Annotated in this window: 53 protein-coding genes (2 of these 53 only partly in view); 28 read left to right on the top strand and 25 right to left on the bottom strand. The window is 72.8% G+C overall.

The window, feature by feature from the left end:
* The 6 genes from ACH4C6_RS29425 to ACH4C6_RS29450 form a co-directional block, all read right to left on the bottom strand.
* Positions 1-1,831: the 5' end (the start) of a non-ribosomal peptide synthase/polyketide synthase gene (locus ACH4C6_RS29425; protein WP_398111659.1), read on the bottom strand. The gene continues 16,778 nt to the left of window position 1, outside the view; 1,831 of the gene's 18,609 nt are visible here — the first part of the coding sequence; it begins with the start codon at positions 1,829-1,831; its stop codon lies off the left edge, out of view.
* Positions 1,832-2,159: 328 nt separating this feature from the next.
* Positions 2,160-3,515 (bottom strand): serine hydrolase domain-containing protein, encoded by a 1,356-nt coding sequence (locus ACH4C6_RS29430; RefSeq protein WP_398111660.1) that lies wholly within the window; start codon positions 3,513-3,515, stop codon positions 2,160-2,162.
* 90 nt (positions 3,516-3,605) lie between these two features.
* Positions 3,606-4,730 carry a cytochrome P450 gene (locus ACH4C6_RS29435; protein ID WP_398111661.1) on the bottom strand — a complete coding sequence of 375 codons (1,125 nt, stop codon included), beginning with the start codon at positions 4,728-4,730 and terminating at the stop codon, positions 3,606-3,608.
* Between the two features lie 1,096 nt (positions 4,731-5,826).
* On the bottom strand, positions 5,827-6,186 hold the full coding sequence (locus ACH4C6_RS29440; protein ID WP_398111662.1) for a DUF805 domain-containing protein: 360 nt from the start codon (positions 6,184-6,186) through the stop codon (positions 5,827-5,829).
* 648 nt (positions 6,187-6,834) lie between these two features.
* Positions 6,835-7,809, bottom strand: coding sequence for a DUF6745 domain-containing protein (locus ACH4C6_RS29445; RefSeq protein WP_398111730.1), 975 nt, complete (start codon positions 7,807-7,809; stop codon positions 6,835-6,837).
* A 212-nt stretch (positions 7,810-8,021) separates the two neighbouring features.
* Positions 8,022-8,348, bottom strand: a complete 327-nt coding sequence (locus tag ACH4C6_RS29450) for a hypothetical protein (protein ID WP_398111663.1) — start codon at positions 8,346-8,348, stop codon at positions 8,022-8,024.
* A 169-nt stretch (positions 8,349-8,517) separates the two neighbouring features.
* Here ACH4C6_RS29450 and ACH4C6_RS29455 point away from each other — a divergent pair, with 169 nt between their 5' ends.
* The 5 genes from ACH4C6_RS29455 (at position 8,518) to ACH4C6_RS29475 (ending at position 13,739) form a co-directional block, all read left to right on the top strand.
* Complete coding sequence (locus ACH4C6_RS29455) at positions 8,518-9,477, top strand: STM4015 family protein (RefSeq protein WP_398111664.1); 960 nt, start codon at positions 8,518-8,520, stop codon at positions 9,475-9,477.
* Complete coding sequence (locus ACH4C6_RS29460) at positions 9,474-10,646, top strand: STM4014 family protein (protein ID WP_398111665.1); 1,173 nt, start codon at positions 9,474-9,476, stop codon at positions 10,644-10,646. Before ACH4C6_RS29455 ends, ACH4C6_RS29460 begins: the two co-directional genes overlap by 4 nt.
* A 64-nt stretch (positions 10,647-10,710) precedes the next feature.
* Positions 10,711-11,526, top strand: coding sequence for an STM4013/SEN3800 family hydrolase (locus ACH4C6_RS29465; RefSeq protein ID WP_398111731.1), 816 nt, complete (start codon positions 10,711-10,713; stop codon positions 11,524-11,526).
* Positions 11,523-12,860, top strand: a complete 1,338-nt coding sequence (locus tag ACH4C6_RS29470; RefSeq protein ID WP_398111667.1) for an STM4012 family radical SAM protein — start codon at positions 11,523-11,525, stop codon at positions 12,858-12,860. The genes ACH4C6_RS29465 and ACH4C6_RS29470 overlap by 4 nt, the downstream gene beginning before the upstream one ends.
* A gap of 9 nt (positions 12,861-12,869) precedes the next feature.
* A complete protein-coding gene (locus tag ACH4C6_RS29475) occupies positions 12,870-13,739 on the top strand; it encodes an STM4011 family radical SAM protein (RefSeq protein WP_398111668.1) in 870 nt (289 codons plus the stop codon).
* Here the strand turns inward: ACH4C6_RS29475 and ACH4C6_RS29480 are convergent.
* Entirely contained in the window at positions 13,736-16,408 is a 2,673-nt protein-coding gene (locus tag ACH4C6_RS29480; protein ID WP_398111669.1) for a SpoIIE family protein phosphatase, read from the bottom strand. The genes ACH4C6_RS29475 and ACH4C6_RS29480 overlap by 4 nt on opposite strands.
* Positions 16,409-16,582: 174 nt before the next feature.
* On the opposite strand from ACH4C6_RS29480, the gene ACH4C6_RS29485 reads away from it, so the two are divergent.
* The 5 genes from ACH4C6_RS29485 to ACH4C6_RS29505 all read left to right on the top strand — a co-directional run bounded on the left by ACH4C6_RS29485 (position 16,583) and on the right by ACH4C6_RS29505 (position 22,419).
* On the top strand, positions 16,583-17,710 hold the full coding sequence (locus ACH4C6_RS29485) for a PP2C family protein-serine/threonine phosphatase (RefSeq protein ID WP_398111670.1): 1,128 nt from the start codon (positions 16,583-16,585) through the stop codon (positions 17,708-17,710).
* Positions 17,711-17,793: 83 nt separating this feature from the next.
* Positions 17,794-18,102: an ArsR/SmtB family transcription factor gene (locus ACH4C6_RS29490; RefSeq protein ID WP_398111671.1), complete on the top strand. Its 309-nt coding sequence runs from the start codon at positions 17,794-17,796 to the stop codon at positions 18,100-18,102.
* A complete protein-coding gene (locus ACH4C6_RS29495) occupies positions 18,099-18,491 on the top strand; it encodes a VOC family protein (RefSeq protein ID WP_398111672.1) in 393 nt (130 codons plus the stop codon). Before ACH4C6_RS29490 ends, ACH4C6_RS29495 begins: the two co-directional genes overlap by 4 nt.
* A 620-nt stretch (positions 18,492-19,111) precedes the next feature.
* Positions 19,112-20,977: a hypothetical protein gene (locus ACH4C6_RS29500; protein WP_398111673.1), complete on the top strand. Its 1,866-nt coding sequence runs from the start codon at positions 19,112-19,114 to the stop codon at positions 20,975-20,977.
* A 101-nt stretch (positions 20,978-21,078) separates the two neighbouring features.
* Positions 21,079-22,419, top strand: a complete 1,341-nt coding sequence (locus ACH4C6_RS29505) for a hypothetical protein (protein WP_398111674.1) — start codon at positions 21,079-21,081, stop codon at positions 22,417-22,419.
* Positions 22,420-22,519: 100 nt separating this feature from the next.
* Here ACH4C6_RS29505 and ACH4C6_RS29510 read toward each other — a convergent pair whose 3' ends face one another.
* The 3 genes from ACH4C6_RS29510 to ACH4C6_RS29520 form a co-directional block, all read right to left on the bottom strand.
* Positions 22,520-22,723 (bottom strand): hypothetical protein, encoded by a 204-nt coding sequence (locus ACH4C6_RS29510; RefSeq protein WP_398111675.1) that lies wholly within the window; start codon positions 22,721-22,723, stop codon positions 22,520-22,522.
* A gap of 1,510 nt (positions 22,724-24,233) precedes the next feature.
* Positions 24,234-24,455, bottom strand: a complete 222-nt coding sequence (locus tag ACH4C6_RS29515) for a hypothetical protein (RefSeq protein ID WP_369197704.1) — start codon at positions 24,453-24,455, stop codon at positions 24,234-24,236.
* A 33-nt stretch (positions 24,456-24,488) separates the two neighbouring features.
* Entirely contained in the window at positions 24,489-25,736 is a 1,248-nt protein-coding gene (locus tag ACH4C6_RS29520; RefSeq protein ID WP_398111676.1) for an anion permease, read from the bottom strand.
* 384 nt (positions 25,737-26,120) lie between these two features.
* On the opposite strand from ACH4C6_RS29520, the gene ACH4C6_RS29525 reads away from it, so the two are divergent.
* From ACH4C6_RS29525 to ACH4C6_RS29535, 3 genes are all read left to right on the top strand, one after another.
* A complete protein-coding gene (locus ACH4C6_RS29525) occupies positions 26,121-26,861 on the top strand; it encodes a class II aldolase/adducin family protein (protein WP_398111677.1) in 741 nt (246 codons plus the stop codon).
* A 72-nt stretch (positions 26,862-26,933) separates the two neighbouring features.
* Positions 26,934-28,061, top strand: coding sequence for an alpha/beta hydrolase family protein (locus ACH4C6_RS29530; protein WP_398111678.1), 1,128 nt, complete (start codon positions 26,934-26,936; stop codon positions 28,059-28,061).
* A 194-nt stretch (positions 28,062-28,255) separates the two neighbouring features.
* Positions 28,256-29,656: a hypothetical protein gene (locus tag ACH4C6_RS29535; protein ID WP_398111679.1), complete on the top strand. Its 1,401-nt coding sequence runs from the start codon at positions 28,256-28,258 to the stop codon at positions 29,654-29,656.
* On the opposite strand, the gene ACH4C6_RS29540 is transcribed toward ACH4C6_RS29535, so the two are convergent.
* Complete coding sequence (locus tag ACH4C6_RS29540) at positions 29,653-30,066, bottom strand: VOC family protein (protein ID WP_398111680.1); 414 nt, start codon at positions 30,064-30,066, stop codon at positions 29,653-29,655. The two genes, ACH4C6_RS29535 and ACH4C6_RS29540, sit on opposite strands and share 4 nt — an antisense overlap.
* Before the next feature lie 247 nt (positions 30,067-30,313).
* Between ACH4C6_RS29540 and ACH4C6_RS29545 the strand changes: the two genes are divergently transcribed.
* From ACH4C6_RS29545 to ACH4C6_RS29555, 3 genes are all read left to right on the top strand, one after another.
* Complete coding sequence (locus ACH4C6_RS29545) at positions 30,314-31,912, top strand: ABC-F family ATP-binding cassette domain-containing protein (protein WP_398111681.1); 1,599 nt, start codon at positions 30,314-30,316, stop codon at positions 31,910-31,912.
* Between the two features lie 361 nt (positions 31,913-32,273).
* Positions 32,274-32,492 carry a helix-turn-helix domain-containing protein gene (locus ACH4C6_RS29550; RefSeq protein WP_010037790.1) on the top strand — a complete coding sequence of 73 codons (219 nt, stop codon included), beginning with the start codon at positions 32,274-32,276 and terminating at the stop codon, positions 32,490-32,492.
* A 149-nt stretch (positions 32,493-32,641) separates the two neighbouring features.
* A complete protein-coding gene (locus tag ACH4C6_RS29555; protein ID WP_398111682.1) occupies positions 32,642-33,445 on the top strand; it encodes an enoyl-CoA hydratase/isomerase family protein in 804 nt (267 codons plus the stop codon).
* Positions 33,446-33,470: 25 nt separating this feature from the next.
* Here ACH4C6_RS29555 and ACH4C6_RS29560 read toward each other — a convergent pair whose 3' ends face one another.
* A complete protein-coding gene (locus tag ACH4C6_RS29560; RefSeq protein WP_398111683.1) occupies positions 33,471-34,184 on the bottom strand; it encodes a nucleopolyhedrovirus P10 family protein in 714 nt (237 codons plus the stop codon).
* Between the two features lie 88 nt (positions 34,185-34,272).
* Here ACH4C6_RS29560 and ACH4C6_RS29565 point away from each other — a divergent pair, with 88 nt between their 5' ends.
* Genes ACH4C6_RS29565 through amaP form a run of 5 tightly spaced genes read left to right on the top strand, consistent with a single transcriptional unit; the run spans position 34,273 to position 36,628 of the window.
* Positions 34,273-34,749: an Asp23/Gls24 family envelope stress response protein gene (locus ACH4C6_RS29565; RefSeq protein WP_398111684.1), complete on the top strand. Its 477-nt coding sequence runs from the start codon at positions 34,273-34,275 to the stop codon at positions 34,747-34,749.
* A gap of 49 nt (positions 34,750-34,798) precedes the next feature.
* Positions 34,799-34,981 (top strand): hypothetical protein, encoded by a 183-nt coding sequence (locus tag ACH4C6_RS29570; RefSeq protein ID WP_398111685.1) that lies wholly within the window; start codon positions 34,799-34,801, stop codon positions 34,979-34,981.
* Between the two features lie 5 nt (positions 34,982-34,986).
* Entirely contained in the window at positions 34,987-35,361 is a 375-nt protein-coding gene (locus tag ACH4C6_RS29575; RefSeq protein WP_398111686.1) for an Asp23/Gls24 family envelope stress response protein, read from the top strand.
* On the top strand, positions 35,358-36,044 hold the full coding sequence (locus tag ACH4C6_RS29580; protein WP_398111687.1) for a DUF6286 domain-containing protein: 687 nt from the start codon (positions 35,358-35,360) through the stop codon (positions 36,042-36,044). Before ACH4C6_RS29575 ends, ACH4C6_RS29580 begins: the two co-directional genes overlap by 4 nt.
* Complete coding sequence (gene amaP, locus ACH4C6_RS29585) at positions 36,041-36,628, top strand: alkaline shock response membrane anchor protein AmaP (protein WP_398111688.1); 588 nt, start codon at positions 36,041-36,043, stop codon at positions 36,626-36,628. The genes ACH4C6_RS29580 and amaP overlap by 4 nt, the downstream gene beginning before the upstream one ends.
* Before the next feature lie 24 nt (positions 36,629-36,652).
* Here amaP and ACH4C6_RS29590 read toward each other — a convergent pair whose 3' ends face one another.
* The 7 genes from ACH4C6_RS29590 to ACH4C6_RS29620 form a co-directional block, all read right to left on the bottom strand.
* Positions 36,653-37,408, bottom strand: a complete 756-nt coding sequence (locus tag ACH4C6_RS29590) for an SDR family oxidoreductase (protein ID WP_398111689.1) — start codon at positions 37,406-37,408, stop codon at positions 36,653-36,655.
* Positions 37,409-37,413: 5 nt separating this feature from the next.
* A complete protein-coding gene (locus ACH4C6_RS29595; protein WP_398111690.1) occupies positions 37,414-39,207 on the bottom strand; it encodes a glycoside hydrolase family 15 protein in 1,794 nt (597 codons plus the stop codon).
* A 154-nt stretch (positions 39,208-39,361) separates the two neighbouring features.
* Entirely contained in the window at positions 39,362-40,159 is a 798-nt protein-coding gene (locus tag ACH4C6_RS29600) for an SURF1 family protein (protein ID WP_398111691.1), read from the bottom strand.
* A 49-nt stretch (positions 40,160-40,208) separates the two neighbouring features.
* Positions 40,209-40,442: a hypothetical protein gene (locus tag ACH4C6_RS29605; protein WP_279545926.1), complete on the bottom strand. Its 234-nt coding sequence runs from the start codon at positions 40,440-40,442 to the stop codon at positions 40,209-40,211.
* Between the two features lie 101 nt (positions 40,443-40,543).
* Positions 40,544-41,536 carry a DEDDh family exonuclease gene (locus ACH4C6_RS29610; protein ID WP_398111693.1) on the bottom strand — a complete coding sequence of 331 codons (993 nt, stop codon included), beginning with the start codon at positions 41,534-41,536 and terminating at the stop codon, positions 40,544-40,546.
* Positions 41,537-41,783: 247 nt separating this feature from the next.
* Positions 41,784-43,304 carry a S8 family peptidase gene (locus ACH4C6_RS29615; RefSeq protein ID WP_398111694.1) on the bottom strand — a complete coding sequence of 507 codons (1,521 nt, stop codon included), beginning with the start codon at positions 43,302-43,304 and terminating at the stop codon, positions 41,784-41,786.
* A 68-nt stretch (positions 43,305-43,372) separates the two neighbouring features.
* Complete coding sequence (locus ACH4C6_RS29620) at positions 43,373-44,902, bottom strand: S8 family serine peptidase (protein ID WP_398111695.1); 1,530 nt, start codon at positions 44,900-44,902, stop codon at positions 43,373-43,375.
* A 262-nt stretch (positions 44,903-45,164) separates the two neighbouring features.
* Between ACH4C6_RS29620 and ACH4C6_RS29625 the strand changes: the two genes are divergently transcribed.
* From ACH4C6_RS29625 to moaA, 3 genes are all read left to right on the top strand, one after another.
* The gene (locus tag ACH4C6_RS29625) at positions 45,165-45,521 is read left to right on the top strand and encodes a DUF485 domain-containing protein (RefSeq protein ID WP_398111696.1); all 357 of its coding nucleotides are present in this window, start codon (positions 45,165-45,167) and stop codon (positions 45,519-45,521) included.
* Positions 45,518-47,161, top strand: coding sequence for a cation acetate symporter (locus ACH4C6_RS29630; protein WP_398111697.1), 1,644 nt, complete (start codon positions 45,518-45,520; stop codon positions 47,159-47,161). The genes ACH4C6_RS29625 and ACH4C6_RS29630 overlap by 4 nt, the downstream gene beginning before the upstream one ends.
* A gap of 169 nt (positions 47,162-47,330) precedes the next feature.
* Positions 47,331-48,320 carry a GTP 3',8-cyclase MoaA gene (gene moaA / locus ACH4C6_RS29635; protein ID WP_398111732.1) on the top strand — a complete coding sequence of 330 codons (990 nt, stop codon included), beginning with the start codon at positions 47,331-47,333 and terminating at the stop codon, positions 48,318-48,320.
* Here moaA and ACH4C6_RS29640 read toward each other — a convergent pair.
* The gene (locus ACH4C6_RS29640) at positions 48,317-48,541 is read right to left on the bottom strand and encodes a hypothetical protein (protein WP_398111698.1); all 225 of its coding nucleotides are present in this window, start codon (positions 48,539-48,541) and stop codon (positions 48,317-48,319) included. The genes moaA and ACH4C6_RS29640 overlap by 4 nt on opposite strands.
* Before the next feature lie 233 nt (positions 48,542-48,774).
* Positions 48,775-49,170, bottom strand: coding sequence for a DUF3099 domain-containing protein (locus ACH4C6_RS29645; RefSeq protein WP_398111699.1), 396 nt, complete (start codon positions 49,168-49,170; stop codon positions 48,775-48,777).
* Between the two features lie 244 nt (positions 49,171-49,414).
* Here ACH4C6_RS29645 and ACH4C6_RS29650 point away from each other — a divergent pair, with 244 nt between their 5' ends.
* Complete coding sequence (locus tag ACH4C6_RS29650; protein ID WP_398111700.1) at positions 49,415-49,690, top strand: GlsB/YeaQ/YmgE family stress response membrane protein; 276 nt, start codon at positions 49,415-49,417, stop codon at positions 49,688-49,690.
* Between the two features lie 67 nt (positions 49,691-49,757).
* Here the strand turns inward: ACH4C6_RS29650 and tyrS are convergent, their stop codons facing one another.
* From tyrS to ACH4C6_RS29665, 3 genes are read right to left on the bottom strand one after another with little or no spacing between them, the layout of a single operon-like run.
* On the bottom strand, positions 49,758-51,026 hold the full coding sequence (gene tyrS, locus ACH4C6_RS29655; protein WP_398111701.1) for a tyrosine--tRNA ligase: 1,269 nt from the start codon (positions 51,024-51,026) through the stop codon (positions 49,758-49,760).
* A 57-nt stretch (positions 51,027-51,083) separates the two neighbouring features.
* Positions 51,084-52,478, bottom strand: coding sequence for a metallopeptidase TldD-related protein (locus tag ACH4C6_RS29660; protein ID WP_398111702.1), 1,395 nt, complete (start codon positions 52,476-52,478; stop codon positions 51,084-51,086).
* Positions 52,475-53,998: a TldD/PmbA family protein gene (locus ACH4C6_RS29665; protein WP_398111703.1), complete on the bottom strand. Its 1,524-nt coding sequence runs from the start codon at positions 53,996-53,998 to the stop codon at positions 52,475-52,477. The genes ACH4C6_RS29660 and ACH4C6_RS29665 overlap by 4 nt, the downstream gene beginning before the upstream one ends.
* Positions 53,999-54,272: 274 nt before the next feature.
* Here ACH4C6_RS29665 and fabG point away from each other — a divergent pair, with 274 nt between their 5' ends.
* The 3 genes from fabG (at position 54,273) to ACH4C6_RS29680 (ending at position 56,294) form a co-directional block, all read left to right on the top strand.
* Positions 54,273-54,992, top strand: a complete 720-nt coding sequence (fabG, locus tag ACH4C6_RS29670; RefSeq protein WP_398111704.1) for a 3-oxoacyl-[acyl-carrier-protein] reductase — start codon at positions 54,273-54,275, stop codon at positions 54,990-54,992.
* Positions 54,993-54,997: 5 nt separating this feature from the next.
* On the top strand, positions 54,998-55,765 hold the full coding sequence (fabI, locus tag ACH4C6_RS29675) for an enoyl-ACP reductase FabI (RefSeq protein ID WP_398111705.1): 768 nt from the start codon (positions 54,998-55,000) through the stop codon (positions 55,763-55,765).
* 160 nt (positions 55,766-55,925) lie between these two features.
* On the top strand, positions 55,926-56,294 hold the full coding sequence (locus ACH4C6_RS29680) for a hypothetical protein (RefSeq protein ID WP_398111706.1): 369 nt from the start codon (positions 55,926-55,928) through the stop codon (positions 56,292-56,294).
* Here ACH4C6_RS29680 and ACH4C6_RS29685 read toward each other — a convergent pair.
* A protein-coding gene (locus tag ACH4C6_RS29685; protein ID WP_398111707.1) for a FadR/GntR family transcriptional regulator crosses the window boundary here: on the bottom strand, positions 56,272-56,443 show its 3' end. 521 nt of this gene lie beyond the right edge of the window; only the last 172 of its 693 coding nucleotides appear in the window; the start codon falls outside the window, past its right edge — the gene reads right to left on this strand; the stop codon is at positions 56,272-56,274. The genes ACH4C6_RS29680 and ACH4C6_RS29685 overlap by 23 nt on opposite strands.

Here is a 56,443-nt window from a genome sequence, read left to right on the forward strand (position 1 = left end):
GCCCCGAACGCTCGACGGCGGGGATCTGCTCCTGCGGGGCGGTGGACGGCTCGCCGGTCAGCGGGGCGAGCGCGGCGACGGTCCGCGCGGTGAACACGTCGCGCAGGGAGAGGCGGGTGCCGAACGCCTCCCGGACGCGGGTCAGGGTGCGGGCCGCGAGGATCGAGTCGCCGCCCAGATCGAAGAAGTCGTCGGTGACGCCGACGGTGTCGACGCCGAGGACGTCGGCCCAGATCGCGGCCAGGGTCCGCTCGGTGTCGGTGCGGGGTGCGACGTGCTGCTCGGCGGCCACCCCGCCGGGGGCGGGCAGGGCCCGCAGGTCGGTCTTGTGCTGCGGGGTCAGCGGCAGCGCGTCCAGCACCACGACGGCCGAGGGCACCATGTGGGCGGGCAGGGCGGCGGTGAGGGCGGTGCGCAGCCGGGCCGGCTCGGGCCGGTGAGCGGGGTCGGCGGGAGTGACGTAGCCGATGAGGCGGCCGCGTGCGGGTTCCTCGTCGCGGACCACGACGACGGCCTCGCGGACGTGCGGGTCGCGGAGCAGGGCGGCCTCGATCTCGCCGGGCTCGATGCGGAAGCCGCGCACCTTGACCTGCCGGTCGGCGCGGCCGAGGAACTCCAGCTCGCCGTCGGCGCGTCGGCGCACCCGGTCGCCGGTGCGATAGAGGCGGGCGCCGGGCGGCCCGGAGGGGTGGGCGACGAACCGTGTGGCGGTGAGCCCGGGCCGGCCGAGGTAGCCGCGGGCCAGGACGTCGCCGCCCACGTACAGCTCGCCCTCGGTGCCGGGCGGTACCGGGTGCAGCGCCGCGTCCAGGACGTGTGCCTCGGTGCCGGGCAGCGGGCCGCCGATGGTGGGGGTCCCGGTGCCGGCGGCCAGCGGTCCCGTCCAGGTGGCGACGATGGTGGCCTCGGTCGGACCGTACGAGTTGATCATGCGGCGGCCAGGGGCCCACCGGTCGACGAGTGCGGCCGGGCACGCCTCGGCGCCGACGATCAGGGTGCGCAGTGAGGGCAGGCCGCCGAGGTCCGCCGGGTCGGGCAGCGTGGCGAGGGCCGCCGGGGGTATGAGGGCGTGGGTGATGCGGTGCTCGTCCAGGACGGCGGCGAGTTCGTCGCCGAGCCACGGTCCGTGCGGCGGTACGACCAGCGCGGCCCCCGACAGGACGGAGATGAACAGCTCCAGTACGGAGGCGTCGAAGCTCGGCGAGGAGAACTGCAGCACGCGGTCGCCCGGGCCGACGGCGTAGCGCTCGGCGGCCGCGGCGGCGAACCCGGCGATGCCCCGGTGGGTGACGGTGACGCCCTTGGGTGTGCCGGTGGAGCCGGAGGTGAAGATGACGTACGCGGCGTGGTCGGGGTGCACCCGGCTCGGGGGCGGGTCCGTCCGCCCGCCCTCGCCGTCCAGCAGCGCGCGGACCCGGGCCGGGTCGTCCAGGACGACGGCGGGCGCGGCGTCGGCGAGCATCAGCGCCCGTCGTTCGGCCGGGTAGCCGGGGTCGACCGGGAGGAACGCCGCGCCGGTGAGGGTGACCGCCAGCTCGGCGGCGATCAGTTCGATCGAGCGCGGCAGGACCAACGCCACCGTCCGCTCCGGTCCGGCGCCTCCTGCGGCCAGGTGCGCGGCGAGCCGGCCGGCCCGCCGGGCGAGTTCTCCGTACGACCAGGTGCGCCGTCCGTCGGTGACCGCGGGCGCGTCCGGGTCGCGCGTCACCCACGGGGTGAAGAGCTCACCGAGCGGGACGTGCCGGGTGGCGTCGCCGGCCGGGGCGGGCGGCGGGGTGCCGGCCCCTGGGGGGACGGGTGTGGCGGGGCGCTGGGCGTGCAGGTCCGTCATCGGGGTGCAGTCCTTCGGGCGGGGGCGGCGCGCGGGCACACCACGCCGTTCACGGGCGGCCCGGGGGCGCGCCGGAGCGGAGCGGGGTCCTTGCGTACGGAGCGGGTGCGGGGCGTGGTCGGCCGTGCCGGTACCGCGTGCCGCCGGACCGTGCGGTCCGGCCGTCGAACGGTGCGGTGCGGTCCGGTCCGGCACGCGGCCGGGTGGTGCCGGCTGGGACGCGGGGCCGCCCGGCGCCGGGCGGCGGCGCGCAGGCGGAGGATGCCGGTGCGGCGCGCGGCCGGACGGTGCCGGTGCGGCGCTGTCGGTCCGTGCCGGTGCGGCGTTGTCAGTCCGTGCCGGTGCGGCGCGCGGTGCGTCCGGAGATCTGCAGCCGGTCGATCACCCCGGTGGCGGGGTCCCGGTGGAATCGGCCGCCCGGTTCGATCCGGTCGGTGGCCGGGTCCACCAGGTCGCAGGACAGGTCCGGGTAGCACACCAGCGGGATGGGGCAGTCCCCGTCGACGGAGAGGGTCGGCTTGCCGTCCCCGTCGAGCTTGACCGTGTACTCCGTGCCCCCGTTGCGGTACGTCCCGGCGCACTCCGGGAGCGCCACGGCGGGTCCGCGGGGTGTGTCGGCGGCCCGGGCGGTGGGCACGCGGATGCCGGTCAGCCGGGCGAGTTCCGCGGCGATGTCACGCCACAGAGCGGTGGCGGCGCCGGCATTGCCCGTGAAGGCGACGACGACGCCGCTGTCGGGGTCGGCCCGCAGGTGGCAGGAGGTGCCCTGGGCGTTGCCGTCATGGCCGCACCACACCCGGCCGTCCTGCGTGAAGAGGGCGAGGCCGAGGCCCCAGGCGTCGGCCAGCGCGCCGGGGTCGGCGGCCGGCTCGGGCCGCCGCATCAGGTCGGCGACGCCGGCCGGGAGGGCGGCGTCCCTGCCGATCACGGCTCTGCCCAGGGCGACCAGGTCCTCGGCGCTCGCCAGCAGGGCACCGGCCGGGGCCTCCACCGGGGCGAGGTTCTGGTGGGCCGGACGTACCAGGCCCGTGGCCGTGTTGAGGGCGTGACCGCTGGCGATCGGCCGGGCGGGGGCGGAGTCGCCGAGGAACGCGGGGACGATGCCGAGGGGTTCCAGGACGAGCGCCGCCACGGCCTCCTGCCACGTCATGCCCGTCACGTCGGACAGGATGCGGCCGGCGGCGACGTAGCCGGCGTTGGAGTAGGAGAAGGCGGTGCCCGGCGGGAACAGGGTGCTCCTCGCGGTGCAGACCGCCGAGAGGTACCGGGAGGCGGTGGCGCCGACGGCGCTGTCCGAGTCGGGGCCGGTGGGCAGACCGGAGGTGTGACTCAGCAGCTGACGCACCGTCACGTCGGCTATCGCGCCTGATAAGTCGGGCAGCAGTTCGCCGACGGTCTCGTCGAGGTCCAGGTCCCCGTCGTCCGCGAGGAGCAGGACGGCGGCGGCCGTGGCCGCCTTGGTGACGGAACCGAGGGGGACGGCCGTCTCGGCGGTGAACGGCGTGTTGGCCACGGCGTCGGCCGTGCCGGTGGACACGCTGAGGAGGTGGGTGCCGGTGTGGACGGCCAGCTGGGCGCCGGGCACGCGGTGGATGCGTGCGAGGGCGTCGAGGTGGCCGCGCAACTCCTGGTGCGAGGGGGACGATGGCCTGGTTGCGGCCGGGGCGGCGGTCGGATATGGCATGGGGAGACGACTCCTGGTGTGAGCGGGTGCGGGGAGGGGAACGCGTCCGGCCCGTGGGGTGAGCGGTACGGGCGTGCGCGTCGACGGGCGCTACGGCCTGGTGACGGCGATCGGCAGATGGCGCACGCCGACGATGACGGCCGGGTTCTGGTACGCCACGTCGTCGTACGAGGGCACCGTGATGGAGGAGAAACGTTCCATCATCATCTGGAGCGCGATTCGGGCTTCCAGGCGGGCCAGCGGGGCGCCGAAACAGAAGTGGATGCCGTGACCGAAGGTCAGATGGGGATTGGGGTCACGGGCCGGGTCGAAGACGTCCGGCGCGGTGAAGCGCGAGGGGTCACGGTTGGCGGCCCCCAGGTGCACCATGAGCAGGGTGTCGGCCGGGATCTCGTGGCCGCCGAGCGTCACCGGACGGGTGGTGCGCCGGCCCAGCTCGGGGAAGGGCGGCAGCCAGCGCAGGACTTCCTCCACGGCGTCCGGCACCCGGTCCGGCTCCTTGCGCAGAGCGGTGAGTGTGCCGGGGTGCCGGTCGAAGGCGACCAGGGCGTTGCCGAGCAGAGCGGTGGTGGTGATGTGGCCCGCCACCAGCAGCAGAGCGACGAACCCGACGATCTCCTGGTCCTCCAGCCGCGTTCCGTCGACCTCGGCGCCGAGGAGTCTGCTGGTCAGGTCGTCCCCGGGATGGGCACGGCGGTGCCGGATGTGGTCCAGGACGTAGCCGTTCATCTCGCGCACGGTCGGGGCGATGGCCTCCAGCGCCCGTTCCAGATCGGCCATGTCGAGGCTGTCGCCGAGTTGGTCGCCTCCGAAGAGGGTGGCGGCCCACTCCTGGAACAGCCTGTGGTCCTCGGCGGGGATACCGAGGAGTTCGGCGATCACGATGATCGGCAGGGGGTAGGCGAGGGTGTCGACGACATCGAAGCGGTCGCGGTCGGCGACTCCGTCGAACAGCCGCGCGCAGATGGCCTCGATGCGCGGTGCGAGTCCGTGGACCACGCGCGGGGTGAAGGCCTGGCTCACCAGGGTGCGCAGCTTGCGGTGCTCCGGCGGGTCCATGCCCACGAAGTTGCCCTGCGTGAAGGCCGCGAAGTCCTCCTGGGTGGGGGCGATCGGCGTCATGTCGGAGGAGTACGTCGCCGGGTCGGACAGGATCGACGAGACGCCCTGGTGGTCCACGACGTGCCACTGCCGCCGCTCCTCGTCGTACGTCACGGGGCCGGCGTCGCGTAAGGACCGCCATCGCTCGGGTAACTCGTCAAGTGGCGATTCGGCACCGGTCAGTTGTGTGCTTGTCACCGTTTCTCCTTGGATGGGGACGCACGGGCCCGTGCGGTGGGCAACCGTCGTCGCGCCGTGGCCGGCCGCGGGCAGCGGTGGCCGTGCCGGCGCGGGCCATCGATGTGGCACGCGGGCGAAGGTTCGCTCGACGTCAGGCGGCCGGCGCGCGGCTCGGCCGGGCGGGCCTGATCAGTCGATTCGACCAGCTCGGCGGATGCGTCCCGGCCGGTCGGGTCGGTCGGGTCGACCGGCTGGAGGCGGCCGGCGATCCGCCACTCAGGGAAGGTCGAGCCGGGGCGTCAGCGGACCTGAGGGCGGAACAGGGGCGGCGGGGCGGCGGTTCCGAGCGGGCCGGACGCCCGCCGAGCAGCGGACAGGCCCGTACGTGCGCAGCCTGGCAACACGCGCCCAGGGCACCTTGCAGACACCACCACGTCCCCCCAGTGACTTCCCCCGCGCAGTGGCCCTGCACGGGACTCCTCCGACCCTTCATTCACGTGCCAAGAACGCGCTTCGACACGATCCTCCCGGGCCGAGTGCGCTCACAGTTTTCACGTTGGGTCACTGGATGGCAACCCCCCGAAATCGAAGGGGAGATGGCCGTTCAGCACCCACCAATGAGGGCGTGTATCCCGGCGCTTCACCCTCAAACCAGGGGTGTGGAGAAAAAGTTGGGCCGAGCCGGGACACCCCGGGGCCACCTGCGAGCACCCCGGCCGTTCCGGCCACACGGCCGCCCCTCCACCGATTCGGCCGAATCAGGTGTTGACGGCTGTCCGGACGACTGGCCCACGAGCGGGCCGGGAAGACCGCCTCTTCCGCGGGCCGCTCCGGCACCGCGTGCAGGACCGCGGTAGCGCGAAACCACTCGTGCGCGGCGCCTTCCCGTCTCGTGCGCGGCACCCTCCCCGTCTCGTGCGCGCCTCCGCCGGTTCGGCTCGGGGACACGGCATCGCCTGGGGGCCGGCGGCTGTCAACGAGCAGAGGCCGCCCGTGAGTACGGGCGGCCTCTGCGTGTTGCCTGGACGGGTCAGGCGGGGGAACCGGCGAACTTGGGGTTGTGGCCGTACTGGTTGCTGCCGGCCTCGCCCTCGATGCAGAGGAAGACCAGCATGACGATGCCGCCGACGAGCGGGACGAGGCCGATCAGGATCCACCAGCCGCTGCGGTTGGTGTCGTGCAGCCGGCGGACGGTGACACCCAGGCTCGGCAGCAGGAGGCCGAGCGCCAGCACGAGGCTGAGGATCTGCGATCCGAAGACCACCGCGTCGATGATCGAGGCCACGATCGCGAGGATGGCGTAGAAGAGCACGTACATCCAGTACTCCTTGCGGCGCGCGCGCCCGCTGAATACCGCGTACTTCTTCACGACTTCGATGAACCAGTTCATTGCGTCCCCCCAGGGATCGTTGGCGAAAGCCGCACCGCTCGGATCCGGCCAGACGCAGACCGTACGGAGGTGACGGGGCTCCGTCAAAGCTGTTACGGCCGGGGGTGAAGTGAGGCGCCCGCGGTCCACGAGGCGTGCCGGCGGGGCCGCTATGCCAGCGTTTCCGGACACATCCCACCAAGATCACCGGTGTCACGGAAGACGAGTCGCTCAACATCGGCTCACAGAGCCCTCCCCGACACCTCACGGCATCCGAAACGTATGCGATCTGTGTGCGATCCGTTGCCTCTTCTACACGGTTCCGAAGCCGAAACGATCTCCGAACGTTGTCCCCCGCGCCTCCTGAGCCTCCCGCGCACCAGGCCTCGGCTGTCCCGCCGTCAGGACCGGCCGCTCGCACACGGCAGCACGGCGGGTCCACCCGCCTCGGGCGCCGAGGTTCTCGCCGCCGTTTCGGCCGGGTCTCCCCAGGACGCGGTCGCGCAGAAGCTCGTACTCATGGTGGAGCCGAGGCCGTTCGCTCAGGGGAGGCCGAGTGATCACGGCGGCTCCGGCGGCTACCTCTTCTCGATGGCGGTGCTCCCGCACCGGCCCCGGCCCGACCCGGCCCGGCCGTGTTCCCGTTCCGTTCCCGGCCCGGTGAAGGCCTCAGGTCTCCTGCAAGGGCGCATAGACCTCCGCTCCCAGGCCGAACGTCCAGGCGACGCCCTCCCTCGCCGTTCTGGTCGACGGCGGGACGCGAAGCCAGTAGGTGCGCCGGGTCCCGTCCGGTTCCGGCGTCGAGTTGAGCACCTCCACCATCACCACCGGCTCGTCGGCGGGGAGGTCGATCCGCCAGAGCGTGCCCGTCTCGTCGCGGTGCACGGGACGGGCACCGGAGTCCGCGAGGTAGCGGTCGTAACCGTAGTACTCCAGCATCACGCGCCGCAGTTCGGCGTTCTCCTCGTCCCGGATACGGCTCGGTGTCAGCGAGGGCAACTCCGTGAGGAACGCGGCGGGCACCGGCATGCCGCGCCAGGCGTGCAGGGCGAACCCGTCCCGGTAGGCCAGTGCGGGGCCGTCCCCGCGGTCGAGGCGGCCGGCCTCGTCCCGGTGCAGTGCCACCGGGCGTTCCGACATCACCGCGACCCGGGTGAACGGCCACCACCAGCCCGCGCTGCGGCAGACCTCGGCCAGTGCGCCCAACGGACCGTCGTGGGTGGGAAAGGCGGCCAGCCACGGCGCGTCGTGCTGCCCCAGCACCGCGTCCAGGAGGAACAGCCGCACCTGGGCGGCCTCCGGGCCCGTGTCCCGTCCGACCAGGTCCTCCAGCACACCGGCCCGGATCCGGTCCACCAACGCCTGGGTGGACTCCCACAGCCGTCCGCCGGTCGCCGCCCAGTGGGCGGACCAGCCCGCGGCCCCCAACTCGGCCCGCAACCGCAGCCTTTCCCCTGCCCACGGCCTGTCGCGGAGCGCCTCGCGCACGCTGGGTCCCCGGTCGGTGAGCTGCCGGATCACCGTCACGGCCGCGCGTGGGGAGTCCGCCCACACCACCGCCTCCGGTTCGGCCAGGCCCGCCAGCCGGTAGGCGCGCCGGACCGCGGCCTCGGCGGCGGGGCGGTCGGCGCGGGCGGTGGCCATGGCCCGGGCGCGCCATGCGTCCAGCCCGTCCGCCCCGGTCTCCGGCTGCCTGACGTCACCGGTCCGGTCGTCCGGTCCTGTCCGGTCGTCCGGTCCTGTCCGGTCGTGCGGTCCTGTCCGGCCGGCCGGTTCGCTCGTCCCGTGGACGCCCGTGCGGCCGCCCGTCTCCGTCGTCGGCATGTGTCTCTCCCCCAACTCGTGCGTCACCATGGTCAGTCGGCGACGATCCGGACGGACCCCGGCACGTACTCCCGCTGTCTGACCACCCGGTACCAGCCCTTGGGCAGGGCGATCGCCGCGTGCTCCTCGTGCACGACCCGGCCCCCCTGCGGCAGGTGCAGCAGCAGCGGACCGTAAGGCCCGGGCTCGCGCACCAACTCCCCCGGCCCCACCACCGCGTGGGCGTGCCCGGTCACCTCGCCGAGCGCCAGCACCAGCCGCCCGCGCCCGTCCCGCCGCTCCCTCGGCGCGTGCGTCACGTGCTCCGGTACCGCCTCCCGCGCCACGGGCACGATCAGCACGTCTCCCTGCCGGTACATACCTCGCCCCTCACCGCCGGGTGCACCGCGCACCGGCCTCATGACCACGACCGTAGGCGCCGCCACTGACAACGCCCCGGTAGGCCGCCCCACCGTCTGTCGCTGTCGGTGGCGGTTGGTAGAACTGCGGCATCACGCTTCGCACACCCCTTCTCCCAGGAGCAGCCGCATGACCATCGGTGACCACCTGCACGAGCTGTACCGGCTGCCCGCGCACGCCTTTCCCGGCCCCGATGCCCCGGCCGGCCGCCTGCCCGAGCCGGACTCCGTCGCCTGGCGGGTCTCCGCGGACGTGTACGACACGGAGGAGAGCTGGACGGCGGCCTTCACCCGCTTCTGCGAGGCCGTCGACACCACCCGGGTGCGCGCCCTGATCGTCGGCGCCTGGGAGGAGGCCTACGAGTCCGACCCCTCCGACGTCATCGAGGCCCTCCTCGCCGCCCGGGACCGGCTGCCCGCGCTGCGCGCGCTGTTCCTGGGCGACATGGTGATGGAGGAGTGCGAGATCTCCTGGATCAACCAGACCGACGTCTCGCCGCTGCTGGCCGGCTTCCCCGCCCTGGAGGAGTTCGGCGTGCGCGGCGGCTCCGGCCTCGTTTTCCCGGCCGTGCAGCACTCCTCGCTGCGCCGCCTCGTCGTGGAGACCGGTGGGCTGCCCGCCGCGGTCGTGCGGGGCATCGGCGCCAGCGACCTGCCCGCGCTGGAGCACCTCGACCTGTGGCTGGGCACGCCCGATTACGGCGGTGACAGCGAGGCCGCCGACCTGGCGCCCCTCCTGTCCGGCGCCCGTCTGCCGCGCCTGCGCCACCTGGCCCTGCGCAACAGCGAGATGCAGGACGCGGTGGCGGCCGCCGTGGCCTCCGCGCCGGTCGTCGCCCGCCTCGAGGTGCTGGACCTGTCCATGGGGGTGCTGACCGACGAGGGCGCGCAGGCGTTGCTGGGCGGGCAGCCGCTGACCCATCTGAAGAAGCTCGACCTGCACCACCACTACCTGGGCAAGGCCTTCGAGGAGCGGGTGCGCCAGGTGCTGGAACCGGCCGGTGTGGAGGTCGACCTCGACCGCGGCGACGCGGAGGAGGAGACCGAGGAGGACGGCACGGTCTGGCGCTACGTCTCCGTCGGCGAGTGAGCACGGACGGCGTGGCGGCCGCGGCGGGCGTGCGCTTCGCGGTGGTCGGCAATCCCGGCAACCGCCGGGTGACGCTCTTCGCCGACGCGGTGCGCGCGGCGGGTCTGCCCGGCCCGCGTGTGGTGCCCTGGGCGGACGTCCTGCGGCAGGGCGCGGCGCACTTCACGCCCGAGGAGATCGTCCGCGTCGACTCCCCCGGCGAGCATCCCGAGGTGGACCGCCTGCTGCGGGGTGATCTGGAGCCCACCCGGGTGGAGGGCTCGGCGCGCTGGTACGCCGGCTTCACCGCCGCGCTGCGCGGCCTGCTCGGCGGTGTCCGGCTGGACGACCCGGACGAGCTGTCCGTGCTGTTCGACAAGCGCCGCTGCCACGCCGTTCTGGACGCCGCCGGCGTACCCGTTCCCCTCTCGCCGACCTCCGGGATGGACGGCGCTCCGGTACGCGGCTGGGACGACGTACGGACGCTGATGCGCACGCACCGGATGCCCCGGCTGTTCGTCAAGCCGGCCCACGGGTCGTCGGCGTCCGGAGTCCTCGCCGTGGAGTCGGGCGGCGGCCGGATCAGGGCGACCACCTCCGTCGAGATGACGGCGGACGGCCATCTGCACAACTCCCTGAAGCTGCGCCGCTACGAGAGCGAACGGGAGGTCGCCGCCCTCGTCGACGCCCTCGCGCCGGACGGTCTGCATCTCGAACGGTGGGTGCCCAAGGCGTCCCAGCAGGGCCGCGCGACCGACTTCCGGGTCGTCGTGGTGGCCGGCCGGGCCACGCACGTCGTGGTGCGCACCAGCCGCTCCCCCCTCACCAACCTCCACCTGGGCGGCCGCCGCGGCGACCTGGACGCCGCCCGCGCAGCCGTGGCGGCGGCGGGCGCCCGCTGGACCGACGTGCTGGAGGTGTGCGAGCGGGCGGCCGCGTGCTTCCCCCGCACCCTGTGCGTCGGCGTGGACCTGCTGCCGGCCGTCGGCTGGCGCCGGATGTTCGTCGGCGAGGTCAACGCCTTCGGTGATCTGCTGCCCGGCGTCACCGGCCTGCCCGGCAGCGGCGCGGAGGGCCTGGACACCTACGGCGCGCAGGTCGCGGCGGTCCTGCGCGGCCCGGCCCTGCCCGCCGCCCGATGGCCTCACCGGCGGTCCGGCGCCCCGCGCGCGCCCGCCCCGGCGGCGTGATCCACCCGGCCCCGCCGGCCGCCGCACCCGTACAGAACAGGAACACCGCATGACCGAGCCCGACATGAACGACATCGTCGGCGAGCACGACATCCTCCTCGTCACCCTCGACACCCTGCGTCACGACGTGGCCGAGGAGCTGGCGGCCGCGGGCCGCATACCCCACCTCGCGCGTCATCTGCCCGGCGGCCGCTGGGAGAAGCGGCACGCGCCGGGCAGTTTCACCTACGCCTCGCACCAGGCGATCTTCGCCGGCTTCCTGCCCACCCCGGCCTCCCCAGGGCCTCATCGCCGGCTGTTCGCGGCGAGCTTCGCCGGCAGCGAGACCACCGCCGACGGCACCTTCGTCTACGACACGCCCGACCTCGTCAGCGGGTTGGCGAAAGCCGGCTATCACACGGCGTGCATCGGCGGCGTGGGCTTCTTCAACAAGCAGGGCCCGCTCGGCTCGGTCCTGCCGGGCCTGTTCCAGGAGTCCCACTGGGAACCGGAGTTCGGCGTCACCTCGCCCCACTCCTTCGAGAACCAGGTCGAGCGAGCCGAGCAGATCGTCGCCCGACTCCCCGCGGACCGGCGGCTGTTCCTCTTCGTCAACGTTTCCGCCCTGCACCAGCCGAACTGGTTCCACCTGCCGGGCGCCACCCGCGCGGCCGGTGACACCCGCGCCTCGCACGCCGCCGCCCTGGAGTACGTCGACCGGCACATCGGACGGCTGTTCACCGCCGCGAGCTCCCGTCGCCGCTGTTTCGCGATCGTGTGCTCCGACCACGGCACCGCCTACGGCGACGACGGCTACACCGGGCACCGCCTGGGCCACGAGTGCGTATGGACCGTGCCGTACGCCCACTTCTTCCTGGACCCCGCCGAGGCCGCCCGATGACCAACACCTTGCCGACCGGTCCCTACCAGCACTACGTCTACGCCTACCCCCACAAGACCGCCTACCGGCCGCTGCCGGACCGGCCGGCGCTGAGGTCGCTGTGGGCGGCGGAGGACAAGAGCGCCCTCTCGCTGTATCTGCACATCCCCTTCTGCGAGGTGCGCTGCGGGTTCTGCAACCTCTTCACCCGCATCGGCGCACCCGACGGCCTGACCGGTGCGTACCTGGACGCCCTGGAGCGGCAGGCGACGGCCGTGCGCGACGCGCTCGGCGACAGCGAGGGCATCCGGTTCGCCACGGCCGCCTTCGGCGGCGGCACCCCCACCTTCCTCACCGCGCGGGAACTCGAGCGGCTCTGCGACATCGCCGAACACCGCATGGGTGCCGATCTGCGCGCGGTGCCGCTGTCGGTGGAGGCCTCACCCGCCACGGCCACCGCCGACCGCCTGGCCGTCCTGGCCGAACGCGGCGCCACCCGGCTGAGTCTGGGCGTGCAGAGTTTCGTCGACTCCGAGGCGCGGGCAGCCGTCCGTCCGCAGCGCCGCGGCGACGTCGACGCGGCCCTCGGCCGCATCCGCGACGCCGCCCTGCCGGTCCTCAACATCGACCTCATCTACGGCATCGACGGCCAGACCGAGCAGACCTGGCTGCGCTCACTGGACGCCGCGCTCGCCTGGCGGCCGGAGGAGCTCTACCTGTACCCGCTCTACGTCCGCCCCCTCACCGGCCTGGACCGCCACCGCCCGGACTCCGCCGCCGACCCGGCCTGGGACGAGCAGCGGCTGCGGCTGTACCGCGCGGGCCGCGACCATCTGCTGTCCCAGGGCTATGTGCAGCAGTCGATGCGCATGTTCCGCCGGGCCGACGCCCCACCGCAGGGCGCCGACGACTACGCCTGCCAGACCGACGGCATGATCGGTCTCGGCTGCGGAGCCCGCTCCTACACCTCCGCCCTGCACTACTCGTTCGACTACGCCGTCGGCATGCACGAGATCCGCGGGATCATCGACGACTACGTCGCCACCACCGACTTCTCCCGGGCGGCGGTCGGTCACCGGATCGACGCCCACGAGGCCCGCCGCCGTCATCTGCTGCAGTCGCTCCTCCAGGCCGACGGCCTGGACACCGCCGACTACCGCGCCCGCTTCGGCTCCGCACCCGCCGACGACTTCGGGGCCGAACTCGACTCCCTCGCCGCACTGGGCTGGCTGGCCGACCTCCCGTCCACCCGTCTGCGGCTGACACCCGAAGGGCTCGCGCACTCGGACGCCATCGGCCCGCGGCTGTTCTCCCCGGCGGTGCGCGCCGCCATGGCCGCCTACGAGAGGAAGTGACACCCGGTCATGGATCTGACCGTCCTCTACCGCGGGCCGCTCGCCTCCTGCGACTACGACTGCCCCTACTGCCCGTTCGCGAAGCGGCGCGACTCCCCGGCCCGGCTCCGCGCGGACCGGGACGCCCTGGACCGCTTCGCCGCGTGGGCCGCCGCGCAGACCGGCGACCGCCTCTCGCTGCTGTTCACCCCCTGGGGCGAGGGCCTCGTGCGCTCCTGGTACCGGCGCACCCTCGCGGAGCTGTCCCACCTGCCGCACATCCGCCGCGTCGCCATCCAGACCAACCTCAGCTGCCGCACCGACTGGCTGGACACCGCCGACCTCGGCACCCTCGCCCTGTGGTGCACCTACCACCCGGGCCAGACCCCCTACGACCGCTTCCTCACCAAGTGCCGCGACCTCGCCCGGCGCGGCGTGCGCTACAGCGTCGGCGTGGTCGGCCTGCCCGAACACCTCGCGGACGCCCGCCGGTTGCGCACCGACCTGCCGGAACACGTGTACCTGTGGATCAACGCGGCCGAGGGACACACCTACCAGGACGCCGAGGCCGAGGACTGGACCGCGCTGGACCCGTTGTTCCCGTACAGCCGCACCCCGCACGCCAGCGCCGGACTGCCCTGCCGCACCGGCGAGTCCGTGATCTCCGTCGACGGGGACGGGACGGTGCGCCGCTGCCACTTCGTCCGCACCGAACTCGGCAACCTCTACGACGGCTCCTACCGGGCCGCGCTGGGCCCGCGCCCCTGTCCCTTGAGCGTCTGCGACTGTCACATCGGCTACGTCCACCTGGAGACCCTGCCGTTGTACGACGTCTTCGCCGGCGGGGTGCTGGAGCGCGTCCCGGCCGCCACCCGGCCGGTCCGCGGGCACCGGATCTAGGGCAAGGCCTGCTCGGCCCAGATGACCTTGCCCTGCGGCGTGTACCGGGTGCCCCAGCGCTCGGCCAACTGCGACACGAGGAACAGACCCCGGCCGCCTTCGTCCGTCGTCGCGGCGTAGCGCAGATGCGGTGAGGTGCTGCTGCCGTCCGCCACCTCGCAGATCAGCGCGCGGTCGCGGATCAGCCGTACGTGGATCGGTTCGGAGCCGTAGCGGATGGCGTTGGTGATCAGCTCGCTCAGGATGAGTTCCATGCTGAAGCAGAGGTCCGACAGGCCCCAGTCGTCGAGCCGTCGCGACACGGCGTCGCGCATGCCCGCGACGGCGGCGGGGTCCGCCGGCACGTCCCAGTCGGCGATCCGGTCGGGGTGCAGTTGCCGCGTGCGGGCGACGAGCAGGGCGACGTCGTCCTTGGGGCGTTCGGGGAGCACGGAGTCCAGCACGTCCTGGCAGGTCTGCTCGGGCGACCGGCCGGGACGACCGGCGAGGGCGTCCCGCAGCAGTTCCAGCCCCACGTCCAGGTCGCGACTGCGGTCCTCGATGAGGCCGTCGGTGTACAGCACGAGCTGGGTTCCCTCGGCCAGGCATACCTCGGCGGTCAGGAACGGCAGGCCCCCCAGCCCCAGCGGCGGGCCGGTGGGCACGTCGGGGAAGTCGACCGTCCCGTCGGGCCGGACCAGGGCGGGCGCCAGATGTCCGGCCCGCGCCATGACGCAGGTGCGCGTCACCGGGTCGTAGATGCCGTACAGGCAGGTGGCGCCCACGACACCCGCGGCGCTCTCCGTCGCCTCCCGCTGGTCGATGCTCCCGACCAGGTCGTCCAGGTGGTTCAGCAGTTCGTCGGGCGGCAGGTCGAGAGCGGAGAAGTTGTGCACCGCGGTCCGCAGCCGTCCCATGGTGGCGGCCGCGTGGAGGCCGTGCCCGACCACGTCGCCGACGGCCAGCGCCACCCGGCTGCCCGGCATGGGAATCACGTCGAACCAGTCCCCGCCCACTCCCGACTGGGCGGGGATGTAGCGGTAGGCGATGTCCAGCGCGCTCTGCTCGGGCATGGCCCGCGGCAGGAGGCTGCGCTGGAGGGTGACGGCCAGGGCGTGCTCACGCGTGTAGCGGCGGGCGTTGTCGATGCTCACGGCGGCACGCGCCACCAGTTCCTCCGCCAGCGACACGTCCTCCTCGTTGAACTGCTCGTGCTGTCGCGAGCGCCAGAAACTGGCCATGCCGAGCACGACGCCCCGGGCCTGGATGGGGGCGGTGATCAGGGAGTGGATGCCGTAGTCGATGATCGCCCGGGCCCGCTCCGGGTCCTGCACGCGCCAGCCCGTGGCCGTCGCCAGGTCGCTCACCAGCTGGGAGCGGCCGCTGCCGTAGCCGCGTGCCTGCGGGGTGGCGGGCTGGTAGTCGAAGAGCCGGCCCTGCTCGGTGAGCGGATGGTCGTCCGCGATGCCGGACACGGCGGCACGTCTCATCTCCGTTCCCGTACGGGCCGGCTCCTCGCCGTGCAGGACGGCGTCGGCCAGGTCCACGGTGACGAAGTCGGCGAAGCGGGGGATGAGGACCCGCGCCAGTTCGTCGGCGGTGCGCAGCACGTCCAGGGTGGAGCCGATGCGCAGTCCGGCGTCGTACAGCAGCCTGAGCCGCTCCCGGGCCACCTCCGCCCGGCCCGTCACCGCCTGGAGCTCGGTGGAGTCGCGCAGCGTCACGACCGTCTGCCCGGGTCGTCCTCCCTCGCGCCCCGTGGGCCGCTGGTTGACCGCGATGAGCCGTTCACCCGCGAGGTGGACCTCGTCGGTCGCCTCACGCCCGGAGGCGAGCAGCGCCCGCAGGCCGGGGTCGAGGCGCGTCAGACTCGAGACGGGCTGTCCCTCGATGTCCGGGGGCAGCTCCAGCAGTCGTCTGGCCTCGTCGTTCGCCAGCATCAGCCGTCCGTCGGCGGCCACGATCAGCACGCCCTCGCGGACCGAGTGGAGCACGGTGTCGTGGTGCTCGTACATCAGGGCCATCTCGCTCGGCGCGAGGCTGTGCGTCTGCCGTCGCAGCCGTCTGCCCACCAGGGCCGTCACGCCGGCCGACAGCACGAGCGCCGCGGCCCCGGCGCCCAGGATGATCGGCAGTTGCCGGTACAACTGGCTCTCGACGTTCTTGACCTTCATTCCGGCCGAGACGAGACCCACCACCGTGCCGTCGGCCTTCTTCACGGGAGTCGTGGCCTGTACCTCGCGGCCGAGCGGCCCCTCGACGCTCTCGACGTAGAGCCGGCCCTCCAGCGACGGTCCGATCTCCCCCACGAACCGCTTCCCGATCCGGTCCGGCAGGGGATGCGTGTAGCGCAGGCCCGCCGTGTCCATCACCACGATGAAGTCGACATCGGCGGCGCGGCGTGCCGCCTCGGTGAGCGGTTGCAGGATCCTCGTCGGATCCGGCGCCTGGAGGGCCGCCACGACACCCGGTGCGTGCGCGAAGGTCTGCGCCACCGCCGTGGAGCGACGCCTGGCCTCGGCGCCGGCGTCCCGCTCCGACTGCAGGATCAGGGCGAAGACTCCACAGCCCACGAGCAGCACCACGAGGGCGACCTGGAAAGCGAGCACCTGCCCGGCTACTGTCCGCACACTCTTCGCGATGTGGCGCTTCACCGACAGGTGTCGCAAACGGGCGAAAAGACTCGCCATGTGACCTTTCTAGCACTGGTGATCCCGACCGGCCAGGCGCGCCGGATCCCCGGCCGCCGGGTGGCGCGTGCCGGTGAGGTCGTCCACCACTCGACCTCACCCGGCGCCCACCAGCCAGTTCGCCGCCGAACCACACCCGAAGCCCGTGCCCGATATGCCGGATAAGATACTTATGTGATCATGTCTGGACGGCCGTGGCGCCGTCGCCCGGCCTACAGCGGCCGATGGGAAGCCGCCCGGCTGTCGCCCGTGGTCCTGACGCTTCTCATCGCCGGCATGGCGTTCTCCACGCCCAGGGAGATCGCGTTCAGCCGTCTCCTCCCCACCGCGCCCGCCCTCGCGGCCGCGATGTGGCCCGTGCTCCCCACGGTCCTCCTGGGAGCGGTGTGCCTGGTTCTCATGATCGTTCTGAGCTTGTTCCACACGGACCTGGGGACGCCGTACACGTCGGCCGCCATCGTCGCGGTCACCCTGGCAGCCGCATACGGCAGCCACATCCGGCTGCAACGGGAGGAGACGCTGTTCCAGGTGCGGCTCGTCGCCGACGCGGCCCAGAAGGTGCTGCTGCGCCCACTGCCGCGCCGCATCGAGGACATCGAGATCGAGTCGCTGTACCTGGCGGCCCAGGAGCAGGCCCGGATCGGCGGCGACTTCTACGAGGCGATCGGCACCCCGCACGGAGTGCGCCTCCTCATAGGCGACGTGCGGGGCAAGGGGCTGTCCGCGGTCGGAGCGGCCGCGGCGGTGATCGGCTGCTTCCGGGAGGCCGCCTACGACGAGCCGGACCTGACGGGCGTCGTCCGCCGCCTGGAGACGACCGTGACGCGCCACAGCGCGGCATTCCCCGTCCACGACCAGCCCGAGCACTTCGCCACCGCGATCCTCGCCGAGATCCCGCCCGGCGGCGGCCGGCTGCGGCTCCTCAACTGCGGGCATCCCCCGCCTCTGATCGCCCACGCGGGCGGCATCCGGGTCGTCGAACCGACCATCCCGGCGCCGCCGCTCAACCTCGCGGCGCTCGTCGGTGCGTGCTACCGGGTCGACACCGTCGCCTTCACACCGGGCGAGCAGTTGCTGCTCTACACGGACGGCGTGTCGGAGACCCGGGACGACACGGGCCGCTTCTTCCCGCTGCCGGAATGGATGCGGCGACAGAGCCCGCAACACCCTCGGGGGCTGCTGGATCAACTGCACCTGGATCTGCTCCGGCACAGCGGCGGACGGCTCGACGACGACATCGCGGCCCTTGCACTGCGACCCACCACGGCGGGGGAAGGCAGGGTCCTCGACACCGGGGGATGAGCTCTCGGCCCGCGACGCCTGCCGACGCTTGGTGGGCAAGTGTGCGCTTGATAGGCAAGCCTTCACTTGCCTATGCTGGCGTCGTGGCCGATGACCTGTTCAAAGCGCTGGCCGACCCCACGCGCCGCATCATCCTCGACGAGCTCACGGAGAAGTCCGGACAGACCCTGTTCGAGATCTGCTCGCGGCTGAGCATGAAGCACCACCTCGGCATGTCCCGTCAGGCGGTCTCCCAGCACCTCGCCGTACTGGAGGGCGCCGGGCTCGTCCTGACCAGGCGGGAGGGGCGCTACAAGTTCCACGACCTGCGTACCGCTCCGCTCCGGCAGATAGCCGAGCGGTGGCTCACGGCCGACCCCGACGGAACCGAACCGGAAGAGAGCACTTCATGAAGATCCACCTGACCAGCGTGTTCGTCGACGACCAGGCGGCGGCCCTGCGCTTCTACACCGAGGTCCTCGGCTTCGTGAAGAAGCACGACGTTCCGGTCGGGGAGAAGGACCGGTGGCTGACCGTCGTCTCCCCGGAGAACCCCGACGGCCCCGAACTCCTCCTGGAGCCCATGGGCCACCCGGCCGCCCGGACCTACCGCGACGCCCTCGTGGAGGACGGCATCCCGCTGGCCCAGTTCGCCGTCGAGGACGTCAGGGCGGAGTACGAGCGCCTGCGCGGCCACGGCGTCCGCTTCACCCAGGAGCCGGTGGAGATGGGTCCCGTGACGACCGCCGTCTTCGAGGACACCTGCGGGAACCTGATCCAGATCGCCACCCAGCCGCAGTAGGCGCAGCCGATCCGCGCGGCCGGCTGCGGCGACCACCACGCCGGAGCCGGCCCGTCAGCGGCCGCGCCGCCGCCTTCTCAATTCCTCGGCATTGCCCAATTGCCGGGGAGTTCGTCTCACCGCAGGATGGAAAGACAGCACGCTTTCCGAGCGAGCTGTTATGTGCGATTGATGTGGACTCGCCAATCGTTCGACACAACGGCGGCTGCGTGTCGGCGGCCGAACAGTCGCTCCTCCTTCGGCTCCGTGGCCGAAAAGCCCCAGGTGACGGCCGATCAAACCTGAGCAGCGCCGATCGAAAAGGCACTCCGAAAGGCCTCACATCGGTCTTGTTCGGCTTGATAATTTTCTTTCGCCGTTGACCGGCACATCAAAAGCAAGAAGCGCGCGAATAACGGTGACACCTGGTCAGCGAGCGATAATATGAACCCCGCAAACGGACTGGGGAGTCCGCCTTTGCGATCAGCCATGGCCCCGCGCACACGGGATTTTCCATGCCTGATGCACATGCAACAGCGGTCGCCCGCCCACTTCACACAGCGGGCGGACGACCGTATCGGGGGTGGGGAACAGTGCAGTCGAACCATGAGACCGGTCCTCGGACGGCCGGCCTGCGAGCCATGCTCCGCGTCGCAGACCTGCTCGCGGACGGGCCGATCGCACGCGGCGCGGTGGCACACGGCGCAGGCGACAACGGCACAAGCGGCTCAAGCGGCAGCACGCCGGTGCCACCGGACCGGCACGAAGCCGCTCGGCTCGTGTGCCCGGCACGACCGGCACCCTCCCCCGGGCCGTGGCGTGCCGCCTGGGCGCACACCCTGACCGAGGAACGCACGGCACAGAGCAGGGCGGGCCTCGGCTGGGCACTCACCGGGCTCGCCTCCGGCGCCATCCCGGCCCTCGACCTCCTCGAGATCGGGTGCGAGTGGCTGCGTCTGACCCGGCTGACGTGCCCGCCGACCGGCAGCGGCCCGCGGAGCGTGCGCCTGGCCGAGCGACCGTGGAGCGAACTTCCCGCCGCGGCCGCGTTGTTGCCCGGCCGGCGGGCCGAACGGCTGCTGCTGCTGGCGGGCGCCGGTCACGACACAGCCCCGGAGCGCGGGAGCACGGTCCACACCGCGCTGCACGAGGCCCTGTGCACCGCCGTGGACGACGTTCTCCCGGACGCGTACCGCGACGAGGACGCGCCGCTCGTCCTGGCTCTACGGGCCACCGGCTGGCCACCGTTGCAGCGGGTGGCCGAGGACGTGCACGGCCGGCTCGGCGCGCTGCTGTGCCTGCGGCTGCCCGCGCATTGGCCGACGGGGCCGGAGGACCTGGCGGCCGAGCTGCCGCTGCCGGTGCCGGTGTGGCTGGCCGCCGCCCACGTGGACGGTGCTTCGGGGACGGTGGGCCTGGTGCGCCGCACCCTGTTCCCGGCCGGCAGCCGCGCCGGCGATGGCACCGCGGCCGGTCAGGTCGTGCAGGTCCCGGTGAGCGCTCCCGCGCCCGGCGCCGGCGTGGGCGAGAGCGTCGCCGCCGTCGTCCGCGCCGGGATCGACGAACCGGCTACGGCGTGGCGCCCGTTGCGCATGGACCGGCTCACCCTGCCGCCCGGCTCCCGCACCACACTGCGCTACTCGCTGCACGCCGGCCACCGCGTCGGTCTGCTCGGCGAGACCGACCACACCCCGGAGACCACCGCCTGGGCCGTCCTGGCCGGCAGCACGGCCCGGCTGCTTCCCCGGCCCTGCCCGGTGGATCTGCTGATCGCCGTGGAGATAGCCGGGCCGCAGGCCGACGGCGGCACGGTGGTGGCGGAGCGCCTGCAGGAAGCCGCCACCGTCGTCACGGCCGTCCAGGACGCCATCGGCGACGAAGCCGCCCTCCGTGTGGGGCTGATCGGCTACCGCGACCACGACCCCCTGCACCGGCCCGGCCGCCAGGACCCCGTCGTGCACCGCATCGGCATGTGCACGGCCGCGGACGCGGCACGGGTGCTGACCTCCTGGCGCCCGTATCCGCTGCGCCACGACTTCGCCACCGGCTTGGAACACCTGCCCGGGGAGGTGTACGCCTGGCGCCATCTGTGGAGAGCCGGCAGTCACCGGGTACTGCTGACCGTCGGCTCCCGCCCGCCGTACCCGCACGTCCGGCCGCCCCGCGTCGTGCAGCGCGGTGCGCCGGTGCGCCTCTGCCCCGACCGGCTGGACTGGCGGACGGACCTTCAGGCGATCCGCCACGGCGAGGACATCGCCTGCCTGGCCGTCGTGGACGAACCGGCCTGGATGGACGACCTGCACGGCGAACCGCACCTGGCGCGCTGGGCCGACCACGCGTGGCACGCCTTCGGCGCCGAAGGGCGCTACCCCGCGGGCCACGACCCCGAACGCATCGCCTCCGCCGTCGTCGCACCGGCCCTGTGCCCGCCCGAGGGCGGCGCACCGATCCGGCTGGTCGTCGCCGACGGCCCGGCCGGCGACTGGCGACACGCCCCGGCGGGCTGAACGACCGCCCCCCGGCACCCGGTACGCGCGCCCGGCGCGGACCGCTCCATCCCTCGCGCGGCAGACGACGTCCGCTGCCCCGGCCCCTTGGGAGCACCAGCATGGTCGACGACGACAACCGATCCCAGCCCGGCAGCAACGGCGGCAAGGAGGAGAAGAAGGAAGACGGCGAGATGCAGGGGCCGTTCGCCGTCTGGGACCGCTCCACCCATGTCGGCGGCCGCGTCGCCCTCCCGCCGACGCCGCTCCCGCCGACCGACTCCGTACCCGACGGCTCCGCACCCCCCGTCCCCCCTCCCCCGCGGTCCGCGCCGGACACGAGCGACCTCCCCCGGGTCTTCCTGGAGAAGGTCGACGACGACGCCCCGCCGGCACCGGCGACCCGGCCGGCGAAGAAGGGCCGGAAAGCCGTGGCACCACAACAACTCCCGGTGACGGACGTCCAGTCGCCGGAGGCCGCGTCCGCGCCCGAGTCGACCGTCACGCTCTGGGGCGGCATGGAGAGCGGCAAGTCCACGTTGCTGGCGGCGTTGTCGCGGGCCCGCCAGGATCCGGTGTACGGCAAGTGGAACATCTGGCCCGAGGACCATGTCTCGCGCAAGTTCCTCGGCGAACTCGGCCACATCCTCTACCGCGAACGCCGCTTTCCCCCCTCCACCCTGACCGAGCAGCGCCCGGTCCGTTTCACCCTGGCCGGGGACCTCCGCGACGCCTCGCGCCCCGGGAGCGGGCGCAGATGGTGGCGGCGCAGCGCCCCTGCCGAACCCCGGCGCACCGAGTTCAAGGTCACCGTCCGCGACATGCCCGGCGAAGCGTTCGACCCGCACTCGCAGACCGGCGCCCAGCACGAGGCCAGACTCATCACGGACCTGGCCGACTCGCGGGCCATGGTCTACGTCGTCGACCCCGTGCGCGAGTGGCAGGTCAACAGTGACGACCGGGCGGCGAAGGCCGACGCCCGCCAGAACGCGGACTTCTTCACCGAGGTCCTGGCCGGAGTCCTCACCGAGACCAACATCCGGGGCATCCGGCAGGGCAACCTGCTGCCGCACCGCATCGCGGTGTGCCTGGCCAAGTTCGACGACGACCGCGTCTTCCGCTTCGCCTGCGCCCAGGGCAACGTCCGCCTCAATCCGCGTACCGGCCAGCCCGAGGTCGTGGACGCCAAGCGTCTCTTCGACGGCCTGTGCGAGACCTTCCCGCACGGCAGTCTGCGGGAGATCCAGCAGCAGATCGAGTCGTTCTTCGCCCCCGAGAACGTCGGCTACTTCGTGTGCTCCGCCATCGGCTTCTGGGTGGATCCCGAGCGCGGCTTCGACTTCGAGAACCCCTACCTGGTCAACCAGGTGGAGGACAGCATCCGCTTCATCGCCTCCCCGCAGCCCATCAACATCCTCGAGCCCTTCCTGTTCCTTCGGGGCTACGGCCCCGCGCAGTCCTGATCCGGCTCCCGCCACCCACCCGAACGAGAGGAGACACCATGGAACCGGGGCTGATCGCCGACTGGGCCGTGTGGGGCAAGGAGCCCCGTACCAACGGCGGCTACCAGGTCCTCGCCGCCCACCCACCCGACCGCAGCGCCGACTTCAACAGCGCCATCCACCACTGGTCACCCGGGACACCGACCCACGGGGAGCAGTTGCCGTGGATCACCATCGGGCCCACCGCCCAGCCGGACGGGACCCCGACGGTCGGGGTCTTCCTCCTGGACAGCACGGACGCCGTCGACCACGCGAACCGCCCCATCTACCGCATCACCCACCTCGCCGTCCCCCGTGACGACGTCCACGCCGCCGGACTGGGCTGGTGCGCCCTCGCCGGGGCCGCTCTCGACATCGCGCCACGGCTGGCGCTGCCGGCCGCGGGCCCGGCCGCCCTGCCGTTCTCGCCCGGGGACCAACTGCTCACCCGGATCGCCCCCTTGGTCACCCCTCGTATGTCCGACGGTCCGCTGTGGCTGGCCGCGGCGGCGGCCCATCTGCTGGACGGCACCCTCGTCGTCACCGGCGCCGGCGGCTGGCCGCCCCTGGACCTGCTGCTCGTGCTCGACGCCGTGGCCGCCCTCCTGCCGTTCGGCATGCGGGCCACCCTGTCCGCCGCCACCTGCACCAGTTTCGGCTCGGACGTGCCGATGCGCCTGTACTGGGGGAACGCCGCGGATCCCGGCCGGGCGAGCCTGGCCTGGGGCCGGAAGGAGCCGCACCTCGACGCGCTGTCCGCCGGGGCACGCTCCTACCACGACCTGCTCATCCGCAGCTGGAGCGAGCACGGCGGCGAACGCGTGCTGGGGCATCTGGCCGACGCACGGGCGCCGTTGGACATCGCCGCCGAGTCCGCGCACGCCCGCGCCCGGGAAGTGCTGGCCGCGCTCAACCCCACGCTCGCCGTCGCCCAGGAGATCCGCGAGGGCCGGGAGGTCGCCGGGGAGCGGATCGACCTGGCACTGAGCAGGCCGCGGATCGACCCCGACTCGCTCGACGTGCTGGCCACCCGCAAACTGGCGGACCCCTCCCCCGACCTGTCGGTCCTCGCCGCCCACATGGCCGACGCGGAGACCGCCGACAAGTACCGCAACAAGCTGATCGACGATCTGCTCGGCCACCGCACCGACATCGCCCGCTGCAACTTCGAGAGCATGCGCGCCGCGCTGCCCGGCAGCCGGGAGGGGCTGCACCCGCTCGACGGTGCGCTGGCCTACGTCATCGAAGAGGTACGGCAGGACCTGCCGGAGGACACTCCCGATCCGGTGGCGGAGCAACTTCTGGCCGTCGTCGCCCCGTTCACGCCGGGCACCATGACCCTCACCCAGTCCCTCCTGCGTACCGTCCCCGGCCTCGCCGGGCGGCTGGTCCGCGCCCAGTACGAGACGGCGGACCCCGCCGGCAGACTCCGCGCCTGGCTCGCGTGGCTGTGCGAAGGGCCGGACGCTTCGATCCCGGGCCATCCCGAACTCCCTCACCTCATGGACCTGTTGCGGTCGGGAGCCGCTTCGGCCGGGCCTGCGCGCAAGTGGGCCGCGGGCCAACCGGAGGCCGCCGCGCGTCTGCTGGAGGCGGCAGTCGTCTGCGGGCACACCGACCACCTGCTGCGACCCGACTTCTTCCACGGCCTCGTCGACTCCGTTCTGCGCAAACGGCCGACCGCGGTGGACGGGACGCCACACGCGCTGCTCACCCGGGCGGTCGCGGGGGGGGGGGGGGGCCGGGCCCCCCCGGCCCGGGCCCGCCCGGCTGGACGCGCTCGTGCGGTGCGGCCGTCAGGCCATGATCAGGTAGATGCCGTAGCCCACGGCCGCCGCGCACGCGGCGAAGCAGGCGTAGGCGCCGGTGACGGCGAGGCCCGCGGAGCCGCCCTCGGCGGCCGCCCGCTCGCGGCGGGACAGACCGGTGATGCCGAGGGTGAACAGGCCCACCAGGGCCACGGTGACCACGAGGCTGACGCCGAAGACGGAACCGAGGGCCGCCCAGTCGATCTTCATCTCAGTGACTCTTCCTTGTTACCGGTGCCCGGATCAGACCGGGGTGGTCGTGGAGGTGGCCCGCTCGGAGGTGGCCTGCGCCGGGAACGCCGGGACCGGCTCCTCCGCGATCTGGCCCGCGGGCGGCGGCGTCACCGCGGCCATCGCCGTGGTCACCACGCCGGCCGGCTCCGCCTCCTCGGTGTCGTTGACGTTGGTGTGGTCGACGACCTCGCGGCGCGAGAGCTTCCAGATGGCCGCGCTGGAGGCGACCAGGAAGAGGGCCACCACGGCGGTGCCCCAGTCACCGAAGCCCGTGACGTACTCGGCGAGCGCGCCCACCAGGGCCGCGGCCGGCAGTGTCAGGCCCCACGCGACGAACATCCGCGTCGCCGTCGACCAGCGGACCACGCCGCCCTTGCGGCCGAGGCCCGCGCCCATCACGGCGCCGGAGACGGAGTGGGTGGTGGACAGGGAGAAGCCGAGGTGCGAGGAGGCCAGGATGACCGTGGCCGCGCTGGTCTGGGCGGCGAAGCCCTGCTGCGGCTGGAGGTCGGTCAGGCCCTTGCCCATGGTGCGGATGATGCGCCAGCCGCCCAGGTAGGTGCCGAGGGCGATGGCGACGCCCGCGGAGAGGATGACCCAGGTGGGCGGGTCCGAGTCGGGGGCGAGGGTGCCGCCGGCGACCAGGGCGAGGGTGATGATGCCCATGGTCTTCTGCGCGTCGTTGGTGCCGTGCGCCAGGGAGACCAGTCCCGCCGAGGCGATCTGGCCGGCCCGGTAGCCCTTCTTGGCGGACTCCGTGTCCTCGGCCCGCTTGCCCAGCTTGTAGGTCAGCCGCGCGCCGAGCATCGCCGCGATGCCCGCGACCAGCGGCGCGGCGATCGCCGGGATCAGCACCTTGGTGACCAGCACGTCGCCGTGCACCGCACCGGCGCCCGCCGAGGCGATCGTGGCGCCGATCAGACCGCCCATCAGGGCGTGCGAGGAACTGGACGGCAGACCGACCAGCCACGTCAGCAGGTTCCAGAGGATCGCGCCGACCAGGGCGGCGAAGATGACCTCGGGCCGGATGCCGGCCTCGTCGACGAGGCCTTTGGAGATCGTGTTGGCGACTTCCACGGAGAGGAAGGCGCCGACCAGGTTGAGGACGGCGGACATGGCGACCGCGACCTTGGGCTTCATGGCGCCCGTGGAAATGGTCGTGGCCATCGCGTTCGCGGTGTCGTGGAAACCGTTCGTGAAATCGAACGCGAGTGCGGTTACCACCACAATCGCGAGGATCAGCGAGAAGCTTTCCATTTACCCAGGCAATCGTTCGAGGTCGTTGGCTGGACGAACGTAGGTAACCCGAGTGAACGGAAGATGAACTGGGAGGGGCGCGGGAGTGTCCACAAACGAGGGTTGCCGTTCCGCCCTGCTGTCAGGGTCCCCGCCCCCCGGCGACCGGATGCCCCGCGCGTACCGCTTCAGCCGATCGAGTGACCGCGGCAGCCCACAGGCAGAGTACCCGACGCGTAGTGACGGGTGATCGACCAGGGGTGATCGCAAGGGCGGTGCGACGCCACCGGGGCAGCCGGCCGTCGGGGGACGCGGCCGTATACGGGCGAGGTGCGCCGTCCGCGACCGGGCCGGAACCGGCCCCGGCCCGGGGCGCCTTGCGCGGCCGCCTGGCAGGATCGCCGCATGGCGGAACAGCGGGACGGCACCGGGCACGGCGGACGGAATCCCGGCGAGGCGCAGGGCGCGCGGGACGTGGGGGAGGCGCACGCCCGGGGAGCGACGCCCGAGGAGGCGCGCGCCTGGGAGGAGCTCGTCGCGACGGCCCGCCGGACGGTGACCGACGGGCTCGTCGTGGGCACCTCGGGCAACGTCTCGGTGCGCGTCGGCGACACCGTCCTCGTGACCCCCTCCGGCGTCCCCTACGACCGGCTCGCACCCGGCGACGTGACCGGCGTCGACCTCGACGGACGGCAGGTCCTCGGCACCCTCGTCCCGACCAGCGAACTGCCCATGCACCTCGCGCTCCACCGGTCCACCGGCGCCCGGGCCGTCGTCCACACCCACGCCGTCCACGCCACGGCCGTCTCCACGCTCGTCACCGAGCTCCCGCTGATCCACTACATGGCCGCCGCCCTCGGCGGACCCGTCCGGGTCGCCCCCTACGCCACCTACGGCACCGACGAGCTCGCCGCGAACATGCTCCGGGCCCTCGACGGCCGCTCCGGCTGCCTCCTGCAGAACCACGGCACCGTCACCCACGGCGCCACCCTCGCCCAGGCCTACGACCGCACGGCCCAGCTGGAGTGGATGTGCCGCGTCTGGCTCACCGCCGCCTCCGTGCCCGGCCTGAGCCCGAGCCTGCTGTCCCGGCGGCAGCTCACCGAGGTGGAGGAACGCCTGCGCGGGTACGGCCAGCGCGGCTGACCGCACGGCGGCGGATCACTCCACGGCCCCCTCCCACTGGTCGCGCGGCGGCCCGGCCAGGACACTGGAGCGGTGCGCACTGTCAAAGCGACGGCCGCTGCCGTCACCGCCGTCCTGGGAGCCGGTGCCGCCGCGGTGGCCGCCGGCCGGTTCGCCAGCCACGCCGCGCTGAAGGCGCCCCCGGGCCGTCCGCTGCCCACCGAGCCGCGGCTCACGGTCCACGGCACGGCCGCCGGGCAGATCAGCCTCACCCGGGACCTCGCCGCCCTGCGACCCGGCCGCTACGGCCTGGCCGGGGACGGCTCCCACGCCGTCGTCGGCCCCGTCCTCCAGGGTGCCTCGCCCACCGCCGACACCGTCGTGCGCCGCCTGGAGGCCGTCACGCACGGCTCCTTCCAGCGCGGGGACAAGGCCTGGCTGACCCCCAACGTGTACGTCGGCAACCCCCGCACCGCCCTCGGCCTGGCGTACGAGGACGTCGACATCATCGGCGAACTCGGCCCCCTGCCCGCCTGGTTCGTCCCCGGTGCCCGGGAGACCTGGGTGATCACCGTGCACGGCCTGGGCACCAGCCGGGAACTCGCCCTCAACGTCATGGAGTTCCTCAACCGCCACCACTTCCCGGTGCTCGCCCCGGCCTACCGCGGAGACGTCGGCGCACCCCGCTCGCCCGACGGCCTGAGCCACCTCGGCGAGACCGAGTGGCGCGACCTCGACGCGGCCATCCGGCACGCGGTGCGCCAGGGGGCCCGGCAGGTCGTCCTGCACGGCTGGTCCACGGGTGCCACCATGGCCCTGCGCGCCTCCGAGCGCTCGGGACTGCGCGACTACATCTCCGGGCTCGTCCTCGACTCCCCGGTCCTCGACTGGGAGACCACCCTGCGCGCCCTGGCCTCGGCCCGCCACACCCCGAGCGCGCTGCTGCCCCTGGCGGTGCGCGCCGCCCAGGGGCGCACCGGCCTCTACGGCGACCGCGTCGCCGACGCGCCCCCGTCCGACGGGCTGCGCGTCCCCGCACTGCTGCTGCACGGACCGGACGACGCGGTGGCGCCCTGGCGGCTCTCCCGCCGGCTCGCGGAGTCCCGCCCGGACACCGTCGCCCTGCACACGGTCGCCCACGCCCCGCACGGAGCCATGTGGAACGCCGACCCCAAGGGCTACGAGGAGGCCCTGCGCCGCTTCCTCACGCCCCTCATGTGACCGCCCGGCCCGGGTGGCCGGAGACACGGCTCGTTCGTCTCCCGGCCGACCGGTCGTAAGGATTCCGTTTAGTGCCGTACCACTGGCCGGTTCCCCTCCCCGAGCACCTCGGGGAGCCGGTGCCTTGGCCATCCTCGTCGCCCGCGGTGACATTCCGTTTGGGTTTTCGGACCGTCAACCGGAAGACTGCACCCGTGACGTCCCGTATCCCGCGCGACTCCAGGCTTCGACTCGTCCGCCCGCGACCCCTGGCCGCCGCCCCCCGAGCGATGAACCAGCGGCGCTCGCGCCGACCCGCGCCCCGCCCCCCGGAGGGCACCCCGGCCCCGGCGGAGCTGGCCCGAATGGCACGCCTGGGCCTGGCCGACGCGGCCCGCGTCGCCCGCTGGGCCGACACCGCGCTCGGCCCCGGCCGGGACGGCGCCACCGCCGACGGCAAGGCCACCCTCTCCGACGCGACCGCCGAACGGGCCGCCCTCGACCTCGGGCTGACCCCCGATCAGGTGCGGGCCGACTGGGACACCGCCCGCCTCGCCGGACTCGTCGAGGTGCACGGGGACAGCGCCCGCCCGGGCTGGCGGCTGCGCGCCTGGGACCGCGACGACAGCGCCGTGCTGCGCGGCTGGGTCGCCCTCTTCGACGCCTGGTCGCTCGCCTGCCCGGAGCCCGAGGGCCACGAGCCCGCCGCCGTCGCCGAGGTCGTCTCGGCCATGCCGCAGACGCTCACCTTCCTCCAGCTGTCCGCCGGCCCGGTCCCCGTGGAGCAGCTCCTCGACCTGCTGGAGCAGCGCGTCACCGAGCTGCGTACCGCCCGCTGCGAGGTGCCCTACGGCCCGCGGCCGGAGCCGCCCGCCGAGCCGGCGCCCGTCGACGCCCCGCTCGCCCCCCTGCTCGACTGGGCCCTGCGCGCCCTCGCCTCCGTCGGCGCCCTCACCTACGGCGACGGGCAGGCCACGCTCACCCCGCTCGGCAGCTGGGCCGTGTGGGTCAAGCTGGAGCAGATCTGCGTCGCCGCGCAGAGCCCCGCCGGGAACATCGAGCAGTCCGCCGAGGACATGCTGCGCGGTTGCGCCCAGCTGCGTCCCAACGCGGCCCGCGCCGAGTACCGCGCCTGGCTCGCGGCCCGGACCGTCGGCGGTGCCGTCACCGAGCTGCTGGCGGCCGCCCGCGGTGAGGACGCCCTGCTGCGCGGCCTGGCCTTCGAGGCGCTGCGGGTCGTCGGCGCCCCCGCCGAGCCGGACGTCCGCGCCGTGCTGGACGAGCCCACGCTGCGGCCGTACGCGCTGCTGTGGCTGGCCGAGCACGACGGAGCCGACCCGGAGGACGCCCACGAGGTCCTCACCCGTCAGGAGGCGACCTGGCTGTGGGTGGACACCGCCGCCGCCGTCGCCGACCACGGCGAGGCTCCGCTGCTCGTCAGACACCTGGAGTCCGCGGTGCAGCCGACCGTGCCGATGCTCCTGGACGAGGTCCGGGCGGTGGGGCACCCGCGCACCGTCCAGGTGCTCGTCGCCCTGGCCGCCGCCCACCCCGACCCCGCCCTGGCCAAGGCCGTACGCCGGGCCGCGTTCCAGGTGCACACCGGCGGCAGCTAGCCGCCCGCCCCGGGCGCGTAGGTGCCGAAGCTCCAGACGTTGCCCTCGACGTCCCGGGCCATGTAGTCCCGGGACCCGTAGTCCTGGTCCGTCGGGGGCATCAGGATCTCCACCCCGTGCTCCACGGCACGGCGGTGGTGCGCGTCCACGTCGTCCACCACCACGTACACCCCCGTGGTGCCGGCGCCCGTCATCGCGCGGTCGAAGACGGTGCCGGTGCCCCGGGTGCCGATCATCACCGCCCCGTTGCCCTGCACCAGCTCGGCGTGCAGGACCGAGCCGTCCTCGCCCTCGTACACCGACAGCTCCGTGAAGCCGAGACCCTCGGTGAGCTGGCGGATCGCCGCCTTCGCGTCCCGGTACAGCAGCGTCGGGCAGATGCCCGGACGTCCGCCGGACGTGCCTGCCATGCCGATCACTCCCTGGTCAGCGGTCGCCGGGATCCGGGGCGATCCGGACCCGCTCCGGCCGGTCCCTGTCCAGTCTGGCACCGGGCACGGCCGACGACCCGGCGAGACGAACCGAACACCCGCACGCAGAAAAACTGGTTGCACCGCCCCGTTAGACTGTCGTCATGGCCTTTCTCCTCGCGCATTAGACGGCGGGAACGTCCTCAGCCGCCCCTTCCCGCCCCCGTATCCGCCCTGGAGTCTGTCCGTGATCTCCGCTTCCGGTATCGAGCTGCGCGCCGGTGCCCGTGTCCTCATCGAGAACGCCACGTTCCGTGTCGCCAAGGGCGACCGCATCGGCCTGGTCGGCCGCAACGGCGCGGGCAAGACCACCCTCACCAAGTGCCTCGCCGGCGAGGGCATGCCCGCAGGGGGCACCATCACGCGCTCCGGTGAGGTCGGCTACCTGCCCCAGGACCCCCGCACCGGGGACCTCGACATCCTGGCCCGCGACCGCATCCTGTCGGCCCGTGGCCTCGACGTCCTGATCCGCAAGATGCGCGACAACGAGCAGCGCATCGCCAACGGCAAGGGCGCCACCCGTGACAAGGCGATGAAGCAGTACGAGCGCCAGGAGACGGAGTTCCTCACCAAGGGCGGGTACGCCGCCGAGGCCGAGGCCGCCACCATCGCCGCCGCGCTCAACCTGCCCGACCGGGTGCTCGGCCAGCCACTGCACACGCTCTCCGGCGGTCAGCGCCGCCGCATCGAGCTGGCCCGCATCCTGTTCTCCGACGCGGACACCCTGCTGCTGGACGAGCCGACGAACCACCTCGACGCCGACTCGATCGTCTGGCTGCGCGACTACCTCAAGACCTACCGCGGCGGCTTCATCGTGATCTCCCACGACGTCGACCTGGTCGAGACGGTCGTCAACAAGGTGTTCTACCTGGACGCCAACCGCGCCCAGATCGACGTCTACAACATGGGCTGGAAGCTCTACCAGCAGCAGCGCGAGGCCGACGAGAAGCGCCGCAAGCGCGAGCGCGCCAACGCCGAGAAGAAGGCCGCCGCCCTGCACTCGCAGGCCGACAAGATGCGCGCCAAGGCCACCAAGACGGTCGCCGCGCAGAACATGGCCCGCCGCGCCGACAAGCTGCTCTCCGGCCTGGAGGCGGTGCGCCAGTCCGACAAGGTCGCCAAGCTCCGCTTCCCCGAGCCCGCGCCCTGCGGCAGGACCCCGCTGATGGCCGAGGGCCTGTCGAAGTCGTACGGCTCGCTGGAGATCTTCACCGACGTCGACCTGGCCATCGACAAGGGCAGCCGCGTGGTCATCCTCGGCCTCAACGGCGCGGGCAAGACCACCCTGCTGCGGCTGCTGGGCGGCGTCGAGCAGCCCGACACCGGCATGGTGGTCCCCGGGCACGGCCTGAAGCTCGGGTACTACGCCCAGGAGCACGAGACCCTCGACCCGGACCGCACGGTCCTGGAGAACATGCGCTCCGCCGCACCCGACATGGATCTCGTCGAGGTCCGCAAGGTGCTGGGCTCGTTCCTGTTCTCCGGCGACGACGTCGACAAGCCGGCCGGAGTCCTCTCCGGCGGTGAGAAGACCCGCCTCGCCCTCGCCACCCTCGTGGTGTCCTCGGCGAACGTGCTGCTGCTCGACGAGCCGACCAACAACCTCGACCCGGCCAGCCGCGAGGAGATCCTCGGGGCGCTGCGCACCTACAAGGGCGCCGTCGTCCTGGTCACGCACGACGAGGGCGCCGTCGAGGCACTCCAGCCGGAGCGGATCATCCTGCTGCCGGACGGCGTCGAGGACCTGTGGGGCGCCGACTACGCGGATCTCGTCGCCCTGGCCTGACCTGCCCGTGCCGCCGGTACCGCCCGGCCGCAGGCGTGATCAACGGCGTATGGATCATTCGGCCCAACGGTGATCCATCATCTGTGTGAGATCTCCTCGTACCGAGGTGTGTCCTACATCGATTTCGCGGCCGAGTCCCCGATCCTCCAGGGCTCGACCGCGCCGCCTTTCTGACCTGGCCTTTCCCGCCCCGACGCGTTCGGCCGGGCGGACGGCCCTCTTCGGAATCGCAGATTCCGGATGTGGGGACGCGCTCCCGTCGTCACAACCTTGTCTCACGGACCTTGCCGAATGGGTGGCCATCGCGGCCCGGAGGGGTGATCATGAGGAGACCAGAGCGCACTTCCTTGAGGAGGCACGGGTGGCCGAGACTCTGAAGAAGGGCAGCCGGGTGACCGGCGCCGCGCGCGACAAGCTCGCGGCAGACCTGAAGAAGAAGTACGACGCCGGTGCGAGCATCCGGGCGTTGGCCGAGGAGACCGGCCGCTCGTATGGCTTTGTGCACCGCATGCTCAGTGAGTCGGGCGTCACGCTGCGTGGGCGCGGCGGGGCGACCCGGGGCAAGAAGGCCACGGCCTGACCCCGGGTGGCCCCACGGCTTCGATGGTGGCCACCCGGTCGTCCCACTGACCGGCCGGGTGGTTACTGTGCAGTCACTTGAGCGTGCCGTGAGGCGGCGGACAGCCGTCGTGCGGCACGGAAGGCGACCGCACACATCGGAGGCGTCCCATGGCTTCGCCCGACCAGGACCTCGTTCCCGTACTCGACAAGGACGGCGTACGGCTCACCGTGGACGACGCGATCGCCACGGTGACGCTGACCAACCCGGACAAGCGCAACGCGCAGAGCCCCGCTCTGTGGCGGGCGCTGACCGAGGCCGGCCGGCAGCTGCCGGGCTCCGTCCGCGTCGTGGTGCTCCGGGCCGAGGGCAAGTCCTTCTCGGCCGGGCTCGACCGGCAGGCGTTCACGCCCGAGGGCTTCGACGGCGAGCCGTCGTTCATCGACCTCGCCCGCGGTTCCGACGCCGAGCTGGACGCGACCATCGCCGAGTACCAGGAGGCGTTCACCTGGTGGCGGCGCAGCGACATCGTCTCCGTCGCGGCCGTCCAGGGGCATGCCATCGGGGCGGGCTTCCAGCTCGCCCTGGCCTGTGACCTGCGCGTCGTCGCCGACGACGTGCAGTTCGCCATGCGCGAGACGAGCCTCGGACTCGTGCCCGACCTCACCGGCACGCACCCGCTGGTGGGCCTCGTGGGATACGCCCGCGCGCTGGAGATCTGCGCGACCGGGCGCTTCGTCACGGCCGACGAGGCCGTGAGCACCGGGCTCGCCAACGTGGCCGTGCCCACCGGCCAGCTCGACGACACCGTGCGCGACCTCGTCGCGGCCCTCCTCGCCGCGCCCCGCGACGCCGTGATCGAGACCAAGGCCCTGCTGCGCGGCGCCCAGGACCGCACCTACGAGGAGCAGCGCGGCGCCGAGCGCCAGGCCCAGGCACGCCGGCTGCGGGACCTCGCGGGCGTCGGCGACTGAGAACGCGGCCCGGCCGGGAGCGCGGTCAGCCGACCGCGCTCACGACGACCGCCACCGTCGGCCGGTCGGGCAAGGCCGCGCCGACCGCCTCGCGGACGGCGCGCGCCACGTCCCGGCTGCGGTGGTCCGCGGCCACCGCCACCTCCAGCCGGACGTGGCGGTGCGTCAGCGCGGCCTTCCCCGGGACCTCTTCCAGATGCACCGGCCGGCCCAGCGTGCCGGTCAGCCGCAGCACGCCCGGAACCGCCCGGGCGGCGGCGGCCACGACGCCCGCGTCGCCGTCCTCGGCCCGCGCCTGCGGCGGCAGTTCGCTCTCCTCGACGGCCGGCCGCTCCACGTCCTGCTCGTCCAGCAGGCCCGTCACCCGCAGGTCCACGTCCGACACGTCGAGACCGAGCCGCTGCGCCGCCGCCGTGGCCAGCGCCTCCCGCAGCTGCGCCGACGTCGCCGGCAGCGGCCGCGACGCCGTGGCCGCGAAGTGTGCCGTCACCCGGAGGGGCCCGAACGGCAACGCGCTCGGCGGAGCCGGCACCGCGGACTCCTCCGCGTCCTCCGGGTCGGCCAGCGCGATCCGCAGCGGGCCCAGGCGCACGCCCGGGACGCCCCGCACCGCGCCCGCCAGCACCGCCTCGGCCGCCCGCTCCGTGATCCACGCGCCGTCCCGCGCGTCACCGAGGGGCAGCAGCCTGCCGATGCCCAGCTGATGTCTCACTGCCTGCGTCCAGCGATCCGCCGTCATTCCTCCAGCCTGCCGCATCAGAGGCGCGCGTCCGCGCAACCGTGCTTACCGTGGGTCTCAGGACGACGACCGAAAAGGACGTACGGCGATGACTGACATGACGGAGAACCGGGGCGGGGAGAGCGAGTCGGCGGCGGCGCGCAGGAGCCCGCTGGCCAAGCACGGCGGTGGCGACCCGGGTTCCCGGGGCCGGACCACCATCGCCGACGGCGTCGTGGAGAAGATCGCGGGCCTCGCCGCCCGGGACGTGGACGGCGTGCACGCCATGGGCAGCGGCCTGTCCCGCACCTTCGGCGCCGTGCGCGACCGTGTGCCGGGCGGTCAGAAGTCGGGCGTGACCCGCGGCGTGAAGGCCGAGGTCGGCGAGGTGCAGGCGGCCCTCGACCTGGAGATCGTCGTCGACTACGGCGTGTCGATCGCCGACGTCGCCCGCGACGTGCGGGAGAACGTCATCACCGCGGTCGAGCGGATGACGGGCCTGGAGGTCGTCGAGGTCAACATCGCGGTGAGCGACGTGAAGCTGCCCGACGAGGAGGAGGAAGAGCCGGAACGCCGGATCCAGTGAGCCACCGGTCCGCGGACGACCCCACACAGGCTGAGGAGCTGAGGAGCGCATGAGCATGGCCGTGGCCGGCATGATCGCCGGCATGGCACTGGCGTTCGCCGGATATTTCGGTGGATTCGGTGCCTTCCTGCTGGTGGCGGCACTGGGCGCCGTCGGCTTCGTCGTCGGCCGGTTCCTGGAGGGGGACATGGAACTCGGCGACTTCTTCCGCACCCGTGAACGGCGGCGGTGACACCGATGAGCGCGGGGGCCGGTGAACTCGAACGATCCCCGGCCGTCGTGCCGCCGGGGGAGCGCGGGGCGACCCGGATCGCCGACCGGGTCGTCTCCAAGGTCGCCTCACAGGCGGCCCGCGAGGCCGTCGGGACACTGCCGCCGTCCGCCGGGGCGCCCTCCGCGACCGTGGTGGTGCACCACGACGTCGCCCACGTCCGGGTGCACGTCGAACTCGACTACCCGTGCGACATCGGCGACCGTTGCCGCCGTGTGCGCCGGCGGGTCGCCGAACGGGTGGGCACCCTGGTGGGCATGGAGGTACCCGAGGTCGTCGTCCACGTCGAGCGGCTGCACCTGGCCCCCGCCCTGGGCGCGGCACAGGAGAGGACGCGATGAACCGGCCCCACGGCTCCGAGCCGTCGCAGGACGACACGCGACGCCTGCCGGTCGTGGAGGCGCAGGGGAACGGCCCCGGCCCAGGGGAGACGCCGCCCGGTGACGGACCGCAGCAACCCGTTCCCGAGAAGGCGACCGGCCGCGCGGGCCGCTTCTGGTCGGCGCGCCGCGTCCCGGCGGGCATCGTCGCCCTGCTCCTGCTGGGCCTCGCCGGACTGTTCCTCTACGACATCGTCTCCGTCCGCGCCGGCCGGCCGGGCATGTACTGGCGCCGCGAGCTGGCCGACCAGCTCGCCCAACTGCCCCTGGACGACACCTGGGTGCTCGTCGGGGCCGGGGTCGCCGCCGCCCTCGGGCTCTGGCTCCTGGTCCTCGCCTGCACGCCCGGTCTGCGGTCCGTGCTCCCCATGCGGCGCACCCATCCCGACGTACGGGCCGGGCTGCACCGGGACGCCGCCGCGACCGCCCTGCGCGACCGGGCCATGGAGGTGCCCGGTGTGCAGTCGGCACGGGTCAAGGTGCGCAGGCGCCGGGCGGCCGTGCGGGCCGAGTCGCACTTCCGTGAACTGGACGACGTACGAACCGACCTGGACGACGTGCTCACCGGAGCGGTCGGCGGCCTGGGCCTGTCCCACCCGCCCGCGCTCAAGGTGCGGGTGCGGCGGCCCGGCCGGAAGGGGTGAGAGCGGTGCTCAGGATCGTCGACCGCGTGTTCCTCGCACTGGTGGGCCTGGTGCTGCTGGTGCTGGGCGGCTCCGTCCTGGCCGTGGGCCTCGGCGCGCCCGTGCCCTCGTGGTGGATCCACCACGACCGGCACGACGTGCTGCTGAGCGAGGCCGAGCGCACCCGCTGGCAGGACGAGAGCTGGTGGTGGCCCGTCGTCATCGCCGCGCTGGCCGTCCTGCTGCTGCTCGCCCTGTGGTGGCTCGTCGCGGTGCTGCGCCGCCGCCGCCTCGCCGAGGTCCTCGTCGACACCGGCGACGGCGAGGGGGCCCTGCTGCGCGGCCGGGCCGTGGAGGACGTCCTCACCCAGGAGGCCGCCCACATCGACGGTGTGGGCCGGGCCCAGGCCCGTCTGACGGGCCGCCACAGCACCCCCGAGGCCCGGGTGCGCCTCGCGCTGGAACCACACGTGGACCCCGGGACGGCGCTGCACGACTTCGCCGCCGGCCCCCTGACCCACGCCCGGGCCTCGGCCGGTCTGGAGTCGCTGCCCGCCGAGGTGCGGCTGAAGGGCGTCAAGCACGGGGCCGAACGGGTCAGTTGAGACCGGCCCGGGGCGGCGGGCGGTTCAGAAGCCGTGCCGGGCGCCGCCGTCGACGGGCACCATGACCCCCGTCAGGTAGGACGCCGCGGGCGACAGCAGGAACGCGGCCACCCGGCCGAACTCCTCGGGCGCCCCGTAGCGCCGCAGCGGGATCCGCGACTCCGACGCCGCCCGGGTGGCCTCCGGGTCCGCCGACAGCGCGTCCAGTTCACGCACCCGGTCCGTGTCGATCCGCCCCGGCAGCACCCCGACCACCCGGATCCCGCGCGGCCCGAGCTCCGCGGACAGCGACTTGGCGAACCCGGCCAGCCCGGGGCGCAGCCCGTTGGAGATGGTCAGGCCGGGGATCGGCTCGTACACCGACCCGGACAGCACGAACCCGACGACGCCCCCGGCGTCCAGCTCGGCCGCCGCGGCGCGGGCCAGCCGCACCGCGCCGAGGAACACCGACGCGAACGCCGTCTGCCACTGCTCGTCGGTGTTGTCGGCGACGAAACCGGCCGGCGGCCCGCCCACGCTGACGAGGACGCCGTCGAAGCGGCCGAAGTGCTCGCGCGCGGCGGTGATCAGCCGTTCCGCCGCCTCCGGGTCGGCGTTGTCGACGGCCACCCCGACCGCGTTCGGTCCCAGCGCGGCTGCCGCGTTCGCCACGCTCTCCTCGTCCCGCCCGGAGACGACCACCTTCGCGCCGTCCGCGACGAGCTCGCGCGCGGAGGCGTGACCGAGGCCGCGCGTGGCCCCGGTGACGACGTACACCCGGTCCTTCAGTCCAAGATCCATGGCCCCTATCCTGCCCCGTCCTCCCCGAACAGGGCGAGGGCGGTGTGCACCAGGCCGATGTGGCTGAACGCCTGCGGGACGTTGCCGAGCTGCCGGCCGGCCACCGGGTCGTACTCCTCGGACAGCAGGCCGACGTCGTTGGCCAGGCCCACCAGCCGCTCGAACAGCTCCCGGGCCTCCTTCGTCCGGCCCGCCATGTGCAGCGCGTCCGCCAGCCAGAACGAGCACACCAGGAAGGTGCCCTCGCTGCCGGGCAGGCCGTCGACCTCCGTGACGTCGGACGGGGTGGTGCTGTAGCGGCGCAGCAGGCCGCCGTGCTCCAGCTCCTCGCGGACCGCGTCGATGGTGCCGATCACCCGCGGGTCGTCCGGCGGCAGGAACCCGACGCGCGGGATGAGCAGCAGGGCGGCGTCCAGCTCACGCGAGCCGTAGGACTGCGTGAAGGTGTTGCGCTCGGCGTCGTAGCCCTTCTCGCAGACCTCGCGGTGCACCTCCTCGCGCAGCGCCCGCCAGCCGTCCAGGTCGCCGTCGAGCTCCGGGTGGGCCTCGAGGGTGCGCACGGCCCGGTCGGCGGCCACCCACACCATCACCTTCGAGTGCACGAACTGGCGTCTGCCGCCGCGCACCTCCCACAGCCCCTCGTCCGGCTGCCGCCAGTGCGTGCGCAGGAAGTCCATCAGGGCCCGCTGCAGCGCCCACACGTCGGGCTGCGGCGACAGCCCCGACTCGCGGGCCAGCGACAGGGAGTCCATGACCTCGCCGTAGACGTCCAGCTGGAGCTGGTTCACGGCGTCGTTGCCGATCCGCACGGGCGCGGACCCCTCGAAGCCGGACAGCCAGGGCAGCTCGAACTCGGGCAGCCGCCGCTCGCCCGCCACCCCGTACATGATCTGCAGGTCGGCCGGGTCGCCCGCGACCGCGCGCAGCAGCCAGTTCCGCCAGGCCTCGGCCTCCTCCTGGTAGCCCGCGGCGAGCAGGGCGTTGAGGGTGAGGGTGGCGTCGCGCAGCCAGCAGTAGCGGTAGTCCCAGTTGCGCACCCCGCCGGGCTCCTCGGGCAGGGAGGTCGTGGCGGCGGCGACGATGCCGCCGGTCGGGGCGTAGGTGAGCGCCTTGAGCGTGATCAGGGAGCGCACCACCTCGTCGCGGTACGGCCCGTCGTAGCGGCAGTGCGCGACCCAGGCCCGCCAGTCCTCGACGCTGTGGCGCAGGGACTCGTGGGGGTCGACCAGAGCCGGGCGCGGCTCGTGCGAGGGGTGCCAGGTCAGGACGAACGCGACCTTCTCCCCCTTCTTGACCGTGAACTCGGCGTGCGTGGCGAAGTCCTCGCCCCAGCTGTGGACCTCCGGTTCGCTGCGCAGCCAGGCCGAGTCGGGGCCGGCGACGGCGACGCGGTGGCCGTCGGACCGGCGCACCCACGGGACGATCGACCCGTAGTCGAAGCGCAGCTTCAGGACGCTGTGCAGCGTCACCTCGCCGTCGAGGCCCTCGACGATCCGGACGAGGTCGGGGGCCTGGTCGCGCTGCGGCATCAGGTCGGTGACCCGTACCGCGCCCTGCTCCACCTCCCACTCCGTGTCCAGGACGAGGGTGTCGTGGCGGTAGGCGCGCCGGGTGCAGCGGTCCGCCCCGACGGGGGCGATGCGCCAGTGGCCGTTGTCCTCGTCGCCGAGCAGCTTGGCGAAGCAGGCGGCGGAGTCGAACCGGGGCAGGCACAGCCAGTCCACGGATCCGTCCGTGGAGACCAGGGCCGCCGTCTGTTCGTCGCCGATGAGCGCGTAGTCCTCGATACGGGGGTGCACGCAGTGCGGGTTCCCGGCAAGTCGGCGCCGCAATCAGGGCAGAGGCCCCTGTGGGTGACATGTCCCCGACGGCGTGGACCTCACTCCGCGGGGGAGGGCCGACGGCGCTCTCGGACCGCCCCCTCGGAGCGGCGGACCGCCTCGGACCGACGCCTCAGACCGCCGCCGGTTCCGCCGCCTCGCCGGACGTGGTCTCCTTCGCCGCCTGGCCCCGGTCCCGGGCCTCCCGGCGGGCCAGGACGACCAGGCCGACCGGGACGGCGGCGGCGAACAGCCACCACTGGACGGCGTACGCGTAGTTCAGCGCGGCGTCCTCCTTGCCCGGGTCGCCCAGCGGCTCGGGGGTGTCGCCGGCGGGCTCGGGCGCCGTCTGGGCGATGTACCCGCCGAGCACCTCCGCCTTCAGGCGCCGCGCCTGCTGCTCGCTGTTGATCAGCATGACCTGCCGGTCCGGCAGGCCCTGGAGGTTCTTGATCCCGCTCGCCTCGGTCGTCTCGCTCGGCATCAGCCGCCCCCGCACGGTCAGCTCACCGCCCGGCGGGGCCGGGACCTTCGGGTAGGCGGACTGGCTCCTGCGGTCGCCCGGGACCCAGCCCCGGTTCACCAGCAGCACCTTGCCGTCGTCCAGGACGAACGGGGTGAGCACGTGGTAGCCGACCTCGTCGTCGGAGTTGGTGCGGCGGCGCACCACGACCTCGTCCTCGGCGTCGAAGCGGCCCTGGGCGATCACCGTGCGGTAGCGCTCGGCGCTGGTGACGGTGTGCCCCGGGCCGGTCAGCGACTCCACGGGCACCGGCTTCGCCGCCAGGGCGTCGGTGACCAGCTGGTTGCGGGCGGTCCGCTCCTCGTAGCGGTGCATCTGCCATATGCCCAGGCGGATCATCGTGGGGATGAGGAGCAGGGCGACCAGCACGAGGATCACCCACTGCCGGGACATGAGGAAGCGGTACACCCCACGACCGTACAACTCGGTCGTGGGGTGCAATCAGGCGGGTACCGGTTCACACCTTGTCGACAATGCCCACCTTTCCCTCGGCCCGGGCGCAGTGGGCGCCGCAGTACCACTGGCCGTCGACGTCGACGCCCTGGCCGATGATCTGCACCCGGCAGTGCTCGCAGATGGGGGCCATGCGGTGGATCGCACAGGCGAAGCAGTCGAAGACGTGCACCGCGCCCTGCGCGTGCACCTCGAAGGTCATTCCGTACTGATTGCCACAAACCTCACAGGTCGCCATGCGCCACAGGGTGGGCCGTCGTCCCCGCGCGGGCGAGTGGCGGCCGGGCGAGTCGCCCGGCAATCACCCGTCCGTACGGTCGGTGCGGTGTGCGGGCGCGCTCACTGCGGCGCTGCCGGCTCCACGTCCGCGAGGAGCTGCCCGAAGGCCGCCTCGTCCACGACCGGTGTGCCGAACTGGCGGGCCTTGACCACCTTGGACGTGCCCGAGTCCGGGTCGTTCGTGACGAGCAGGCTGGTGAGCCGGGACAGGCTCGTGGCCACGTGCAGCCCGGCCTCGGTCGCACGGTCCTCCAGCAGCTCCCGCTCGGTGGAGGTGTCGCCGGAGAAGGCGATCCGCATGCCCTGCTTGAGCCGCCCGCCCGGCTCGTAGCGCCCGGGGTTGGGGTACGGGCAGGCGGGGCGCTTGCGGGAGGGACGCCAGCCGCCCTGCCGGTGGCCGCCGTAGGCCGCCTGCTGCCCGATGCGGGGTGTGACGGGCCGGTCCGTCCACTCGGTCAGCGGCAGGCACTCGTGCAGCGGCAGTCGGACGCCCCGCGCCGCGGCGGTCCGCAGGCTCGGGCGGAACGCCTCCGCCAGCACCCGCGCGTCGTCCAGCGCGTGGTGTGCCCGCTGCTGGACCACGCCGAAGTGCGCGGCGAGGGACTCCAGCTTGTGGTTGGGCAGCGGCAGCCCCAGCTCCTTGGACAGGGCGATGGTGCACAGCCGCTGCCGCACCGGGGCCTCCCGCCGGGCGCGGGCGTACTCGCGGGCGATCATCTGCCAGTCGAAGACGGCGTTGTGCGCGACGAGCACCCGGTCCGTCAGCCGGGCCGCGAACTCCTCGGCGATGTCCGCGAAGAGGGGAGCGCCCTCCAGCGCCTCGCTCGTCAGGCCGTGGATCCAGACGGGACCGGGGTCGCGCTCGGGGTTGACCGTCGTGTACCAGTGGTCCTCGACCTCGCCGCGGGCGTCCAGCCGGTAGACGGCCGCGGAGATGATGCGGTCGTGCCGCGCCAGGCCCGTGGTCTCCACGTCGACGACCGCGTATCCCCGGGGGTAGGCGGCCGGCCACGCCGTGGCGGAGAACAGGGCGGTCGTCAGGTCATCCAGCATGGTTCACGAGGATACGGGCCGCGACTGACACCGCCGTCCGCCAGGTGCGCCGGGCCCGCCGTCCCGACGCCCCCTCAGACGGCTTGTCCGGTCTGTCCGTTCACGGGGCGTACGTCTGATCGACGGTCAGTCGCGCCCGCCGTGTCCCGGGGTGGCGAGATGCGGGCCGTCCGACCCGCGGTGCCGTCACCAGCGGGTGGACCGGGTGGACCGGGTGGGCCGTGCGCGGCCCACCCGGTCCGCGGTCCTACTTGGTCACCGCGTCCAGCGCGTCGGCGACGCCCCAGCCGTAGAACCCGTTGCGGTTCTTCGGGCCCTCGCACACCGCGTCGACCTTGCCGTCGGCGTCGATGTCGTACGGGTCCGTGCACGCCTTGGCGTCGGCCTCCGCGTACAGCAGCGCCTTCACCAGCGCCGGCGGGGCGTACGGGTGCGTCGACTTGATGAGGGCGGCGACACCCGCGACATGCGGGGACGCCATCGACGTACCGGCCATGTAACCCCACTTGCCGCCCGGCAGCGTGCCCAGGATCAGGCCGCTCGTGGCCGGCGGCTCCGGCTTCTGGTAGGCCGTCGAGTCACCGCCGGGCGCGGCGATGTCGATGACGCCCCGGCCGTAGTTGGAGAAGGACGACTTCAGGCCCTTGGCGCCGGTCGAGGCGACCGTGACGACACCCGGCAGCTGCGTCGGGATGTCCAGGCACTCGGACGGGTCGACGACCCGGTCGCCCGGGGTGGTGTCGTTCGGGGACGACGGGTCGGTGATCTCGTCGGAGGCCAGGTCGTAGTTCTCGTTGCCGGCCGCCGCGACGTTGACCGCGCCCTTCTTCTCCGCGTACCGCGAGGCACGCGTGACGGCCTCCACGAGCGCCTTCTGGTCCGGGTCGTTCTTGCAGTTGAAGTACCAGGGGTCGGTGTAATAGCTGTTGTTCGTCACGTCGACCCCGTGCTCGGCTGCCCACACGAAGCCGCAGACCACGGCCTCCGTGTAGAAGAAGCCGTCCGGGTTGGACACCTTGATGCCGGACACCTTCACGCCGGGCGCGACACCGGTCATGCCGACGCCGTTCTTGGCCGCGGCTATCTCACCGGCGACGTGCGTGCCGTGAGGGCTCTCCGCCGCACTCGGCCGCCAGGCGCCGTCGGCCGTGTCCGGCTTGCCCGACACGCAGTTGACCGACGCCTTGCGGTCGAAGTTCGGCGCGATGTCGGGGTGGGTGTCGTCCACACCGGTGTCGATCACGGCGACCGTGACCTTCTTGCTGCCCAGCGACTTCTCGTGCGCCTTGTCCGCCTTGATGGCGGGCAGGTCCCACTGCAGGCCCTCGAGCGGGTCCTGGCCCTCCGCCGCCTCCGCCTCGGCGACCTCGGCCGCGCTCAGCACCTTCGGCGAGCCCAGGTCGCCGGTCGTCGCCGAGGGCAGCGGCGCGGTGCGGGTGGCCCCGGCCGACTGCACGCCGCGCACCGTGCGGATGGTCTTGGCGAAGTCCGGGTTCGAGGAGTGGACGACGATGACGCCTATCTGGTCGTACGACGTCACGATCGTGCCGCCGGCCTTGGCGACGGCCTTCTTCACGGAGGCCGAGGTGCCGTGGCCCGGCGCGACGTTGACGACGTAGCTCAGCGGCGTCGCGTCGGCCGAGACGGCCGCGGGGGCGTCCTCGGCGGCCGTGGCGACGGTGTTCGGCAGGAAGGCGAGGGCGGTGGCCATGGCCATCCCGGCCGGGATGGCGACGGCGCGGCGGTAGCGCGCGTGCGGCGCGGTCATGGTGTCTCCAGTTCGTTCACGGTACGAGCTGATGGTGCGGATGGTTCGGAAGTGCGTGCGGCGAGAGGTCACTTGACCGCGCGCAGCGCGTTGACGATGCCGTGGCCGTAGAAGCCGTTGACGGCCGGACCGCCCTTGCACACCGCGTCCTGGGTGCCGTTGCCGTCCTGGTCGTAGGACTCCGGGCAGGCGGTGCGGTCTGCCTGTGCCTTCAGCAGCGCCTGCAGCACGGCCGGCGGGGCCCACGGGTGCTTCGACTTCAGCAGCGCGGCGACACCGGCGACGTGCGGCGAGGCCATCGACGTGCCCTGGAGGAAGCCGTACGCGCCGTTCGGAAGCGTGGACAGGATCCGGCCGTCCTTGGAGGGCGTGTCCGGGATCTGGTAGCGGCGGTCGCCGCCCGGCGCGGCGACGTCCACGACGCCCTTGCCGTACGTCGAGTAGTACGACTTGAGGTTGTCGACGCCCGTCGCGCTGACGGTGACGACACCCGGCAGCTGGGTCGGGATGTCGAAGCACTCGTGCGGGTCGATGGTCCGCTCGACGGGCGTGGTGTCGTTCGGGCTGGTGGTGTCGACGATCGCGTCGGCGTCCAGGTCGTGGTTGGAGTTGCCCGCCGAGGCGATGTTCAGCGTGCCCTTCTTCTGGGCGTACAGCTGGGCCCGGTTGACCGCGTCGACGATGGCCCGCTGGTCCGGGTCCCCCTCGCAGTTGTACAGCCACGGGTCGACGTAGTAGCTGTTGTTCGTGATCTCCACGCCGTGGTCGGCGGCGAACACGAACGCGCAGACGACGTTCTCCGGGTAGAAGAGCCCGCTGGCCCGGTCGGTCACGTTGATGCTGGACACCTTCACGCCGGGCGCGACGCCCGCGACGCCGACCCCGTTGCGGGCCGCGGCTATCTCACCGGCGACGTGCGTGCCGTGGTAGTCCTCGGGCGTGTACGGCCGCCAGGCACCCTCGGTGGTGTCGGCCTTGCCGCCCGCGCAGTTGGCGGACTGGCCGGGGGAGAAGTTGGGGGCGATGTCGGGGTGGGTGTCGTCCACGCCGGTGTCGATCACGGCGACGGTCACCTTGCGGCTGCCCGGGTTGATCTTCGCGGCCTTGTCGGCGCCGATCGCGCGCAGGTCCCACTGGTCCGCCTCGAGGGGCTCGCTCCCGGGCGTCTCGGTGGAAGCGGCCCGGGTGCGCTCCGCCTGGGCGGCGCTCAGGTACTCGACCGCGCCCTCGTCCGTCGTCCCCGCGGGCGTCAGGGGAGCGGTGCGGGTGGCGCCGGCCGACTGCACGCCGCGGACCGTGCGCATGGTCGCGGCGAACTCGGCGTTCGAGGAGTGGACGACGAGGACGCCGATCCGCTCGTACGCCGCCACGACCGAGCCGCCGGCCTTGCCGATCGCCTTCTTGACCGAGGCGATCGTGTGCCGGTCCACCGTGGTGTTGACGACGTACGCCAGCGTCGGCGCGTCCGCCGTCCGGGTGGCTCGCTCCGCCTGCGGGGCCGCGGACGCGGCGGCGGGCAGGAAGCCCAGCGAGGCCGTCAGCGACAGCACGACCGGTACGGCGAGAGCGAGCCGGCGTCTGGAACGCAAGTGAGACATGGGGTCTCCACATCCTCCGGAAACGAAACCGGCCCGAGGCACAGGTGGTGCTCGGGCAGGTACATGACGGGGTGGTGCAGGGCGAAGCTATCCCGGCCTCTCGCTGGCCAGCAACGTTTTGTCGGAAGGTTCTCGGAAAGAACGCCGCCGGGTTGAACCGGTTCTCCCGTGCCGCCGTGACGTTGAACAAGGAGCGCGAGGTCCCCCGGTGTCCTCGCCTCCGTCCCCGTTCCCAACGCTTCCGTCCTTGCGAGGAGACCCCGTGGCCACCGACGCACCGCCCCCCTCGAAAGAGCAGCACACACTCCCCTCACCCGAGGAGTTCGCCGAGGTGCAGGAGAGCGCGGAGTTCGGTGAACTGCGCCGCTCCTACCGCTCCTTCGCCTTCCCGCTGACCATCGCCTTCATCGCCTGGTACCTGCTGTACGTCCTGCTGTCGAACTACGCGGGCGGCTTCATGGGCACCGAGCTGTTCGGCAACATCAACGTCGCCTTCGTCCTCGGCGTCGCCCAGTTCGTCACCACGTTCCTCATCGCCTGGTGGTACTCGCGGCACGCCGCCGCGAAGCTCGACCCCAAGGCCGAGGCCATCAAGACCCGGATGGAGGGCGGCGCATGAGCCCCGCACAGCAGACCTTCCTCGCCCAGCAGCACGTCCTGGCGGCGAACGAGGCCAGCGAGCACCGCCCGCTGATCATCACCCTGTTCGCGCTGTTCGTCCTCGCCACCCTCGGCATCACCATCTGGGCCGGCCGCCAGACCAAGGACGCGGCCGACTTCTACGCCGGCGGCCGCCAGTTCAGCGCCTTCCAGAACGGCCTCGCCGTCTCCGGCGACTACATGTCCGCCGCCTCGTTCCTCGGCATCGCGGGCGCCATCGCCATCTTCGGCTACGACGGCTTCCTGTACTCCATCGGCTTCCTGGTCGCCTGGCTCGTCGCCCTGCTCCTGGTCGCCGAGCCGCTCAGGAACTCCGGCCGCTACACCATGGGCGACGTGCTGGCCTACCGCATGCGCCAGCGCCCGGTCCGCACCGCCGCCGGCACCTCCACGATCGTCGTGTCGATCTTCTACCTGCTGGCCCAGATGGCCGGTGCCGGCGTCCTCGTCTCGCTGCTGCTCGGCATCACCTCCGACGCCGGCAAGATCCTCATCGTCGCCCTGGTCGGCGTCCTGATGATCGTCTACGTCTCCATCGGCGGCATGAAGGGCACCACCTGGGTGCAGATGGTCAAGGCCGTGCTGCTCATCGGCGGCACGATCCTCATCACCTTCCTGGTGCTGCTGAAGTTCGACTTCAACATCTCCGACCTGCTCGGCAAGGCCGCCGAGAACAGCGGCAAGGGCGCCGCCTTCCTGGAGCCCGGCCTCCAGTACGGCGCGACCGGCACCTCCAAGCTGGACTTCATCTCCCTGGGCATCGCCCTGGTGCTCGGCACCGCCGGCCTGCCGCACATCCTGATCCGCTTCTACACGGTGCCCAACGCCAAGGCCGCCCGGAAGTCCGTCAACTGGGCCATCGGCATCATCGGCGCCTTCTACCTGATGACCATCGCCCTCGGCTTCGGCGCCGCCGCGCTCATCTCCCAGGACGAGATCATCGCCTCCAACCCCTCCGGCAACACGGCCGCGCCCCTGCTCGCCCTGCACCTGGGCGGGGTCGACTCGGCCTGGGGCGCGATCCTGCTCGCCACCATCTCGGCGGTGGCCTTCGCGACGATCCTCGCGGTGGTCGCCGGACTCACCCTGGCCTCCTCGTCGTCCTTCGCGCACGACATCTACGCCAACGTCATCCGCAAGGGCAAGGCGTCCGGCGCCGAGGAGGTCCGCGCGGCCCGCTGGGCGACCCTGTTCATCGGCATCGTCTCGATCGGCCTGGGTGCCCTGGCCCGCGACCTGAACGTGGCCGGCCTGGTCGCCCTCGCCTTCGCCGTCGCGGCCTCCGCCAACCTGCCGACGATCCTCTACAGCCTGTTCTGGAAGCGTTTCACCACCCAGGGCGCCCTGTGGTCGATCTACGGCGGCCTGATCGTCGCCGTCGGCCTCGTGCTGTTCTCGCCGGTCGTCTCCGGCGACCCCAAGGCCATGTTCCCCGAGGTCGACTTCGCCTGGTTCCCGCTGAAGAACCCGGGCATCATCTCCATCCCGTTCGGCTTCCTCATGGGCTGGCTCGGCACGGTCCTGTCCAAGGAGGAGCCCGACGCCAAGAAGTACGCGGAGCTGGAGGTCAGGTCGCTGACCGGCACCGGAGCCCACTGAGCACGACCCCTCCGCGCGGCCGCCTCGTAGGAACCTCCAGGTCCCTGCGGCGCGGCCGCGCCGTGCGTCGTGGGATCGAGCCCTGTGGTGATGCCGGTGCGGTCACGTAGGCTCGCAGGTGTCGGAGAACAGTGCTCCGGGCACGATCCGCGACCAGGGAGGGGCCCACGTGCTCATCGACACCTACGGCCGGGTGGCCACCGACCTGAGGGTCTCGCTGACCGACCGATGCAACCTGCGCTGCACGTATTGCATGCCCGAGGAGGGCCTGCAGTGGCTGGCCAAGCCGGACCTGCTCACCGACGACGAGATCGTCCGGCTGATCGGCATCGCGGTCACGTCCCTCGGGATCGAGGAGGTCCGCTTCACGGGCGGTGAGCCCCTGCTGCGCCCCGGGCTCGTCGGCATCGTCGAGCGCGTCGCCGCCCTCGAGCCCCGCCCGCAGATGTCGCTGACCACCAACGGCATCGGCCTCAGGCGCACGGCGGCGGCCCTGAAGGCGGCGGGCCTGGACCGGGTGAACGTCTCCCTCGACACCCTCCGGCCGGACGTCTTCAAGACCCTCACCCGCCGCGACCGCCACAAGGACGTCCTGGAGGGACTGCACGCCGCCCGCGATGCGGGCCTCACCCCCGTCAAGGTCAACTCGGTCCTGATGCCCGGCCTGAACGACGACGAGGCCCCCGAGCTCCTCGCCTGGGCCGTGGAGCACGACTACGAACTGCGCTTCATCGAGCAGATGCCGCTGGACGCGCAGCACGGCTGGAAGCGCGACGGCATGATCACCGCCGGCGACATCCTGGCCTCCCTGCGCACCCGGTTCGAGCTGACGCCCGAGGGCCAGGACAAGCGCGGCTCCGCCCCGGCGGAGCGCTGGCTGGTCGACGGCGGCCCGCATGTGGTCGGCGTGATCGCCTCCGTCACCCGGCCCTTCTGCGCGGCCTGCGACCGCACCCGCCTCACCGCCGACGGCCAGGTGCGCACCTGCCTGTTCGCCCAGGAGGAGACCGATCTGCGCGCCGCCCTGCGCTCCGGAGCCCCGGACGAGGAGATCGCCCGCCTGTGGCGCCTGGCGATGTGGGGCAAGAAGGCGGGAGCGGGACTGGACGACCCGGCGTTCGTGCAGCCGGACCGTCCCATGTCGGCGATCGGGGGCTAGGAAGCCGGGGTCTCCCGGGACTCCCACTCCACGAGCGGGACGACGTCCTTCAGGAAGCCCCGCACGCCCAGGAACTGCGACAGGTGCTCGCGGTGCTCGTCGCAGGCCAGCCAGGTCTTGCGCCGCTCCGGGGTGTGGATCTTGGGGTTGTTCCACGCCAGCACCCACACCGCGTCGGCACGGCAGCCCTTCGCGGAACAGATGGGCGTCTCGTCACTCACTGCTTCGTCTCACCACGGCACTCGACAGGAACTGCACGGCACAAAGGCGACGCCGAGCAGCCACGGGGGGAGCTGCCCGGCGTCGGTCCGTCGCTCCGACGGGGGATGCGGAGCGCGTACGAAGTATGTCACGGGTAACCCCGGCCCCGGCACCGGAACAACGCGATTGATCTGAGCTTTTCTTGAGCTTGGCCGGAAGGCGACTTCCGTTTGTGCCCGCCGTACGGCAGCACTCACCGCTCGTGCGAATCCGCCCGCGCCCCGGGGGCCGTCGCCGACGCCGCGTCGTCCGCGGCGGAGTCCGTCCGCCCGCCCGGTGACTGCGGCGGCGCGATCATCGGCCGCACCGGCGGTGCCACGAACGTCGACGGGAGAGACGGCGCGTTCTCGCGCCCCGCGTTCGCGACGACCACCGCGATGTACGGCAGGATCAGGCCGAGTACCAGCGCCACGATGGCCACATGCCGTTCGACGTTCCACAGGGTGGCCGCGAGGATCACGGACACCGTGCGGACCGACATCGAGATCACGTACCGGCGCTGCCGCCCGCGTACGTCCTCCTGCAACCCCGTCCGGGCGCCGGTGATCCGGAAAACCTGGACGTTCCCGCCGCCGTGCTGCTTCCGCATCGCAATCCACCATCCGCCCGTATCGGACCGTCCCCGCCGTGTGGCCGTCCCGGGCGTCCGGGACCCGGACCGGGACAGATCCCACGGTACGCCGCGTACGGAACCGTCACGAGACCGGGTGCCCCCTCGTCCGCCGGGCCGTCTCCGGGCCGTGACGCGGACGGCCCGCGCCGGAGTGCGACGGGTGCCCCCGGGCCCGACACTGGCGGTACGAGCTCACGTCGAGCCGTACGAGGAGGCAGCGATGGGCTGGTTGTGGGCGATCATCGTCGGACTGGTACTGGGTCTGATCGCGAAGGCGATCATCCCGGGCAAGCAGCACCTACCCCTGTGGCTCACCGTCATCCTGGGCATGATCGGCGGCATCGCCGGCAACGCCATCGCCCGGGCGGCCGGGGTCGACGCGACGTCCGGCATCGACTGGTGGCGGCACGTGTTCCAGCTGGTGATGGCGGTCCTCCTCGTCGGCCTCGGCGACCAGGCCTGGACGGCGGCCAGGGGCGACCGGCGCAGAGCCTGACCAGGGGGCGCCGAACGACGCGAGGGGCGGCCTCCGACCTGGAGGACCGCCCCTCACCCGCATGTGCTCAGCCGGCCGTGACCTCGACCGCGGCCAGGTTCTTCTTGCCCCGGCGCAGCACGAGCCAGCGGCCGTGCAGCAGGTCCTCCCGGGCGGGGACGGCGTCCTCGGAGGCGACCTTGACGTTGTTCACGTAGGCGCCGCCCTCCTTGACCGTGCGCCGCGCGGCCGACTTGCTCGCCACCAGGCCGACCTCGGCGAACAGGTCGACGACCGGGGCCGGCTCGGCCACGCGGATGTGCGGCAGCTCCGACAGGGCCGCCGCGAGCGTGCGCTCGTCGAGCCCGGCCAGCTCGCCCTGCCCGAACAGCGCCTTGGACGCGGCCATCACCGCGGCCGTCTGCTCGGCGCCGTGCACCAGCGTCGTCAGCTCCTCGGCCAGGGCCCGCTGCGCGGCCCGCGCCTGCGGCCGCTCCTCGGTCTGCCGCTCCAGCTCCTCCAGCTCCTCGCGGGAGCGGAAGGACAGGATGCGCAGGTACGTCGAGATGTCCCGGTCGTCCACGTTCAGCCAGAACTGGTAGAACGCGTACGGCGTCGTCATCTCCGGGTCGAGCCAGACGGCCCCGCCCTCGGTCTTGCCGAACTTGGTGCCGTCCGCCTTGGTCATCAGCGGCGTCGCCAGCGCGTGCACGGTCGCGCCCGGCTCCAGGCGGTGGATCAGGTCCAGGCCCGCCGTGAGGTTGCCCCACTGGTCGCTGCCGCCCTGCTGGAGGGTGCAGCCGTGGCGGCGGTAGAGCTGGAGGAAGTCCATGCCCTGGAGGAGCTGGTAGCTGAACTCCGTGTAGCTGATGCCCTCGGAGGACTCCAGGCGGCGGGCCACGGAGTCCTTCGTCAGCATCTTGTTGACGCGGAAGTGCTTGCCGATGTCCCGCAGGAACTCGATCGCGGACAGGTCCTGCGTCCAGTCGAGGTTGTTGACCATGACGGCCGCGTTCTCGCCCTCGAAGTCGAGGAACGGCTCGATCTGGGCGCGCAGCCTGTCGACCCAGCCGCCGACGGTCTCCGGGTCGTTCAGCGTGCGCTCCGCGGTCGGGCGGGGGTCGCCGATCAGGCCCGTGGCGCCGCCGACCAGCGCCAGCGGCCGGTGCCCGGCCTGCTGGAGCCGGCGCACGGTGAGCACCTGCACCAGGTGCCCCACGTGCAGCGACGGCGCCGTCGGGTCGAAACCGCAATAGAACGTGACGGGACCGTCCGCGAGAGCCTTGCGCAAAGCGTCCTCGTCGGTGGACAGGGCGAACAGCCCGCGCCACTTCAGCTCGTCGACGATGTCCGTCACGGTTCTCGTGTCTCCTTGAGCGATCTTCGGGCGGTCGGGTGACAGCCGCCTACGAGGTTATACGCCCTGGCTGACCGAGCTCATGTTGAAATCGGGGACGCGCAGCGCGGGCATCGCCGCCCTGGTGAACCAGTCGCTCCACTCCCGGGGCAGCGTCTTCTCGGTCCGGCCCGCCTCCGTGGCCCGGCCGAGCACGCCGACCGGGGACTCGTTGAACCGGAAGTTGTTCACCTCGCCGGTCACCTCCCCGTTCTCCACGAGGTACACGCCGTCCCGGGTCAGGCCCGTGAGCAGCAGGCTCGCCGGATCGACCTCGCGGATGTACCACAGGCAGGTCAGCAGCAGCCCGCGCCCGGTGCTCGCGACCATCTCCTCCAGGGAACGGTCCTCGCCGCCGTCCAGGACGATGTTGTCGATGCCCGGAGCCACCGGCAGCCCCGTCAGGCCGGCGCTGTGCCGGCTGGTGGTCAGGTGCCGCAGCTCACCCTCGCGCATCCACTCGGTGGCCGTGAGCGGCAGCCCGTTGTCGAACACCGACTGGTCCCCGCCGGAGGAGTGCGCGATGACGAACGGCGCCGACTCCAGGCCCGGCTCGTCCGGATCGCTGCGCAGGGTCAGCGGCAGCCCGGTCAGCCGATCGCCGACCCGGGTGCCGCCGCCCGGCTTGGAGAACACGGTCCGGCCCTCCGCCGCGTCCCGGCCCGAGGCCGACCACATCTGGTAGATGAGCAGGTCCGCCACGGCCGTCGGCGGCAGCAGCGTCTCGTACCGCCCGGCGGGCAGCTCCACGCGCCGCTCGGCCCAGCCGAGCCGCACCGCCAGCTCGGCGTCCAGCGCCGCCGGGTCGACGTCCTTGAAGTCCCGCGTGGAGCGCCCGGCCCACGCCGACCGGGTCCGGTCGGGCGACTTGGCGTTGACCTCCAGCGTCCCGTTCGGCTGGTCGTGCCGCAGCCGCAGTCCCGTGGACGTGCCGAGGTACGTCGAGACCAGCTCGTGGTTGGCGAAGCCGTACAGCTCGCGGCCGCCCGCACGCGCGCGTGCGAAGGCCTCGCCCAGCGCCGGCGCGAAGTCGGCGAACACGGCGGAGGAGGTCTCCGCGGGCGCCTCCGTGAACTCCGGCGCCTGGGCGACACCGCTGACCAGGGGCTGCGCGTCCTCGGCGGGCCCGGCGCCACGCGCGGCGGCCTCCGCGGCCCGCACCAGAGGCTCGAGGTCGTCGGCGGTCACGGCGGACCGCGACACGACCCCCGAGGCCGTGCCGTCCTTGCCGTCGACCGTGGCGATGACCGTGAGCGTGCGTCCGCGCGTCACCCCGTTCGTGGTCAGCGCGTTGCCCGCCCAGCGCAGGTTGGCCGTGGACTGCTCGTCGGCGATGACCACGCAGCCGTCGGCCCGGGACAGCTCCAGGGCCCGCTCGACTACCTCGTGGGGCTTGGTGGTGCGCGCGCTCATCGACCGGCCTCCTGGGTCGTGTTGAGGATGTTGACGCCCTTGAACAGGGCCGACGGGCAGCCGTGCGACACGGCCGCGACCTGGCCCGGCTGCGCCTTGCCGCAGTTGAACGCACCGCCCAGCACATAGGTCTGCGGTCCGCCGACCGCGGCCATCGAGCCCCAGAAGTCGGTGGTCGTCGCCTGGTAGGCCACGTCGCGCAGCTGCCCGGCGAGGCGGCCGTTCTCGATGCGGTGGAAGCGCTGCCCGGTGAACTGGAAGTTGTAGCGCTGCATGTCGATCGACCAGGACCGGTCGCCGACCACGTAGATGCCGCGCTCCACGCCCCCGATCAGGTCCTCGGTCGACATCCCGGCCGGGTCCGGCCGCAGCGAGACGTTCGCCATGCGCTGCACCGGCACATGGCCGGGGGAGTCGGCGTAGGCGCAGCCGTTGGACCGTTCGAAGCCGGTCAGCTTCGCGATCCGCCGGTCCAGCTGGTAGCCGACCAGGGTGCCGTCCTTCACCAGGTCCCAGGACTGCGCCGCGACGCCCTCGTCGTCGTAGCCGACGGTGGCCAGGCCGTGCTCGGCGGTGCGGTCGCCGGTGACGTTCATCAGCTCCGAGCCGTAGCGCAACGTGCCGAGCTGGTCGAACGTGGCGAAGGAGGTGCCGGCGTAGGCGGCCTCGTACCCGAGCGCCCGGTCCAGCTCGGTGGCGTGGCCGATGGACTCGTGGATGGTCAGCCACAGGTTCGACGGGTCGACGACCAGGTCGTACAGGCCCGGCTCCACGCTCGGCGCGCGCATCTTCTCGGCCAGCAGCTCCGGGATCTGCTCCAGCTCGCTCTGCCAGTCCCAGCCGGTGCCGCGCAGGTACTCCCAGCCGCGTCCCACGGGCGGGGCGAGCGTGCGCATCGAGTCGAACTCGCCGCTGGACTCGTCCACGGACACGGCGTTGAAGACCGGGTGCAGCCGCACGCGCTGCTGGGTGGTCACCGTCCCCGCCGTGTCGGCGTAGAACTTGTTCTCGTGCACGGTGAGCAGCGAGGAGTCCACGTGGTCGACCCCGGGGGCGGCCAGCAGGCGCGCGCTCCACTCCGCGAGCAGAGCGGCCTTCTCCTCGTCCGGCACGGAGAACGGGTCGATCTCGTACGACGAGATCCACGTCTTATCGGTGTGCACCGGCTCGTCCGCCAGCTCCACCCGCTCGTCGGAACCCGCAGCCCGGATCACCTGGGCCGACAGCTTGGCCATCGCCACCGCCTGCCCGGCGACCCGGGCGGCGGCGTCCATGGTCAGGTCCACGCCGGACGCGAAGCCCCAGGTCCCGCCGTGCACCACCCGCACCGCGTATCCAAGGTCGGTGGTGTCGGACGAACCGGCGGGCTTGGCGTCCCGGAAGCGCCAGGAGGCGCCCCGCACCCGCTCCAGACGGAAGTCCGCGTGCTCGGCGCCCAGCGCACGCGCGCGTGCGAGGGCCGCGTCGGCGAGGGCGCGTAGGGGAAGGGCCGTGAAGGCCTCGTCGATGGTATGAGGCACCGCCGTCTCTTTCTGTCGAGGTGACCGTGGTCGCCATGCTCGGTGACAGCTCCGATCATGTCCCCCCGCCCGGCCCCCGGGCCACGGCTTTGCGGGGTGCGGGCCAGCGCGATCTGTAGGGACCCGACAGTGCGGCCCCCACGCCACTGTCGGTGCCCGATTGTCCGCGCGCGTGCCCGGACCGATAGGTTTTCGAGGAAGCCGCCTGTCATCGCCGCCTGTCGCGCCGTGGCCCGGCGGTGGTATTTCGGTCCGCTATGGAAAGGGTGATCCGTTGAGCCGCTCGGTTCTCGTCACCGGAGGCAACCGGGGCATCGGCCTCGCCATCGCCCGCGCGTTCGCCGACGCCGGCGACAAGGTCGCCATCACCTACCGCTCGGGCGAGCCGCCGGCGGCCCTCACGGACGTGGGCTGCCTCGCCGTCCGGTGCGACATCACCGACGCCGAGCAGGTGGAGCAGGCCTACAAGGAGATCGAGGAGGCCCACGGGCCCGTCGAGGTCCTCGTCGCCAACGCCGGTGTCACCAAGGACCAGCTCCTGATGCGGATGTCCGAGGAGGACTTCACGTCCGTCCTCGACACCAACCTCACCGGCACCTTCCGCGTCGTCAAGCGCGCTAACCGCGGCATGCTGCGCGCCAAGAAGGGCCGCGTCGTCCTGATCTCCTCGGTCGTCGGGCTGCTCGGCTCCGCGGGGCAGGCCAACTACGCCGCCTCCAAGGCCGGCCTCGTCGGCTTCGCGCGCTCCCTCGCCCGTGAGCTGGGCTCGCGCAACATCACCTTCAACGTCGTCGCGCCGGGCTTCGTCGACACCAACATGACCAAGGTGCTCACCGACGAGCAGCGGTCGGCCATCGTGTCGCAGGTGCCGCTCGGCCGGTACGCGCAGCCGGAGGAGATCGCCGCAGCGGTGCGGTTCCTCGCCTCGGACGACGCCTCGTACATCACTGGAGCCGTCATCCCCGTTGACGGCGGACTGGGAATGGGTCACTGATCACCATGAGCGGAATTCTCGAGGGCAAGCGCGTCCTGATCACCGGCGTGCTGACGGAGGCCTCGATCGCCTTCCACACCGCCAAGCTGGCCCAGGAGCAGGGCGCCGAGGTCATCCTCACCGCGTTCCCGCGGCCCACGCTCACCGAGCGCATCGCCAAGAAGCTCCCGAAGCCCGTCAAGGTCATCGAGCTGGACGTCACCAACGACGAGCACCTGGGCCGCCTGGCCGACGTCGTCGGCGAGGAGCTCGGCGGCCTCGACGGTGTCGTGCACTCCATCGGCTTCGCCCCGCAGGACGCCCTGGGCGGCAACTTCCTGAACACGCCGTTCGAGTCCGTCGCCACCGCCATGCACGTCTCGGCGTACTCCCTGAAGTCGCTGACCATGGCCTGCCTGCCGCTGATGCAGAACGGCGGCTCGGTCGTCGGTCTGACCTTCGACGCGCAGTTCGCCTGGCCGCAGTACGACTGGATGGGCCCGGCCAAGGCCGCGCTGGAGGCCACCAGCCGCTACATGGCCCGCGACCTGGGCAAGCAGAACATCCGCTGCAACCTGGTCTCGGCCGGGCCGCTCGGGTCCATGGCCGCCAAGTCCATCCCGGGCTTCAGCGAGCTGGCGTCCGTGTGGGACTCGCGCTCACCGCTGGAGTGGGACCTGAAGGACCCCGAGCCGGCCGGCCGCGGTGTCGTCGCCCTGCTGAGCGACTGGTTCCCGAAGACCACGGGCGAGATCGTCCACGTGGACGGCGGACTGCACGCCATCGGCGCCTGATCCCCCGCGCGCCGTCGACGCCCCGTTCCCCGCAGTGTGCGGGGGGCGGGGCGTCGCCCGTTCGGCCCAGCAGGCCGGGCGGGACGGTGCCCGACCGGCCAGTGTGGGAGGTGCGACCAGCACGCCCTTCCCTCCCCAGCACGGCCGAGGAGGTCCCCTTGTGCGCTTGTCCCGCCGAACGGCCTCCCTGTCCCTCGCCGTCGCTCTCGTGGTGAGCCTGGCGTACGAAGCCGTGCCCCGCACGCACGACGGCACGCCCCCCGCGCACGCGGCGCGGACCCGGCCCGAGGCGGGGCCCTTCGGCGCCGCGTGCCGGGTCCGTGTCACGGGCTCCGAGGTGACCGCGTACTGCCACAACCCCTATCCGGAGACGGACCGGGTGAGCCTGCACGTCGAGTGCGTCCGCTGGTGGGACATCGACACCGACAGCGCCCCGGTGGCCGCCGGGCCCGCGCAGACGGTGCGGCTGAAGGGACGCTGCTGGAAGGAGGTCGGCGGCGCGTGGATCACTCACCGGCGGGGGAGCTGACCCCGCCGAGCCGGCACAGGAACGGGTAGCGGGCCGCCTCGGCCGCGGCGCTGTCCGCGTCGCCCGCGCGGATCGCGTCGAGCATCCCCGCGTGCTCCATGTACGTCTCCGGCGTCAGCCGCCCGCCGACGTCCTCGCGCAGCCAGTCC

This window comes from Streptomyces sp. NPDC017943 (genome assembly GCF_044328425.1).
GTDB lineage: Bacteria > Actinomycetota > Actinomycetes > Streptomycetales > Streptomycetaceae > Streptomyces > Streptomyces djakartensis_A.

Bases quoted from the DNA above. Each gene is read 5' to 3' on its own strand.
- ACH4C6_RS29515 (WP_369197704.1), bottom strand. From the start codon at position 24,455: ATGAAGATCGACTGGGCGGCCCTCGGTTCCGTCTTCGGCGTCAGCCTC.
- ACH4C6_RS29575 (WP_398111686.1), top strand. From the start codon at position 34,987: ATGAGCGCGGGGGCCGGTGAACTCGAACGATCCCCGGCCGTCGTGCCG.
- ACH4C6_RS29495 (WP_398111672.1), top strand. From the start codon at position 18,099: ATGAAGATCCACCTGACCAGCGTGTTCGTCGACGACCAGGCGGCGGCC.
- ACH4C6_RS29480 (WP_398111669.1), bottom strand. From the start codon at position 16,408: ATGGCGAGTCTTTTCGCCCGTTTGCGACACCTGTCGGTGAAGCGCCAC.
- ACH4C6_RS29580 (WP_398111687.1), top strand. From the start codon at position 35,358: ATGAACCGGCCCCACGGCTCCGAGCCGTCGCAGGACGACACGCGACGC.
- ACH4C6_RS29440 (WP_398111662.1), bottom strand. From the start codon at position 6,186: ATGAACTGGTTCATCGAAGTCGTGAAGAAGTACGCGGTATTCAGCGGG.
- ACH4C6_RS29430 (WP_398111660.1), bottom strand. From the start codon at position 3,515: ATGCCATATCCGACCGCCGCCCCGGCCGCAACCAGGCCATCGTCCCCC.
- ACH4C6_RS29660 (WP_398111702.1), bottom strand. From the start codon at position 52,478: ATGAGCGCGCGCACCACCAAGCCCCACGAGGTAGTCGAGCGGGCCCTG.
- ACH4C6_RS29520 (WP_398111676.1), bottom strand. From the start codon at position 25,736: ATGGAAAGCTTCTCGCTGATCCTCGCGATTGTGGTGGTAACCGCACTC.
- ACH4C6_RS29555 (WP_398111682.1), top strand. From the start codon at position 32,642: ATGGCTTCGCCCGACCAGGACCTCGTTCCCGTACTCGACAAGGACGGC.
- ACH4C6_RS29605 (WP_279545926.1), bottom strand. From the start codon at position 40,442: ATGGCGACCTGTGAGGTTTGTGGCAATCAGTACGGAATGACCTTCGAG.
- ACH4C6_RS29620 (WP_398111695.1), bottom strand. From the start codon at position 44,902: ATGTCTCACTTGCGTTCCAGACGCCGGCTCGCTCTCGCCGTACCGGTC.
- ACH4C6_RS29455 (WP_398111664.1), top strand. From the start codon at position 8,518: ATGACCATCGGTGACCACCTGCACGAGCTGTACCGGCTGCCCGCGCAC.
- ACH4C6_RS29500 (WP_398111673.1), top strand. From the start codon at position 19,112: ATGCTCCGCGTCGCAGACCTGCTCGCGGACGGGCCGATCGCACGCGGC.
- ACH4C6_RS29505 (WP_398111674.1), top strand. From the start codon at position 21,079: ATGGTCGACGACGACAACCGATCCCAGCCCGGCAGCAACGGCGGCAAG.
- ACH4C6_RS29560 (WP_398111683.1), bottom strand. From the start codon at position 34,184: ATGACGGCGGATCGCTGGACGCAGGCAGTGAGACATCAGCTGGGCATC.
- ACH4C6_RS29540 (WP_398111680.1), bottom strand. From the start codon at position 30,066: ATGGCAGGCACGTCCGGCGGACGTCCGGGCATCTGCCCGACGCTGCTG.
- ACH4C6_RS29610 (WP_398111693.1), bottom strand. From the start codon at position 41,536: ATGCTGGATGACCTGACGACCGCCCTGTTCTCCGCCACGGCGTGGCCG.
- ACH4C6_RS29630 (WP_398111697.1), top strand. From the start codon at position 45,518: ATGAGCCCCGCACAGCAGACCTTCCTCGCCCAGCAGCACGTCCTGGCG.
- ACH4C6_RS29465 (WP_398111731.1), top strand. From the start codon at position 10,711: ATGAACGACATCGTCGGCGAGCACGACATCCTCCTCGTCACCCTCGAC.
- ACH4C6_RS29615 (WP_398111694.1), bottom strand. From the start codon at position 43,304: ATGACCGCGCCGCACGCGCGCTACCGCCGCGCCGTCGCCATCCCGGCC.
- ACH4C6_RS29590 (WP_398111689.1), bottom strand. From the start codon at position 37,408: ATGGATCTTGGACTGAAGGACCGGGTGTACGTCGTCACCGGGGCCACG.
- ACH4C6_RS29525 (WP_398111677.1), top strand. From the start codon at position 26,121: ATGGCGGAACAGCGGGACGGCACCGGGCACGGCGGACGGAATCCCGGC.
- ACH4C6_RS29475 (WP_398111668.1), top strand. From the start codon at position 12,870: ATGGATCTGACCGTCCTCTACCGCGGGCCGCTCGCCTCCTGCGACTAC.
- ACH4C6_RS29565 (WP_398111684.1), top strand. From the start codon at position 34,273: ATGACTGACATGACGGAGAACCGGGGCGGGGAGAGCGAGTCGGCGGCG.
- ACH4C6_RS29570 (WP_398111685.1), top strand. From the start codon at position 34,799: ATGAGCATGGCCGTGGCCGGCATGATCGCCGGCATGGCACTGGCGTTC.
- ACH4C6_RS29445 (WP_398111730.1), bottom strand. From the start codon at position 7,809: ATGGCCACCGCCCGCGCCGACCGCCCCGCCGCCGAGGCCGCGGTCCGG.
- ACH4C6_RS29450 (WP_398111663.1), bottom strand. From the start codon at position 8,348: ATGTACCGGCAGGGAGACGTGCTGATCGTGCCCGTGGCGCGGGAGGCG.
- fabI (WP_398111705.1), top strand. From the start codon at position 54,998: ATGAGCGGAATTCTCGAGGGCAAGCGCGTCCTGATCACCGGCGTGCTG.
- ACH4C6_RS29650 (WP_398111700.1), top strand. From the start codon at position 49,415: ATGGGCTGGTTGTGGGCGATCATCGTCGGACTGGTACTGGGTCTGATC.
- ACH4C6_RS29470 (WP_398111667.1), top strand. From the start codon at position 11,523: ATGACCAACACCTTGCCGACCGGTCCCTACCAGCACTACGTCTACGCC.
- ACH4C6_RS29510 (WP_398111675.1), bottom strand. From the start codon at position 22,723: ATGGGGCGGTTCGCGTGGTCGACGGCGTCCGTGCTGTCCAGGAGGAAG.
- ACH4C6_RS29645 (WP_398111699.1), bottom strand. From the start codon at position 49,170: ATGCGGAAGCAGCACGGCGGCGGGAACGTCCAGGTTTTCCGGATCACC.